At 75.0% G+C, this 57,671-nt stretch carries 46 protein-coding genes and 1 other RNA gene (1 of these 47 running past the window's edge); 21 read left to right on the top strand and 26 right to left on the bottom strand.

What is annotated here, in order from left to right; all coding sequences use genetic code 11:
• Positions 1 to 882: the 5' portion of an acyl-CoA dehydrogenase family protein gene (locus tag QSK22_RS17205; RefSeq protein ID WP_285495208.1), read on the bottom strand. 312 nt of this gene lie to the left of the window's left edge; the window shows 882 of its 1,194 coding nt (coding positions 1-882); its start codon is at positions 880 to 882; its stop codon lies off the left edge, out of view.
• 324 nt (positions 883 to 1,206) lie between these two features.
• Here QSK22_RS17205 and QSK22_RS17200 point away from each other — a divergent pair, with 324 nt between their 5' ends.
• Positions 1,207 to 1,494, top strand: coding sequence for a DUF4235 domain-containing protein (locus tag QSK22_RS17200; protein WP_285495207.1), 288 nt, complete (start codon positions 1,207 to 1,209; stop codon positions 1,492 to 1,494).
• A 78-nt stretch (positions 1,495 to 1,572) separates the two neighbouring features.
• Positions 1,573 to 2,172, top strand: a complete 600-nt coding sequence (locus QSK22_RS17195) for a maleylpyruvate isomerase family mycothiol-dependent enzyme (protein ID WP_285495206.1) — start codon at positions 1,573 to 1,575, stop codon at positions 2,170 to 2,172.
• Positions 2,173 to 2,315: 143 nt separating this feature from the next.
• Here QSK22_RS17195 and QSK22_RS17190 read toward each other — a convergent pair whose 3' ends face one another.
• Together QSK22_RS17190 and QSK22_RS17185 are read right to left on the bottom strand one after the other, a co-directional pair.
• Positions 2,316 to 3,353 carry a hypothetical protein gene (locus QSK22_RS17190; RefSeq protein WP_285495205.1) on the bottom strand — a complete coding sequence of 346 codons (1,038 nt, stop codon included), beginning with the start codon at positions 3,351 to 3,353 and terminating at the stop codon, positions 2,316 to 2,318.
• Between the two features lie 109 nt (positions 3,354 to 3,462).
• Positions 3,463 to 3,759, bottom strand: a complete 297-nt coding sequence (locus QSK22_RS17185) for a DUF4193 domain-containing protein (protein ID WP_067917299.1) — start codon at positions 3,757 to 3,759, stop codon at positions 3,463 to 3,465.
• A 522-nt stretch (positions 3,760 to 4,281) separates the two neighbouring features.
• On the opposite strand from QSK22_RS17185, the gene QSK22_RS17180 reads away from it, so the two are divergent.
• Positions 4,282 to 5,955 carry a serine/threonine-protein kinase gene (locus QSK22_RS17180; protein ID WP_285495204.1) on the top strand — a complete coding sequence of 558 codons (1,674 nt, stop codon included), beginning with the start codon at positions 4,282 to 4,284 and terminating at the stop codon, positions 5,953 to 5,955.
• Positions 5,956 to 5,964: 9 nt separating this feature from the next.
• Positions 5,965 to 8,742 (top strand): ABC transporter substrate-binding protein, encoded by a 2,778-nt coding sequence (locus QSK22_RS17175; protein WP_285495203.1) that lies wholly within the window; start codon positions 5,965 to 5,967, stop codon positions 8,740 to 8,742.
• Between the two features lie 44 nt (positions 8,743 to 8,786).
• Here the strand turns inward: QSK22_RS17175 and QSK22_RS17170 are convergent, their stop codons facing one another.
• Together QSK22_RS17170 and QSK22_RS17165 are read right to left on the bottom strand one after the other, a co-directional pair.
• Positions 8,787 to 10,097 carry a sensor histidine kinase gene (locus QSK22_RS17170; RefSeq protein ID WP_285495202.1) on the bottom strand — a complete coding sequence of 437 codons (1,311 nt, stop codon included), beginning with the start codon at positions 10,095 to 10,097 and terminating at the stop codon, positions 8,787 to 8,789.
• Positions 10,094 to 10,747 (bottom strand): response regulator transcription factor, encoded by a 654-nt coding sequence (locus tag QSK22_RS17165; RefSeq protein ID WP_285495201.1) that lies wholly within the window; start codon positions 10,745 to 10,747, stop codon positions 10,094 to 10,096. Before QSK22_RS17165 ends, QSK22_RS17170 begins: the two co-directional genes overlap by 4 nt.
• A 181-nt stretch (positions 10,748 to 10,928) precedes the next feature.
• Here QSK22_RS17165 and QSK22_RS17160 point away from each other — a divergent pair, with 181 nt between their 5' ends.
• A complete protein-coding gene (locus tag QSK22_RS17160; RefSeq protein ID WP_285495200.1) occupies positions 10,929 to 11,105 on the top strand; it encodes a hypothetical protein in 177 nt (58 codons plus the stop codon).
• Positions 11,106 to 11,617: 512 nt separating this feature from the next.
• Here the strand turns inward: QSK22_RS17160 and QSK22_RS17155 are convergent.
• The 3 genes from QSK22_RS17155 to QSK22_RS17145 all read right to left on the bottom strand — a co-directional run bounded on the left by QSK22_RS17155 (position 11,618) and on the right by QSK22_RS17145 (position 14,774).
• Positions 11,618 to 12,436 carry an inositol monophosphatase family protein gene (locus QSK22_RS17155; RefSeq protein ID WP_285495199.1) on the bottom strand — a complete coding sequence of 273 codons (819 nt, stop codon included), beginning with the start codon at positions 12,434 to 12,436 and terminating at the stop codon, positions 11,618 to 11,620.
• A gap of 35 nt (positions 12,437 to 12,471) precedes the next feature.
• Positions 12,472 to 13,401, bottom strand: a complete 930-nt coding sequence (locus QSK22_RS17150; protein WP_285495198.1) for a ferrochelatase — start codon at positions 13,399 to 13,401, stop codon at positions 12,472 to 12,474.
• A gap of 122 nt (positions 13,402 to 13,523) precedes the next feature.
• A complete protein-coding gene (locus tag QSK22_RS17145; protein WP_285495197.1) occupies positions 13,524 to 14,774 on the bottom strand; it encodes a lytic transglycosylase domain-containing protein in 1,251 nt (416 codons plus the stop codon).
• A gap of 206 nt (positions 14,775 to 14,980) precedes the next feature.
• Between QSK22_RS17145 and QSK22_RS17140 the strand changes: the two genes are divergently transcribed.
• Both QSK22_RS17140 and QSK22_RS17135 read left to right on the top strand, forming a co-directional pair.
• Positions 14,981 to 16,171, top strand: coding sequence for an MFS transporter (locus tag QSK22_RS17140; RefSeq protein ID WP_285495196.1), 1,191 nt, complete (start codon positions 14,981 to 14,983; stop codon positions 16,169 to 16,171).
• A gap of 44 nt (positions 16,172 to 16,215) precedes the next feature.
• A complete protein-coding gene (locus QSK22_RS17135; RefSeq protein WP_285495195.1) occupies positions 16,216 to 17,550 on the top strand; it encodes a D-arabinono-1,4-lactone oxidase in 1,335 nt (444 codons plus the stop codon).
• A gap of 13 nt (positions 17,551 to 17,563) precedes the next feature.
• Here QSK22_RS17135 and QSK22_RS17130 read toward each other — a convergent pair whose 3' ends face one another.
• Entirely contained in the window at positions 17,564 to 18,589 is a 1,026-nt protein-coding gene (locus tag QSK22_RS17130) for a hypothetical protein (RefSeq protein WP_285495194.1), read from the bottom strand.
• A 405-nt stretch (positions 18,590 to 18,994) separates the two neighbouring features.
• On the opposite strand from QSK22_RS17130, the gene sepH reads away from it, so the two are divergent.
• The gene (gene sepH / locus QSK22_RS17125; protein WP_285495193.1) at positions 18,995 to 20,713 is read left to right on the top strand and encodes a septation protein SepH; all 1,719 of its coding nucleotides are present in this window, start codon (positions 18,995 to 18,997) and stop codon (positions 20,711 to 20,713) included.
• Between the two features lie 30 nt (positions 20,714 to 20,743).
• Here the strand turns inward: sepH and QSK22_RS17120 are convergent, their stop codons facing one another.
• Both QSK22_RS17120 and QSK22_RS17115 read right to left on the bottom strand, forming a co-directional pair.
• On the bottom strand, positions 20,744 to 22,225 hold the full coding sequence (locus tag QSK22_RS17120; protein ID WP_285495192.1) for a PH domain-containing protein: 1,482 nt from the start codon (positions 22,223 to 22,225) through the stop codon (positions 20,744 to 20,746).
• On the bottom strand, positions 22,222 to 22,794 hold the full coding sequence (locus tag QSK22_RS17115; protein ID WP_285495191.1) for a PH domain-containing protein: 573 nt from the start codon (positions 22,792 to 22,794) through the stop codon (positions 22,222 to 22,224). Before QSK22_RS17115 ends, QSK22_RS17120 begins: the two co-directional genes overlap by 4 nt.
• Before the next feature lie 325 nt (positions 22,795 to 23,119).
• On the opposite strand from QSK22_RS17115, the gene QSK22_RS17110 reads away from it, so the two are divergent.
• The gene (locus QSK22_RS17110) at positions 23,120 to 24,103 is read left to right on the top strand and encodes an ATP-binding cassette domain-containing protein (RefSeq protein WP_285495190.1); all 984 of its coding nucleotides are present in this window, start codon (positions 23,120 to 23,122) and stop codon (positions 24,101 to 24,103) included.
• Entirely contained in the window at positions 24,100 to 24,924 is an 825-nt protein-coding gene (locus QSK22_RS17105) for an ABC transporter permease (protein WP_285495189.1), read from the top strand. Before QSK22_RS17110 ends, QSK22_RS17105 begins: the two co-directional genes overlap by 4 nt.
• Before the next feature lie 76 nt (positions 24,925 to 25,000).
• Here QSK22_RS17105 and QSK22_RS17100 read toward each other — a convergent pair whose 3' ends face one another.
• Positions 25,001 to 28,375: an AfsR/SARP family transcriptional regulator gene (locus QSK22_RS17100; protein ID WP_285495188.1), complete on the bottom strand. Its 3,375-nt coding sequence runs from the start codon at positions 28,373 to 28,375 to the stop codon at positions 25,001 to 25,003.
• Positions 28,376 to 28,579: 204 nt separating this feature from the next.
• Entirely contained in the window at positions 28,580 to 29,884 is a 1,305-nt protein-coding gene (locus tag QSK22_RS17095; protein WP_502872327.1) for an NAD(P)/FAD-dependent oxidoreductase, read from the bottom strand.
• Positions 29,885 to 30,357: 473 nt separating this feature from the next.
• Here QSK22_RS17095 and QSK22_RS17090 point away from each other — a divergent pair, with 473 nt between their 5' ends.
• The 3 genes from QSK22_RS17090 to QSK22_RS17080 all read left to right on the top strand — a co-directional run bounded on the left by QSK22_RS17090 (position 30,358) and on the right by QSK22_RS17080 (position 34,136).
• Entirely contained in the window at positions 30,358 to 30,969 is a 612-nt protein-coding gene (locus tag QSK22_RS17090) for a YbhB/YbcL family Raf kinase inhibitor-like protein (RefSeq protein ID WP_285495186.1), read from the top strand.
• Positions 30,970 to 31,264: 295 nt separating this feature from the next.
• A complete protein-coding gene (locus QSK22_RS17085; protein ID WP_285495185.1) occupies positions 31,265 to 33,220 on the top strand; it encodes a hypothetical protein in 1,956 nt (651 codons plus the stop codon).
• Positions 33,221 to 33,359: 139 nt separating this feature from the next.
• Positions 33,360 to 34,136, top strand: coding sequence for a carbonic anhydrase (locus QSK22_RS17080; RefSeq protein WP_285495184.1), 777 nt, complete (start codon positions 33,360 to 33,362; stop codon positions 34,134 to 34,136).
• 61 nt (positions 34,137 to 34,197) lie between these two features.
• Here QSK22_RS17080 and QSK22_RS17075 read toward each other — a convergent pair whose 3' ends face one another.
• The 5 genes from QSK22_RS17075 to QSK22_RS17055 all read right to left on the bottom strand — a co-directional run bounded on the left by QSK22_RS17075 (position 34,198) and on the right by QSK22_RS17055 (position 38,033).
• Positions 34,198 to 34,395, bottom strand: a complete 198-nt coding sequence (locus QSK22_RS17075) for a hypothetical protein (RefSeq protein ID WP_285495183.1) — start codon at positions 34,393 to 34,395, stop codon at positions 34,198 to 34,200.
• 412 nt (positions 34,396 to 34,807) lie between these two features.
• Positions 34,808 to 35,196: RNase P RNA component class A (rnpB, locus tag QSK22_RS17070), an RNA gene on the bottom strand.
• A gap of 106 nt (positions 35,197 to 35,302) precedes the next feature.
• A complete protein-coding gene (locus tag QSK22_RS17065) occupies positions 35,303 to 36,457 on the bottom strand; it encodes a bifunctional RNase H/acid phosphatase (RefSeq protein WP_285495182.1) in 1,155 nt (384 codons plus the stop codon).
• A complete protein-coding gene (locus QSK22_RS17060) occupies positions 36,454 to 37,197 on the bottom strand; it encodes a zinc ribbon domain-containing protein (RefSeq protein ID WP_285495181.1) in 744 nt (247 codons plus the stop codon). The genes QSK22_RS17065 and QSK22_RS17060 overlap by 4 nt, the downstream gene beginning before the upstream one ends.
• Positions 37,194 to 38,033 (bottom strand): Nif3-like dinuclear metal center hexameric protein, encoded by an 840-nt coding sequence (locus QSK22_RS17055; RefSeq protein WP_285495180.1) that lies wholly within the window; start codon positions 38,031 to 38,033, stop codon positions 37,194 to 37,196. Before QSK22_RS17055 ends, QSK22_RS17060 begins: the two co-directional genes overlap by 4 nt.
• A gap of 276 nt (positions 38,034 to 38,309) precedes the next feature.
• Here QSK22_RS17055 and QSK22_RS17050 point away from each other — a divergent pair, with 276 nt between their 5' ends.
• Positions 38,310 to 38,747 (top strand): DUF6191 domain-containing protein, encoded by a 438-nt coding sequence (locus QSK22_RS17050; protein ID WP_285495179.1) that lies wholly within the window; start codon positions 38,310 to 38,312, stop codon positions 38,745 to 38,747.
• A 43-nt stretch (positions 38,748 to 38,790) separates the two neighbouring features.
• Entirely contained in the window at positions 38,791 to 39,189 is a 399-nt protein-coding gene (locus QSK22_RS17045) for a hypothetical protein (RefSeq protein WP_285495178.1), read from the top strand.
• Here QSK22_RS17045 and QSK22_RS17040 read toward each other — a convergent pair whose 3' ends face one another.
• The 4 genes from QSK22_RS17040 to QSK22_RS17025 all read right to left on the bottom strand — a co-directional run bounded on the left by QSK22_RS17040 (position 39,190) and on the right by QSK22_RS17025 (position 50,471).
• Complete coding sequence (locus QSK22_RS17040; RefSeq protein WP_285495177.1) at positions 39,190 to 41,061, bottom strand: class I SAM-dependent methyltransferase; 1,872 nt, start codon at positions 41,059 to 41,061, stop codon at positions 39,190 to 39,192.
• Entirely contained in the window at positions 41,058 to 42,314 is a 1,257-nt protein-coding gene (locus QSK22_RS17035; RefSeq protein ID WP_285495176.1) for a glycosyltransferase, read from the bottom strand. The genes QSK22_RS17040 and QSK22_RS17035 overlap by 4 nt, the downstream gene beginning before the upstream one ends.
• Complete coding sequence (locus QSK22_RS17030) at positions 42,311 to 49,111, bottom strand: type I polyketide synthase (protein ID WP_285495175.1); 6,801 nt, start codon at positions 49,109 to 49,111, stop codon at positions 42,311 to 42,313. Before QSK22_RS17030 ends, QSK22_RS17035 begins: the two co-directional genes overlap by 4 nt.
• 325 nt (positions 49,112 to 49,436) lie before the next feature.
• Positions 49,437 to 50,471, bottom strand: a complete 1,035-nt coding sequence (locus QSK22_RS17025; protein ID WP_285495174.1) for an alpha/beta fold hydrolase — start codon at positions 50,469 to 50,471, stop codon at positions 49,437 to 49,439.
• Between the two features lie 230 nt (positions 50,472 to 50,701).
• Here QSK22_RS17025 and QSK22_RS17020 point away from each other — a divergent pair, with 230 nt between their 5' ends.
• Complete coding sequence (locus QSK22_RS17020) at positions 50,702 to 51,160, top strand: universal stress protein (protein ID WP_285495173.1); 459 nt, start codon at positions 50,702 to 50,704, stop codon at positions 51,158 to 51,160.
• A 174-nt stretch (positions 51,161 to 51,334) separates the two neighbouring features.
• Here the strand turns inward: QSK22_RS17020 and QSK22_RS17015 are convergent, their stop codons facing one another.
• Positions 51,335 to 52,015, bottom strand: a complete 681-nt coding sequence (locus QSK22_RS17015; RefSeq protein ID WP_285495172.1) for a DUF6069 family protein — start codon at positions 52,013 to 52,015, stop codon at positions 51,335 to 51,337.
• Between the two features lie 178 nt (positions 52,016 to 52,193).
• On the opposite strand from QSK22_RS17015, the gene QSK22_RS17010 reads away from it, so the two are divergent.
• Positions 52,194 to 52,565 (top strand): DUF2203 domain-containing protein, encoded by a 372-nt coding sequence (locus QSK22_RS17010; RefSeq protein ID WP_352231456.1) that lies wholly within the window; start codon positions 52,194 to 52,196, stop codon positions 52,563 to 52,565.
• A 101-nt stretch (positions 52,566 to 52,666) separates the two neighbouring features.
• Here QSK22_RS17010 and glnII read toward each other — a convergent pair whose 3' ends face one another.
• Positions 52,667 to 53,680 (bottom strand): glutamine synthetase, encoded by a 1,014-nt coding sequence (gene glnII / locus QSK22_RS17005; protein ID WP_285495170.1) that lies wholly within the window; start codon positions 53,678 to 53,680, stop codon positions 52,667 to 52,669.
• 443 nt (positions 53,681 to 54,123) lie between these two features.
• On the opposite strand from glnII, the gene QSK22_RS17000 reads away from it, so the two are divergent.
• The 3 genes from QSK22_RS17000 to QSK22_RS16990 all read left to right on the top strand — a co-directional run bounded on the left by QSK22_RS17000 (position 54,124) and on the right by QSK22_RS16990 (position 55,622).
• Entirely contained in the window at positions 54,124 to 54,570 is a 447-nt protein-coding gene (locus QSK22_RS17000) for an SPW repeat protein (RefSeq protein WP_285495169.1), read from the top strand.
• Positions 54,571 to 54,693: 123 nt separating this feature from the next.
• Positions 54,694 to 54,945 (top strand): cell division protein SepF, encoded by a 252-nt coding sequence (locus tag QSK22_RS16995; RefSeq protein WP_285495365.1) that lies wholly within the window; start codon positions 54,694 to 54,696, stop codon positions 54,943 to 54,945.
• Between the two features lie 179 nt (positions 54,946 to 55,124).
• A complete protein-coding gene (locus tag QSK22_RS16990; protein WP_285495168.1) occupies positions 55,125 to 55,622 on the top strand; it encodes an MSMEG_6728 family protein in 498 nt (165 codons plus the stop codon).
• 56 nt (positions 55,623 to 55,678) lie between these two features.
• On the opposite strand, the gene QSK22_RS16985 is transcribed toward QSK22_RS16990, so the two are convergent.
• Together QSK22_RS16985 and QSK22_RS16980 are read right to left on the bottom strand one after the other, a co-directional pair.
• The gene (locus tag QSK22_RS16985; RefSeq protein WP_285495167.1) at positions 55,679 to 56,041 is read right to left on the bottom strand and encodes a hypothetical protein; all 363 of its coding nucleotides are present in this window, start codon (positions 56,039 to 56,041) and stop codon (positions 55,679 to 55,681) included.
• Positions 56,042 to 56,230: 189 nt separating this feature from the next.
• Complete coding sequence (locus QSK22_RS16980; protein WP_285495166.1) at positions 56,231 to 56,704, bottom strand: DoxX family protein; 474 nt, start codon at positions 56,702 to 56,704, stop codon at positions 56,231 to 56,233.
• 617 nt (positions 56,705 to 57,321) lie between these two features.
• Here QSK22_RS16980 and QSK22_RS16975 point away from each other — a divergent pair.
• Positions 57,322 to 57,671: transposase (locus QSK22_RS16975; protein ID WP_285495165.1), on the top strand; the 350-nt coding region annotated here is incomplete at its 3' end.

Here is a 57,671-nt window from a genome sequence, read left to right as displayed (position 1 = left end):
CTTGACCTCCTGCGACAGCCGCGCGTTGAACAGGTCGAACGCCCGCTCCCGCACGTACAGGTCGACGAGCCGGTCGCGCACGGCCGGATCGCCCAGCAGCCCCCGCTCGCGCGCCGCCGCCGACATCACGTTGAACGAGGCGGGCCGCTCGGTGCGGGCGGCGCCCATCCCGATGGACACCCGCTCGTGCAGCAGGGTGGTGACGGCCGCCTGCCATCCGCCGTTGACCTCCCCCACCACCCGGTCGGCGGGGACGCGCACGTCGTCGAAGTACACCTCGTTGAAGTGCGCCTCGCCGGTCATGTCGCGCAGCGGCCGGACGGTCACGCCGGGATCGTGCATGTCCACGACGAACATCGTGATGCCGCGGTGCTTGGTGGCGTCCGGGTCGGTCCGCGCGATGAGCAGCCCGAAGTCGGCCTGCCGCGCCACCGACGTCCACACCTTCTGGCCGTTGACCACCCAGCCGTCGCCGTCGCGGACGGCGCGGGTCTGCAGCGACGCCACGTCCGACCCGGCGCCCGGCTCGGAGAACAGCTGGCACCAGATCTCCTCGCCGCGCAGCAGCGGCGGCAGGTAGCGCTTCTTCTGCTCCTCGGTGCCGAGCGACAGGATCGTCGGCCCGCACATGCCGAGGCCGATGCCGAACACCCCGATCGGCAGCGTGAAGTCGCGGGCGGCCTGCTGGAAGGCCCGCTCCTCGGCCGCCGACAGGCCCTGCCCGCCGTACGCGGCGGGCCAGGTGATACCCGAGTACCCGGCGTCGTACAGCCGCGCCATGAACGCGCGGGCCGCGGCCAGGTCCGGTTCGGGCGGCAGGTCGCGGGTGTTGGCCTCCAGCCAGGCTCTCGCCCGGCGGCCGTACTCCTGCAGGTCCGTCACAGGGCGGCTCCTCCCAAGGTTGTCAGCGTCCACTTACGCTAGCGCGCGCCCCACCGGAACGGAACGCCATTCGGTATGCCCCGTGCCATGCGGGCAGGAACCCCTGCCGCGCGGGTCAGGAACCGGTCAGGCGGCGGCCAGGGCGGCGGCGGGCCGCAGTCGGGTGGAGACGCAAGCCGTCGTGCCGTAGCCGCACGCCGGCGCTCCGCGCGTGAATCATCGCCCCGTCCCGGGGGACGCTCCCGATCACGGGACGGGACTTGCCGTGCCCGGCCGGGTGCTTCCGGTAGCGTCGGGGCGAGTCAGGACAACGGGAGGACGAGCATGGCCGAGAAGGGCGACATCGGCTGGCGGATCGTGGCGGGGGCCGCCGCGTTCGCCGGGGGCTTCGCCGCCAGGAAGCTGATCACGCTGGCCTGGAAGAAGACCACCGGCAAGGAGCCGCCGACCAATCCCGAGTCCCCCGAGGTCGCGCTGAGCGAGGCCATCGGCTGGGCCGTGATCATGGGGGTGGGCATGGAGGTGGCCCGGCTGCTGGCCACCCGCGCCGCGGCGCGGCAGTGGGTCAAGGGGACCGGGGAGCTGCCCTCCCACCTGAAGGCGAACACCTGACGGCACCCCTATTGGACAGGGGGTCCAGCGCCCCGCGTATCGTGGTCGGTCCCGCACCGTCGGAAGGGACCGGCCACGATGCCTTTGCTGGAAACGATCAGCTTTCCGTACGAGGACGAACTGCGCGCCGAGCGCCGCAGGATGGTCGACACGATGGCGGACCTGTCGGACGAGGAGTTCCAGTCGGGGCGGACGCTGTGCTCCCGCTGGGCGCCCCGCGACGTCCTCGCCCACGTGATCGCCCTGGACTACCTCCTGGCCTCCTACCTGCCGTACGGCCCGCGCATCAACGCCGCCAACCAGGCCCAGGTGGACCGCGCCCGCCCGCTGTCGCGGGACCGGCTGATGGAGTGGGCCGAGCAGTGGGCCGAGCGCCCCAGCACCACCGGCCGCGCCGGGGCCGCGTTCCTGCTCGGCGACCTCGGCATGCACCACCAGGACGTGCTGCGCGGGCTGGGCCGCGAGCGGACCCTGCCCGACACGGTCGCCACCGCCGTGTTCCGCGAGGGGCTGCAGCTGAGCCTGTGGCTGAACCGCCGCGTGCTGCGCTACCGCGTGGTGCCCACCGACGGGCACCGTCCCGTGGGCCGGGGCCCGGAGGTGCGCGGCACGCGGGAGGCGCTGGGGCTGTGGCTGGCCGGACGCGACTCGGTCAAGGGGGATCTGGAGTTCGCCTGACGGCCCGCGGGTCCGGCCCGGCGCCGACCGGAGCCGGACGGGCCGCGGCGCCTGGCGGTGCGGCGGCCGATGGCGGAAAACCGCCGCGACACGGGCCATGGCCTGCCCGTCCGGTCACCGGCCCTTCTCGGCCGGGCGGGGCGTCAGTCCGCTGACGGGGGCGGAGCGGGCGGCGGGAGCTGCCCGGAGCCGGGCGCGGGCCCGGGCGGAGGCAACTGCCCGGCGGAGTCGTCGCCGACCGCCAGCCGGACGTCGTCGCCGGCCTCCTGCCGGGCGGGGGCGTCCAGCTCGGTCCGCGATGGCGGCACCGGCCGCCCCAACGGCGGCTGGGCGGCGGCATGGCGCCGCAGGTCGGCGCGGACGGCCTCGGCGACGCGCTTGGTGGCGGACCGGTTGAGGGCGGCCCCGGCGGCGGCGCCGGTGAGGAACGGGCCCAGCGTGCTGATGCTGCGGCCGAAGGAGCGCATGAGGCGTTTGCGCAGGGCCGCCTTGGCGGCCGAGCCGAGCGCGTTGGTGAACGACCCGTTCTTGATCTCCAGGGGCGAGAGGCCGCGCTGCTTGCCCCAGGCGGTCAGATACGCCGCGGCCCGCGCGGCGCCCGACCCCTGCGCGCGCACCCCGTACACCTCGTGCAGCTCGGCGATCAGCTTGACCTCGATGGCCGCGACCACGAGCGTCTCGGCGGCCAGCTGCGCGGGGGCCGACAGCAGCAGCGGCGGGGCGGCGAATTCGACCGCGGCCAGCGCCCCGCCGGCCGCGCCCACCGCCGTGGTGGCGTTGCTCGCCACCCGGACCAGGCTGTCGGCCAGCTCCTCGCCCTCCAGCCCGTGGTGGTGGGCGCGCAGGGTCTCCAGGTCGCGGACGGGGATGTGCGGCGCCGCCGCGATCAGCGCGTCGGCCAGCAGCCGGCCGCGTGCCAGGCCCGCGGCGCCCGCCCTGCGCACGCCGCCCGCCAGCAGGTGGGCCAGCCGCGCCAGCAGGCGGCCGCGGGTCTCGCCGTCCATGTTCTCGCCGGCCGACAGACGGCCGATCAGCGTGTCGATCTCGGCGGTGGGGTCGGCGGCGGGCTCGGCGGCGGCCTCGCCCGGCCGGACGAGGGCGCCCTCGCCCGATCCGGCGGCGTCGCCGCCGGGCTCCGGGCCGCCCTGCCGGACCGCGTCGTCCACTGCCGAATCGTCCACTGCCGAATCGTCGTCGCGCGGCGCCCCCTGCGCCGCGCGATCGCCGTCGTGCTTGCGCCCGCGGTCCGCCGTCACCGGCCGCTTCCGCCCATCACGCCGCCGGAGCATCTCAGGCGGCGCACTCGCGGCAGACCGGCTGGCCGTTCTTCTCGCTGGCCAGCTGGCTGCGGTGGTGCACCAGGAAGCACCGGCTGCAGGTGAACTCGTCGGCCTGGCGCGGCACCACCCGGAAGGTGAGCTCCTCGTTCGACAGGTCGGCACCGGGAAGCTCGGCGACCTCGCCGGCGTCCAGGTCCTCGTCGATGATGCTCGCGGCCTTGTCGGCGCGGCGGGCCTGGAGCTCCTGCAGGCTGTCCTCGCCCAGGTCGTCGTCTGTCTTACGCGGGCTGTCGTAGTCGGTCGCCATCTTCTATCTCCATCCCCCTCAGTCCTTTATGCGCCCCGTCGCGCGGATCTAACGCTCGGGGGACTCGTCTTGTGCCCGATCCGGGCGGGAAATTCTGTCACGGGTAGTGACCCCTGACACGCAAGACGCGACCGGTCCCGCCGGTGACACCCGTCACCGGGATCGATCCTCAGGATGTGTGTCGTCGGTCACATGTCCGGCCGGGCGTCACGGCGTTCATCAGTACCGGGACCCTCGGCGAGCCACCCCGCGGCGGCCGGATCATACCTGCCCCGTAGGGCTTGTGCGCACCGGCTGCACCGCGCGGCGCGCGGCCGCGTCCGGCCGCCCGAACCGAAAGCGGCATCTTGATCGGTCCGCAGCGAACCGGAAGCTGCGATGAAACGTCTGACCTAACGCGATATCGTGCCCGCCGAGGTTGGGGCGCGCCGCGTCGCGGACCACCCGGCCGCCGCCGGGAGGGCCGGTACGGGGCCGGCGTTCACCACGCGGCACATCTACTGCGGGTCACTGGAGGGTCAGATGCCGGATGCCGCTCCCCTGGAGCCAGGCGATCCCCGGGCGCTGGGACGGTTCGAGGTCGTCGGGCGCCTCGGCGCGGGCGGCCAGGGGTCGGTCTTCCTAGGCCGCGCCCCGGACGGCGAGTACGTGGCGATCAAGCTGCTGCATTCGTCGATGGCCGGCGATCCGTCCGCGCGGGCCCGGTTCAACCGCGAGGTGTCGGCCGCGCAGCGGGTCGAGCCGTTCTGCACCGCCCGGGTGCTGGAGGCCGACCTGCACGGCGACCAGCCGTACGTGGTCAGCGAGTTCATCGACGGTCCGTCCCTGCACGACGTGGTGGCGCACAACGGGCCGCGCGGGCCCGAGGAGCTGGAGCGGCTGGCGATCGGCACCGCGACCGCGCTGGCCGCCATCCACGAGGCCGGCATCGTGCACCGCGACTTCAAGCCCAACAACGTCATGCTGGCGCCGGACGGCCCGCGGGTGGTCGACTTCGGCATCGCCCGCACCGTCAACTCCCAGGAGAGCGCCGTCACCGCCACCGGCATGGTGGTGGGCACCCCCGGCTACCTGGCGCCCGAGCAGCTCACCGGGGCGCCGCTGACGCCCGCGGTCGACATCTTCGCCTGGGGCGCGACGATGGTGTTCGCGGCCACCGGCCAGTCGCCCTTCGAGGCCGACACGCTGCCGGTGATCATCAACCGGATCCTCAACGACGAGCCCGACCTGTCGGCGCTGCCCGCCGGGCCGCTGCGCGACCTGGTGGGCCGCTGCCTGTCCAAGGACGCGGGGCTGCGCCCCCCGGCGGCCCAGCTGCTGCTGAACCTGCTGGGGCACGTGGGCGCGGCGCCGTCGGGCGCGGGCGCGGGCCGCCAGGACCTGCTGGACCAGGGCACCCGGATCGCCGCGCAGCTGCCGGCGCCGCCGCCGGTGCCGTCCGCGCCGCGGCAGAGCCCGCCGCCGCAGCCGATCACCCCGCCGCCCATGCCGATGAACGCCGGGCCGGGGCACGCGGGGCCGAGCACGCCGCCGCCGCAGCCGATCACCCCGCCGCCGATGCCGATGTACCAGCCGGCGAACGCCGGCCCGGGGGCGGCGCCGCCCAGGCCGCAGGGGCCGGGCGGGCCGGCGTATCCGCCGCCGACCCCGCAGGCGTCGTCCTCGTCGTCCGCACCGGTGGTCATCGGTGTCGGCTGCCTGGTGCTGGTGCTGCTCGCGGTCGTGGTGGTAGTGATCGTGGCGGTGGCGTCCAGCGACGAGGACGATCCGGACCCGTCGCCGACCTACACGCCGACGTACTCGCTGCCGTCGCCGACCTCGTCGGCGTCGATCAGCGCCGAGAACGGCATCACCGGCACCTACACCGGCACCGGGTACCAGCCGGGCGCCGGCACGGGACGCACCACCTTCCAGACCCGGTTCTTCCTGATTCGCAGCGCCGGCAACGCCACCTACACCTACAGCAACGGCTCGAACACCTGCCGGACCCTGCTGTCGCTGCAGCGCAGCCTGAGCACCGACAGCAAGATCGTCTACCGGGAGACGCCCATCAGCGGGCAGTCGGAGACCGAGTGCGCGCCGGGCTACATCACGTTCCAGCCGTCGGCTACCGGCATCTACCTGCGCTGGGAGTGGCGTGAGACGTCCGACACCAGCGACACCGCGGCGGCGTACGGCACCGTGTTCAGGCAGTAGGGCCCCGCGATGGCGGCGATCGCACCGCTGCGTCCGGGCGACCCCGAACGCCTGGGCGCCTACCGGCTGACAGGGCTGCTCGGCGAGGGCGGCCAGGGCTCGGTGTTCCTGGCCGAGGACGACGGCGGCGGGCGCGTGGCGATCAAGCTGCTGCACGCCCGGTTCAGCGGCGACGCCAAGGCCCGCGCCCGGTTCGCCGCCGAACTGGAGGTGGCGCGGCGGGTGTCGCCGTTCTGCACCGCGCGCATCCTGGACGCCGACGTGGAGGGCGACCGGCCCTACATCGTCAGCGAGTACATCGACGGGCCGTCGCTGTCGAAGGTGCTGGCCGACCAGGGGCCGCGTTCGGGCGGCGACCTGGACCGGCTGGCGATCGGGACGATGACCGCGCTGGCCGCCATCCACCAGGCCGGGGTGGTGCACCGCGACTTCAAGCCCGCCAACGTGCTGCTCGCCCCGGACGGGCCGCGCGTGATCGACTTCGGTATCGCCCGGGCGCTGGACGCCACCGGCACCATGTCCAGCACCGCCGTCGGCACCCCCGCCTACATGGCGCCCGAGCAGATCACCGGCGGGCCCATCGGCCCGCAGGCCGACGTGTGGGCGTGGGGCGCCACGATGGTGTACGCCGCGTCCGGCCGTGCCGCGTTCGGCCAGGACTCCATCCCCGCGGTCATGCACCGTATCCTCAACCTGCCGCCGGACCTGGGCGCGCTGACCGAGCCGCTGCGCGGCCTGGTCGCCCGCTGCCTGAGCAAGGATGCGGCCGCGCGGCCGTCGTCGCAGCAGGTGCTGATGCAGCTGCTGACGCTGGCCGGCAGTTCTCCGGCGCCCGCCGCCGGGGCGGACCCCGACGCGCCGACCGCGATGCTCAACCAGGGCGCGGAGGCGGCCGCCGCCGGTACCCGCCTGCACCTGCCGCCGCCGGACTCCGCCCACGCTCCGGGCGGCCCGCAGGCGGCGCCTCAGAACGCACCGGGCGCCTTCGCGCCGCCGGGGCTTCCGCCCGGGTTCCCGCAGTACGCTCCGGCGGCCCCCGGGCAGCAGGCGGCGGACACGCCGGGCGGCGGGTGGACGCCGCCCGTGCCCGGCGCCCATCCCTCCTGGCAGCGCAAGCCGCTGACGACGACGGCGCCGGCCGGTCCGGGCGGCCGTCCCCGGCGGCGCGGCATCAGCGTGCTGACCGCGGGCGGCGCCGCGGCGCTCGCCGCGCTGATCGTCGCCGGGAGCGTGGCCCTCGCGCAGCTCAACCGCGAAGACCGCGGCCAGGGGGCCAAGGAGGGCGGCCAGGTGCGGGTGGCGATGACCGCACCGCAGTCCTCCTCCGGCGAGATCGACCCCGCCCACTCCGCGTTCGGCACCGAGCGCTTCCTCGCCAAGCAGCTGTTCACCGGGCTCACCGAGGTCAAGCAGGACGGCACGAGCCGGCTGCGCATGGCCCGCAGCATCACCCCCGACGACACGTGCCGCCAGTGGAAGATCGAGATCAAGCCGGGCACCACGTTCTCCAACGGGGAACCGGTGGACGCCGAGGCGTTCGCCCGGGGCTGGGCCCGCAACGTCAGCAACGAGATCACCGGGTACCTGCTGGACAACATCAAGGGCTACGCCGCCGTGCTCGGAGGCCGGTCGCAGACCCTGGAGGGCGTTCGGGCCTCGGGCAACACGCTGACCGTAGAGCTCGACAAGGGCGACTGCGAGTTCGACAAGCGCCTGTCCGACCCGGTCTTCTCACCCGTGCCCACGTCCGCGGGCCGGTACGACAACCTCTCCTACAACACCGCACCGATCGGCAACGGCCCGTTCAAGCTGCAGTCCTACGACAAGGACAGCGAGGCGGTGCTGGTCCGCAACGAGCGGTGGGCGTTCGGCAAGACCAAGCTCGACAGCGTGCGGGTGCGGCTGGTCTCGGACACGTCGGGGCTCATGACCCCGTTCACGGCGGGCACGGTCGACTGGGCCGCCGTCGACACCACGACGGGGCGGCCGGCCGGGACCGACCGGAACCTGCGGGTCCGCCCCGCCACGTCCCAGCGGCTGCTGATACCCATCACCGCACGCGGGCCGCTGCGCGACCGCCGGGCGCGCCTGGCCGTCTCGTACGCGCTCGACCGCCAGCAGATCGCGACCACCGCGATGAGCGGGCTCGCCCGCCCGGCGATCGGGCTGGTGTCGCCCGCCATCCCCGGGTTCGACGGGCGCGGCCGCTGCCCGTCGTGCGAGCGCCGGAACACCGACGAGGCCAAGCGCCTGGCCCAGGAGGCGGGAGTGGGTCCGGGCACCGAGGTGAACCTCTACCTCCGCGATGTCGGCGGCTACCGGACCTGGACGCAGCCGGTCGTCCAGCAGCTGGAGCAGGTGCTGGGCTGGAAGGTGACCCTGCGGACCTACTCGGCCACAGACTACCGGGCGTTCACCAGGGCGGTCACCGCGAAGGACGCCCAGGGCCTGATCGCGCTGGGCTGGCAGCCCGACTACCCCTCGGCGTACACGATGCTGCAGCCGCTGCTGGCCGGCGACCAGATCGCCACCGCCGACAACGGCAGGCTCAACTACGCCGGCTGGAAGGACAAGACGTTCGACGCCGATCTGGCCACGTATCTCGCCACCCGCGACGAGGCGAGCCGCACGCGCGTCATGCAGGCCGCCGAGAAGCGCGCCCTGGACGACATGGCCATCATTCCGGTGACGACCGACCTGGAGGCGGCCGTGGTCTCCGACAAGTTCAGCGGTCTCGACCTCGACTACGAGGGGTTCCCGACCGTGGCCACCGCCGCCCGCCGGTAGCCGGCCGCCCCGCCCCGGAGGCGGCCTGGCGCGGCGGGGCGGGGTCAGCCGAGCGGCAGCCGCACGGTGACGATGAGGCCGCCGCCCGAGCGCGGCGCGGCGTACACCGTGCCGCGGTGGGCCAGCACGACCGAGCGCACGATCGACAGCCCCAGCCCGGCGCCCTTGGCCGACTCGACCCGGTCGGAGTTCAGCCTGCGGAACGGCTCGAACAGGCGGTCCACCTCGTAGGCGGGCACGACCGGGCCGGTGTTCTCCACCTGCACGGTGGCGTACCCGTCCAGCACGCCGGTGCGCACCCACACCTCGCCGCCATCGGCGTTGTGCTTGACGGCGTTGTCGACCAGGTTGGACACCAGGTGCTCCAGCAGCACCGGATCGCCCAGCGTGGTGCCGGTGGTCAGCTCGGGGTACACGGTGACGTCGTTGTCGTGCTCGCGCTTGCGGTGCGTCTCCAGCACGGTGGCGGCGACCTCGGCCAGGTTCACCGGGGTGCGGGTGGTGAGCTGGCGTTCGCTGCGGGCCAGCAGCAGCAGTCCCTCGATCAGCCGTTCGTGCCGGGCGTTGGTGGCCAACAGGGTGCGGCCCACCGTCTTCAGGTCGTCGGACGCCTCGGGGTCGCCGAGCGCCACCTCCAGCAGCGTCCGGTTGATCGCCAGGGGGGTGCGCAGCTCGTGCGAGGCGTTGGCGACGAAGCGGCGCTGGGAGTCGAACGCCTGCCCGAGCCGCTCCAGCATCGCGTCGAAGGTGTCGGCCAGCTCCTTGATCTCGTCGTCGGGGCCCTCCAGCGCGATCCGCTCGTGCAGGGTGCTCTCCGACAGGCGCCGCGCGGTCGCGGTCACCTTCTGCAGCGGGCTGAGCGCCCGGTCGGCGACGAAGTAGCCCAGCACCACGGCGATGATCCCGACCCCGGCCAGCGCCACCAGCGACCGGCTGACCAGCCGCTTCATGGTGATCTCCTTGAGCACCTCCGGGTCCAGCGGCCCGGACGGCGTGTAGATCACATAGCCGCGCGGGAACACCGAGTTGAGGATCGAGCCGACCAGGAGGTAGGTCACGAACAGCAGCAGCGCCCCGGCCAGGAAGAACAGCAGCCCGTACAGCACGGTCAGGCGCAGCCGCACGCTCACCCGGCTCGGCAGGGCGCGCAGGTCCGCGCCGAACGACGCGCCGCCGCGGCCTCTGCTCCTGCCGCCGGTCGGCAGCGGATTGGGGCCGGTGGAGCCGTGCCATCCGCCCTGCCCGCTCCCCTGCGGTCCGCCGAAGGCGGCGACGGGACGCGTCGCGGCATGCCGGACGCCGGCGGGCGGCGGAGGGGCGCCGGTCCCGTCCTGGGCTCCGGAGGGCGGGGTCACAGGCGGTACCCCACTCCCGGGACCGTCTCGATGATCGGCGGGTCCCCCAGCTTCTTGCGCAGCGTCATCATCGTGACCCGCACCACGTTGGTGAACGGGTCGATGTGCTCGTCCCATGCCTTCTCCAGCAGCTGCTCGGAGCTGACCACCGCGCCGTCAGCGCTGAGCAGCACCTCCAGCACCGCGAACTCCTTGCGGGTCAGGTCGATCGCGCGGCCGTCGCGCTCCACCTCGCGGCGCGCGGGGTCGAGCTTGATCCCGGCGCGCTCCAGCACCGGCGGCAGCGGGGCGGCGGCGCGCCGCCCGAGGGCCCGTACCCGGGCGATCAGCTCGGCGAACGCGAACGGCTTGGCCAGATAGTCGTCGGCGCCGATGGACAGGCCCTCGACCTTGTCGTCCAGCTCCCCCGCGGCGGTGAGCATGATGATGCGGGCGGGGCAGCGGCGCGCGACCAGCCGCTTGCAGACCTCGTCGCCGTGCACCTTGGGCAGGTCGCGGTCGAGCACGATGACGTCGTAATCGTTGACCTCGGCCCGATCGAGCGCGCCCGCGCCGTCGTAGGCGACGTCCACGGCGAGCGCCTCGCGGCGCAGCCCGGTGGCGATCGCGTCCGCGAGGACCCGCTCGTCCTCGACGACCAGAACACGCACTTCGTCTCCTCCTCCGCCCTCGGCCCGGCAACGGTCCCATGTCGACCGTAAGACGCCGGTAAGTTCCCTGGTCAGCGGCCCGCTGAGGGGTGCGTCAGGTTGCGCTGAAAATTTCATCCCGGAACAGGTTTATTTCAAGCGTAGGTGTGGGTAAGGGGGGCCTGTTCCCGGGAGGAGGTCCATGGGCGAGTTGTCACGTGCGATCCAGCAGCGGCTCGACGACGCGTACGAGTCGCTGCGTCATGCCCGCGCCGTCGGCGACACCTACCTGGCGGACATCCGCCAGGAGGAGATCAAGGAGCTGCGCCGGATCGCGGCGAACCACGACATCGGCCTCGAGCCGTCCCGCTGCGATTAGACCCGCGCGCGGGGAGCGGGGAGCAGTGTGCCCACGGAAAGCATGGGCCAAGGCTCCCCGCTTCATCTCCCAGAGGGACGACCCCCTGGAACCCCCGCACAAGCGGGGAGCAGTGTGCCCACGGAAAGCATGGGCCAAGGCTCCCCGCTTCATCTCCCAGAGGGACGACCCCCTGGAACCCCCGCACAAGCGGGGAGCAATGTGCCCACGAAAAGCACGAGCCAAGGCTCCCCGCTTCATCTCCCAGAGGGACGACCCCCTGGAACCCCCGCACAAGCGGGGAGCAGTATGCCCACGAAAAGCACGAGCCAAGGCTCCCCGCTTCATCTCCCAGAGGGACGACCCCCTGAAACCCCCGCACAAGCGGGGAACACTGTGTGCTCCCCGCTTCTTCTGCAGCGCGCCCGCCGAAAGCGTGCCGCTGCCCGGGCTTTCTGCGCCCAAGGGGACGGCGCGCCGCTGCAGACAGGGCCTGGACGGCCCTGTGACCTCCTGTGAGGCCCTGGCGGGGCTCAGTCGCGGGCGGGGTCCAGCGGGGCCAGCAGGTCGTGCAGCTCCTCCCACAGCCCCGGCGCGGCCGCGATGACCAGTTCCGGGCCCGCGGGGGCGCCGTTCAGGCCGCCGACGCGGCCGCCGGCCTCCCGCACGACCAGCGCGCCCGCGGCGACGTCCCACGCCTGGACGCCGCGCTCGTAGTAGGCGTCCACCCGTCCGGCGGCCAGCGAGCACAGGTCCACACTGCACGAGCCGCCGCGGCGGATGTCGCGCACGTTCGGCAGCACCCCGGTGAGCACCTCGGCCTGGCGGGCGCGGCGCCGCGCCTCGTAGCCGAACCCGGTGGCCACCAGCGCCCGGTTCAGCGGCACCCCGGTGTTGCAGCGCAGCTCGCGGGTGCCGGTGGCGGTGTGCAGCAGGGCGCCGCCGCCGCGCGCCGCCGTGTAGGTCTCGCCGCGGCGCGGCATGTCCACCGCGCCCGCCACGACCTCGCCGTCCACCTCGGCGGCCACGCTGACGCCCCAGTCGGGCAGGTCGTACAGGTAGTTGACGGTGCCGTCGATGGGGTCGATCACCCAGCGGACGGCGCTGCCGCCGGCCCGGGTGCCGCCCTCCTCGCCGAGGAAGCCGTCGTCGGGCCGCTCCGCGCGGATCCGGTCGATGATCAGCTTCTCGGCGGCCCGGTCCATCTGCGTGACCACGTCCGTCGGGCTGGACTTGGTCTGCACCACGTCCGGCCCGCCGGCCGGACGCTTGTCGACCAGCATCCGGCCCGCCTCGCGGGCCACGGCCACCGCCAGTTCGAGCAGCTCCTCGGGCAGGCTGCGCACCCTCATCCCCCTCATCGGTATCTCGTCGTCGCCCGCGGCCGTCAGCGGCCCGCGGCGGCCGCGCCCGCCGACTCGGTGATCAGCTCGCGGGCGAGCGCGGCGAAGCGCGGGTCGAAGCAGGGCGTCCGAACGCGCTCGAAGCGCAGGCCCAGCGCGGCCGCCTTGTCCGCCACCTCGACGTCCAGGTCGTACTTGACCTCCATGTGGTCGGACACGAACCCGATCGGCACGACCGCCACCGCGACGACGCCCTCGCCCGCCAGCTTCTCCAGGTGGTCGCAGATGTCGGGCTCCAGCCACGGCTGGGTGGGCGGGCCGCTGCGGCTCTGGTACACCAGCGCCCACGGGCGGCCGGGCGCGGCCCGCTCGGCGACGGTCGCCGCGACGTCCTCCAGCTCGGCGACGTAGTCCGCGCGGCCGGGCTGCGCCAGCGGCACGCTGTGCGCGGTGAACACCAGGCGGGCGTCCTGCGGCAGCCGCGCCAGGGCGTCGCGCACGCCGTCCACGAACGGGTCGACGAACCCGGGGCGGCGGCAGTACACCGGCAGCTTGTCGATCTGCGGGGCGCCCGGCACCTCCGCGCGCGCGCGGGCGATGTCCTCCAGGTACTGCAGGTGCGAGGAGTAGCCGCTGTAGGCGGAGGTGACGAACGCGGCGGCGCGTCGTACGCCGTCGGCGGCCATCTGGCGGACCGTGTCGGCCAGGTACGGCGTCCAGTTGCGGTTGCCCCAGTAGACGGGCAGGTCGATGGAGTGCGCGGCCAGGTCGGCCTCGATGGCCGCCTTGAGCCTGCGGCACTGCTCGTTGATGGGGCTGACGCCCCCGAACAGGTGGTAGTGCTCGGCGACCTTTTCCAGGCGCTCCCGGGGGACGTTCCGTCCGCGGGTGACGTTCTCCAGGAACGGCATCACGTCGTCGGGTCCCTCGGGTCCGCCGAACGACAACAGGAGCAACGCGTCGTAGTCACTCATGTTCGCTGTCACTTATCGGCTCGCTCCGAACGCGGTCATGGCTCCATCCAACCAGCCGCGTCCGGGTGCCGTGCGCGGCCCCGGGGTGAACGTCCGGCGGCCCCTCGTTGACGGGTCGGGGCCTAGTCGTAGCGCACGGCGTAGGCCTTGGCCAGGTTCAGGACCTTCTGGACGTACCAGTCGGCGTGGTTGTAGGCCCAGATCGCCTGGTAGAGCTGCCGTCCGCCTTTGCCCGCGCCGTGGGCGCACAGGTAGCGGGCGGCGGCGGGGACGGCGTCGTAGGGGTTCATGATGTCGGCCTTGCCGTCGCCGTCCCCGTCCACGCCGTAGGAGCGCCATGTGGACGGCAGGAACTGCATGGGGCCGAGCGCCCCGGCGCTGGAGCGGCCCGCATTGCGGCCGTGGTCGCTCTCCACCTGGCCGATGGCGGCGAGCACCGTCCAGGACAGGCCGGGGCAGCTGCGGGCGGCCTGCTTGTAGAGGTCCAGATAGCTGCCGGGGCGTCCGTTCGCTTCGGAGGGGGTCTGGTAGCGCTGCTCGTGCAGGTTCACCACGTCGGTGTTGCGCCCAAGGATCTTCTTCACCGAGGCCGCGAGTTTCGCCGCGTCCACCCCGGGTGCGTTGACCATGACCGCGACGTTGGGCACCAGGCCCATCTGGGTGCCGGTCTTGCTGTCGACCAGCATGTCGATGCCGGGCAGCCCCAGGGTGCCCGACCCGCCCATCTCCAGTTGCGGAATGGTGCGGGCCACCACCGGGTAGCGGGTGCCGCGGGCGAGGCCGAGCTGGTCGGCCGCCGCGGTGGAGACCACGAACCGGCCGGCGGCCAGCGCCTCCCACAGGTCGTTGCGCTTGGCGGTGCCCGGCGGGGTCCAGGACCGGAACGTCGAGGGGTCGACGGCGAAGGTGTTGATGCCGCGTCCCTGCAGCTGCACCGCCCCGCCCGCGACCGCGATGACGTCCTGCACCCGCTTGAGCCTGCCGATTCTGGCGATCGCGGCCCGGCCGATGGACCCGCTCCGCGACACGGCCAGCACGTCCGGGGGGACGACGCGCCGCAGCGGGGCGACCTGGCGTCCGTCGGCGACGTTGGCGACCGGGCCGCCGGTCGGCGGGGTCTGGGTGCGCGACGCGGCGCTGCGGGACGTGCCGCGTTCGTCGTCGGCACTCAACGCGACGTAGACGCCGCCTCCGAGGTTCCCGGCGCACAGCACGGCGATGCCGGCCACTGCGGCCGTCAGCCCCCGGCGGCGGCCGCGCGGGGGGCGGGGCGCCGCCGCACGGGCCTTCCCGGCCTTCTTCGGCGTGCCCGCCTGCTCGGTGCGTTGCGGCCGGGTGGGGGCGTGCGGGGGTGAGGAGGAAGCCACAACCATTCCCAACGAGAGTCGCTACGGCTTGGTTACAGGTTCTTTGCGGTTGTCACGTTTAGGTAGCGTGATCACGTTCCGACCTCGTGGATCACTGACGGGTCGCGGACGCGGAGCCGCGGTGCGCCACCGCGCGCGTCCGGTGCGACCTCTGGGGCGGAGGGGGTCGAGGTTACCGGGGAGTTCACCCGGACGGGGAGAGGGGACCAGGGTTGGCCAACGCGTACCGGGAGCTGCTCGCCGTTCCCGGGGCCCGCCTGTTCGTCGCCGCGGGCCTGGTGGGGCGGATGTCGATGTCCATGGTGGGGATCGGCGTCGTCCTGCTGGTGGCGGCGGTCACCGGGTCGTACGGCGTCGCGGGCGCGGTGTCGGCGACGATGTCGCTGGCGTACGCGGCCGGCGGACCGGTGAGCGCCCGGTTCGCCGACCGGTACGGCCAGCACCGGGTGCTGGTCCCGCTGGCGCTGGCCAACGCCGCCGGGTTCGCCGCGCTGATCCTGTGCGCCGAGCTCGCGCTGCCCGCCTGGACGCTGTTCCCGGCCGCCGCGCTGGCGGGGGTGACGCAGCCGTCGCTGGGCGCCTGGGTGCGGGCGCGCTGGTCGCACGTGCTGCGGGAGCGGCCCGCCCGGCTGAACACGGCGTTCTCGTTCGAGTCGGTGGTCGACGAGACGATCTTCGTGGTGGGTCCGCTGCTGGTCACGGCGCTGGCCACGGGCGTGCACCCGGCGGCCGGGCTGGCCGCGTCCGCATCGTTCACCCTGGTGGGCTGCCTGGCGCTGGCGGCGCAGCGCGCCACCGAGCCGCCGCCGCGGCCGCGCGAGCAGGCCCGCAGCGGCGCGCTGTTCGGCAATCCGGGGCTCATGGTGCTGGCGCCGGTGTTCCTGATGCTGGGCGTGGTGTTCGCGGCGATCGACGTCACCGGGGTGGCGTTCGCCGAGGAGGAGGGGCACAAGGGGCTGGCCGGGGTGCTGCTGGGGTGCTACGCGCTGGGCAGCGGCACGGCCGCGCTGTGGTACGGGGCGCGGGCGTGGCAGAGCCGGCTGGACCGGCGTTTCCGCGTGGGGCTGGTGCTGCTGGCCGCGGGCCTGGTGCCGCCCGTGCTGGTCGACGACCTGTGGTTGATGATGGCCGTGGTGTTCTTCTCCGGGCTGGCGATCTCTCCGACGGTGATTCCGGGGTACGGGCTGGTGGAGCGGCTGGTGCCGGCGCACCAGCTCACCGAGGGCCTGGCGACGGTGTCGACGCTGATCGGGGTGGGGCTGGCGTTCGGGTCGTCGATCGCGGGCCGGGTCGTGGACGGGCACGGGGCCGGCGCCGCCTTCCTGGTGCCGCTGGGTGCCGCGGTGGCGGCGGCGGCCGTGGGGCTGGCCGGGACGGGGCGGCTGCGCACCGCCGAACAGTAAACATGAACTTTCCTCATGAACAGTGGGACGAGTAGAGTCCTGCCATGTTCCCTGCAAGGTCCCCCTCGAGGTCCCCCGCGAGCACGCAGACCTGGCGGAACTGGGCGGGCAACCAGCGCGCCGTCCCCCAGCGCGTCCTGGCCCCCCGCGACACCGGCGAGGTCGCCGCCGCGGTCCGCGCAGCCGCCGACGAGGGCCGCACGGTCCGGATGATCGGCACCGGCCACTCCTTCACCGGCGCGGCCGTGGCCGAGGGCATCCTGCTGCGCCCCGACCGCCTGAGAGCCGTCCGCTCCGTCGACACCGCCTCCCGGCTGGTCACCGTGGAGGCGGGGCTTCCCCTGCACGCCCTCAACAGGATCCTGGACGAGCACGGGCTCGCCCTGGCCAACATGGGGGACATCCAGCAGCAGACCGTCGCGGGCGCCCTGCAGACCGCCACGCACGGCACCGGCCGGGACGTCGCCGGGCTCGCCTCCCAGGTCGCCGCCCTGGAACTGGTGCTCGCCGACGGCAGCGTGGTCACCTGCTCCCGCGACGAGCGCCCCGACCTGTTCGACGCCGCGCGCGCGGGCGTGGGCGCGCTCGGCATCGTCACCGCCGTCACCTGGCGCACCGTCCCCGGCTTCCTGCTGCGCGCGCAGGAGCAGCCGATGCGCTGGGACGAGGTGCTGGCGCGCACGGACGAGTTCGCCGAGGCCAACGAGCACTTCGAGTTCTACTGGTTCCCGCACACCGACGGGTGCCTGACCAAGCGCAACAACCGCGTCGAGGGCCCGGCCAGGCCCCTGCCGAAACTGCGGTACTGGCTGGACGACCAGTTCCTGTCCAACACCGTGTTCGGGGCGCTCAACCGCGTCACCCACCGCGTGCCGGCCGTCACCCCCCGCCTGAACGCGGTGTCGGCCAGGGCGCTGGGGGCGCGCACCTACACCGACACCTCCTACAAGGTCTTCACCAGCCCGCGCACGGTGCGGTTCAAGGAGCAGGAGTACGCGATCCCCCGCGAGATGCTCCTGCCGACGCTGCGGGAGCTGCGTGCCCTGTTCGACAAGCGGGACTGGCGCATCAGCTTCCCGATCGAGGTGCGCGTGCTGCCGCCCGAGGACGCGTGGCTGTCGATGGCCTACGACCGCCCCACCGCGTTCATCGCCGTGCACGTCTACCACCGCGACCGGCACGAGGAGTACTTCCAGGGCGTCGAGGAGCTGATGACCGCGATCGGCGGCCGCCCCCACTGGGGCAAGCTGCACACCCGCGACGCCGCGTACCTGGAGACGGTCTACCCGCGGTTCGGCGACTTCGTCGCTCTGCGCGACGAGCTCGACCCCGACCGGCGCTTCGCCAACCCCTACACCCGGCGCGTGTTCGGCGACTGATCCAGGCCCGCGGTCAGCGCGGGGTGGAGTCGGGGTCGGCGCCGGAGCCGGTGCCGCCCTGACCGCCGCCGTCCTCCTGGCCGCCGCCGGGCGTGCCTGACGGGGCCTGGGTGGGCGTGCGGGACGGCGCGGGCGTCGTCGGGCGTGACGACGGCTCCTGCGGGACGCTGGTGGAGGGCGTGGGCTCCGGCTCGGTGGACGCCTGCTTCGTGGGGTCGTCGGACGGACCGGCGGAGGGGGCGGACGGGCCGTCGGTGTCCTGCTCGGACGCGGTGGGCGTGGGCGTGACGTCGCCTTCGCCGCCGCCGCTCGCACCGCCGCCGCCGAACACCTGGTCGAGGGTCGTGCCCTTGCCCGCGCTGCCGCCGATCGGCTTGCCGGTCTGCCACTCGTAGACGCTGATGCCGCCCATGACGACGGCGAACACGACCGCCGACGACAGCAGCAGCACCTTCCAGCGCTGCCGGGCCCACTGGAGCGTGGAGTCGAACGCGGTCCGCCACGCGGCGGCACTCGCGGCCTCCTCCCCCGCCTCGCCGGCGAGGGCGCCCGCCACGGCCCGCGTGGCGTCGGCCGGGCCGTGCGGCACCGGGACGTCGACGCGCGTGGCGTTGGGGTCCGACCCGCCCGGCGGGTACAGGGCGCCCGGGTCGAGACGCGTCGCGTTGGGGTCGGAGTGGCGCGCGCCGGGGTCCACGCGTGTGGCGCCGGGGTCGCCGACCAGCGGCGCCCGGTCCGCGGGGCGCATGCCTGCGGGCCAGACCACGGTGCGGGTGGGGTCGGCGCTGGTGGCCTCCCGCGCCGCCTCCTGGGCCGCCTCCCGCGCGGTGTCCCGGCTCTTCTCCTGGAGTTGCTCCTTGCCCTGGTCGAGGTAGTACTTGCAGACCGCGGTGCCGGCCGTGGACGCCACGCTCATGAAGGCCGCGCCGAGGATCGTCCCGTACACCCCCAGGTACGACGCCCCCCAGGCGGCGGCCAGGGTGGCGACACCGCTGGCGATGAGCTGGGTGGTACTGACATCCGGCAGCCGTCGCGGCATCGACGAGCGTCCCCCTAAAACAGGTTGTCCCACACAAATCCGATAAAGTCCCGCAAACCGAAACTAATGGGACTCTGTGCGTGTTCCACACACCGACGTGACGCTCGCAACTGCCGCATCGGCGCGCGACCCGTGCGGCGGGACTGGAGCCACGGGCTCGCATCGGGCACAGTGTGGAAAAGGATCCACAAGAAACCGGCAGGGCGCCCCCGGCCGGACCGCCGCACGGGCAAGCTGGGCCAGGTGCCCTCTTCAGCCTCGTGAAGAGGGCTTCGAGAGCGGCGATGTTCGGACATGCCGGGTACGGTGCTGGCAGCAGGTGTGTCCGAAAGAGAGACTCGGGATTCCGGGGGGAAGGGCACGCATGCGCCCTCAGTGCCGTCAGGAAGGGCAGGAAGGACACGCATGCAGGAGCTGCGCCTCGTCGCGGTCAGCGAGGACGGTACATACCTCGTCCTGGCCACCGCGGGCCGAGGCACCCGGTTCACCCTGCCCGTCGACGATCGGCTGCGTGCAGCGGTCCGTGGGCACTTCTCCCGCCTCGGCCAGTTCGAGATCGAAGTGGAGAGTCCCTTGCGTCCCAAGGAGATCCAGGCTCGCATCCGGTCCGGCGAGACGGCGGAGGAGATCGCAGAGTCCGCCGGGATCCCGGTGGAGCGGGTCCGCTGGTTCGAGGGTCCGGTCCTGCAGGAGCGCGAGTACATGGCGCAGCAGGCCCAGCGGGTCGCGGTGCGCCGGCCCGGCGAGTCCACCCCCGGGCCGCCGCTCGGCGAGACCGTCGAGGAGCGCCTGGGCCGGGGCGGAGTGGACCTCGAGGACGTCGAGTGGGACTCCTGGAAGTGCGAGGACAACACCTGGCGGGTGCGCCTGTCGTTCTTCGAGAACGGCCGTCCGCACGCCGCCGAGTGGGTGTTCGACCCGCGCCGCCGGCACGTGTCGCCGCTGGACGAGGTCGCCGCGCGGCTGACCGCCGTGGACTGGGACGACGAGGACGACTCGCTCGGCGACACCGTCACGCCGCTGGTGCCGCGCCGCCCTGCGATGAAGGTCGTCAGCGATGCGCGCCAGTTCGGCGTCGGCCCGGCGCCGCTGCCCGGCCCGGCGGCCCGCGGCATCCCCGCCGGGTACGAGCCGCCCGCCGAACCGCCGCTGCGGGCCGCGCCGACGCGGATCGTCGAGCCGCGTCCGCAGCCGCTGTCCCTGCCCGAGGCGCCGGTTCCGCCGCCGCGCGTGGAGCCCGCCGCCGCGTCGGCGCCGGACGAGGCCGCCGAGGCGTCCTCCACGCCCGCCCAGGACGCGCCCGACGAGCCGCAGCAGCCGCGCCCGCAGGACGAGGCGGCCGCCGCCGGGGAGGCGCCCGAGGCCGCCGAGCCGGAGCCCGCGCCGCAGGAGCAGCCCGCCGACGGGGCCGGCGAGACAGCGGAGACCGCCGAGGCGTCCGAGCACGCCGACGGCTCCGCGGCCGCCGACGCCGCCGACGCCGCCGACGCCGCCGACACTGACGAGACGAAGGACGAGGCCGCTGAGGCCGAACCGCTGCCCGCCGAAGCCGAGTCCCGGCCCGCCGAGGACGCCGCGGAAGCCGCCGAGAAGGCGGCTCCCGAAGCCGAGGCCGGTGACGGCGGGGCCGAGGCGAAGCAGGCCGAGGAGGCGCCCCAGCCGCACGAGGCCGGCGCGCCGAAGGACGAACCGGAACCGGCGCAGCCCGCCGAGCCCGAGCCTTCCGCCGCGGCCGAGCAGCCGCAGGCCGAGGAGCCCGCCGGCACCCCGGCCGAGCCCCCGGCCACGTCCGCTGCCGAGGCGCCCGCAGAGGCGCCCGCCGCAGCGGCCGAACCGGAACCCGCGGCCGCGCCCCAGGAGCCCGCCGCACCCGCCGCGGCCGCGCCCAAGCCGGCCCCGCCGCAGCGGCCCGCGCACCAGCCCGCGCGCCCCGGGGGCAAGAAGAAGTCGGCGGGACGCACCGCCATGCCCGCCGCCCAGGTGGACAAGCCGGGCACCGGCACCCCCGCGGGCGACGCCCCGGCGCCGCAGCGGCCCGCGCGCAACCGCCGCCGCGCCAAGGGCAAGCGCGCGTCGGTGCCGTCCTGGGACGAGATCATGTTCGGCGCCCGCCGCCCTGACTGAGCGGCCCCGACCCGACTGGGCGGCCCCGCGTCAGCGGTCGGCGGCCGGGCCGTCCTCGAGGAAGGGGGCGACCCACGCGGGGGTGATGCGGGCCGCCAACGCCACGGCGTCGCCGTGCGCCATGTCGGTGGCGGGGCAGGCGCCGTCGCCGGCCCCGACGGCGACGACGAGCGTGGCCAGCCCGAGCCTGCGCTGGAACAGCGTCTGCCGGATCCGCCAGCCCACCACGGCGCCGTGCTCGACGACCACCTGGCGGCGCCGCAGCGACCCCGACCGCACGGTGAGACGGGCCCCGTCCGTGGCGTGCCCCAGCTGCCGGTAGCGGTCCAGGCCCAGCGGTACGCCCAGCAGGGCCAGCACGGCGCAGCCGTAGGCGACCGCGGGCCGCCCCGCCAGCAGCGCCAGCGCCGCCAGCCCGAGCGGGGGCGCCACGGCGCGCACGACGCGTCGGCCGCGTGCCGCGGGCGGATGCCCCACCAGCGGGGCGGGGATGGAGCCGAGCACCCGTTCCGCCAGGTCCGCGGCGAACGGACGCGGGGAGGCGGGCAGCAGCCGGCCGCGGTGCGAGGCGTCCCCCAGACCCGTCACCAGGGCGCCCAGGCGCGCCACCCGGGTGAGCCGTTCGAACAGGTTGTCGGTCAGTTCCACCCCGCGCAGGCGGCGCCGCTCCAGGGAGACGCTGCGGCGCGTGACCAGCCCCCGCCGGGCCACCACCGACCCGTCCCGCTCGTACACGGTGAAGTCCCAGTTGAACAGGGCGAACGCCACCACCGACATGACCGGCATGGCCAGGACGAACAGCACCGCCACGGCGACGACCACGGCCCTGGGCAGGCCGACCACTCCGTGGCCCACGTGCTCCACGCGTTCGCGGGTGATGAGCCCCAGATCGTCCCCGAGGTTGTAGAGCGTTCCCAGGAAGCTTCCCGCCAGCGCGAAAGGCGTCAGCAGGTAGGCGCCGCTCAACGGCGCGTACAGGAACCAGCGGGGACGCATCCGCGCCAGTACGCGCCGCGGCGCGCGCGCCGGCTCCTCCGGGGACGCGGTGGGCGCGGCCAGCAGCAGGCGGCGCAGCCGTTCGGCCTCCTGGCGGGAGACGGCGTTCAGCACGCCCTCTCCCCCGTCGGCGCCCGCGTCGATGTGCACGATGGCCAGTCTCAGCAGCCGGTGCGGGAGCGCCGCGCTGATGTCGACGCCGCGGATGCGGTCGCGCGGGATCGTCTTGACCGAGCGGCCGACGAGGGCCCGGCGCAGCTCCAGGCGGTCGTCGTACAGGGTGTAGGTGAACGTCGCCCAGCCGGCCACGTGCACCAGCAGCCCGAACGCCAGCCCCGCCAGGGTGAAGAAGAACGCCGTGGACAGGCCGCCCACGGCGAGCCCGGCCGCGCCGGCCGCCAGCAGGGCGATCAGTTCGCGGACGGCGCCCACGACGAACGTCAGCGGATGCAGCCGCACCGCACGCGGCCGAGCGGTGGCGGCGGCGTGGTCGCGGTGCTGGTCGCGGGTGGTCACGTCGCGTCGTCGCGCAGGTCGTGCGCCCGGTGGGCGAGCTGTTCGGCCAGTCGCGCCGCCACGTCCGCGGGCAGCCCCGCCACCTCGGACGACCCCGCGTGCGAGGCGGTGTTGATCTCGATGGTGGCCAGGCCCAGCAGCCGTTCGATCCAGCCCTGCTCGGTGTCGACGGTCTGGATGCGGCTCACCGGCACCAGCAGCCACTCGCGGCTGAACCAGCCGGTGCGGGTGTAGACGACGTCGGCGCTGACCTCCCAGCGGTGCACCCGGTAGCGCCACACCGGCGTGACGGCCGTCATGAGCACCCCGGCGGCGACCACTGCGGCGGGCAGCCACCAGGCCCGCTCGCCGAGCCAGCCGAGCAGGCCGTCCCAGCGGCGCCGGCCGTCCCATTCGTCGACGAAGGCGGCCACGCCCCAGGCCAGCCCGGACGCCAGGGCCCACAGCAGGGCGGACTCGATCGCCCAGTGCGCCATGGCGCGGCGCGCCACCCGGTGCGCGGGCGGCCGCAACCGCGGCGGGTGCGGCGTCCCGCCGTCGGGCTCGTGGGTGCGCCGCACCGTCGTCACGCCCCCGAGTTTATGACCCTCGGGCGTCTCACCAGCGCATGTCGCCGGACCGGGCGGCGGGATCCGCGGCCGTGACGGCGATCTCAGCGTTCTGTCAGTGCCTCGTGGGACGGTGGTCCGGGATGCACCGTTGCGCCCGCGTCCTGGCAGAAGCGGCGGGAAGGCTGGGTGCGCGGTGCACCCGGCGGCGTCTGGTCCGTCGTCCGGTTCGTCCCGCCGCCCCGCGGCGGAACGTCCCCCGGACGCCCTTCCCCGGCGAGCCGGTGACCGCCCGATCCGTTGTCCGACCCGCCTATCGGCTGATGAAGGACCGAGGAGTTCCCTCATGACCCACGCCATCCGGGCCGACGGCCTGGTGAAGCGGTTCGGCGACACGCAGGCCCTGGCGGGCGTGTCGTTCACCGTCGAACCCGGCACCGTGCTCGGGGTGCTCGGCCCCAACGGCGCCGGCAAGACCACCACCACCCGGATCCTGGCCACGCTGCTCGAACCCACGGCCGGCACCGCCGAGGTCGGCGGCTACGACGTGGTCCGGCAGGCGCACCAGGTGCGCCGGCTGATCGGCCTGACCGGGCAGTACGCCGCCGTCGACGAGATGCTCACCGGCACCGAGAACCTGGTGCTGATCGGACGGCTGCTGGGCCTGCCGCGCCGCCGGGCCAAAGCGCGCGCCGCCGAGCTGCTGGAGCGCTTCGAGCTGACCGACGCGGCCGAGCGCCCCGTCAAGACCTACTCCGGCGGCATGCGCCGCCGGCTCGACCTGGCCGCCAGCCTGGTGGGGCGGCCGCAGGTGCTGTTCCTGGACGAGCCCACCACCGGCCTGGACCCGCGCAGCCGCGGCGGCCTGTGGGACATCGTGCGCGGCCTGGCCGACGACGGCGTCACCGTGCTGCTGACCACCCAGTACCTGGAGGAGGCCGACCAGCTCGCCGACGACATCATCGTCATCGACCGCGGCACGGTCATCGCGCACGGCAGCTCCGACGAGCTGAAGGCGCAGGCCGGCGGCCAGGTGCTGGAGGTGCGGCCGGTGCACGAGGCCGACCACGTCACCGTGGCGCGGGTGGTGGCCGAGCTGACCGGCGACTCCCCCGAGGTGCGCGACGGGCTGGTGTCGGTCCCGGTCACCGATCCGGCGGTCATGCCCGCGGTGGTGCGCCGCCTGGACGACGCGGGAGTCGCCGTCGGCGAGCTGTCGCTGCGCAAGTCCAGCCTCGACGAGGTGTTCCTCGCCCTGACCGGCCACCGCACCGACGAGCCGGAGCAGACGGCCGCCGAACTGCCCGAGAGCGAAGGAGCCGCCGCATGAGCACCGCCACCGCCGCCGCCGGAGGGCCGGGCCGTCCCGCGCCGACCCGGCGGGTGACCGCCGGCGCCGCCGTCCGCCACATGGCCACGCTGTCCTGGCGGAACCTGGTGCAGATCAAGCACAACCCGATGGAACTGCTGGACCTGTCCATCCAGCCCATCATGTTCGTGCTGCTGTTCGCCTACGTGTTCGGCCCGCCGATGGCGGGCAGCGTCGAGGCCTACCTGCCCATCGTGATCCCCGGCATCATCGCGCAGAACGCCCTGTTCGCCGGGATGACCACCGGCTACGGGCTGAACGTGGACATCACCAAGGGCGTGTACGACCGGTTCCGCAGCCTGCCGATCTCGCGCAGCGCGCCCCTGGTCGGCCGGATCATCGCCGACACCGTCAAGCAGGCGTGGTCGATGCTGGTGCTGCTGGTGGTCGGATTCGCCATCGGCTTCCGGATCGAGACCGGGCCGCTCGGCCTGCTCGCGGCGTTCGGGCTGATTCTGCTGTTCGCGCTGCTGTTCACCTGGATCTCGGTGTACGTGGGGGTCAAGGTCTCCGAGCCGGAGAAGGTGCAGATCTTCGGTTTCACGATCATCTTCCCGTTCACGTTCCTGAGCACCGCGTTCATCCGGCTGTCCCCGGGCACCCCGGACTGGCTGGCGTTCGTGATGCGCAACAACCCGCTGACGCAGCTGGTGGAGGCGATCCGCGGGCTGCTGGTGGGCGGTCCGGTGCTGGCGCACGCCTGGATCGCCGTGGCGTGGGGCCTGGCGTTCATGGTCGTGTTCGCCCCGCTGTCGGTCCGTGAGCTGCGCCGCCGCGCCTGAGCCGCCCCGGCATGCGCACCGCATGTCTCCCGGCGTACGGCTCCCGGGCGGTGCGCGCCCGAGCGCGCCGCCCGGGTCAGGTGCCGGAACGCCCGCCGGGAGGCGGCGTCGGGACGCCGCCGGGGGCGAGCGGGCGCGCGATGCCGAACTCCTCCAGCACGTCGTCGAATGTCCGCCCGCGGCCGCGCCGGTAGGCGGCGGTGTAGGCCGCGTCGCCCAGGGCCGCGCGGGCGGCGCGCTCGGCGGCCAGCGCCTCGGGGAACGACAGGTCGGGCATGCCGCGCAGCGCGTCGGCGGAGCCGATCAGCACAGCGGCGCGTTCGGGGTCGCCGCCGACGAGCGCGACGTGCGCCAGCCCCACCAGCGCGGCGGAGACCGACACGAGGTCGTACGCCTCCGCCCCCTGGCGCACGGCCTGCTCCAGCCGGGGCCGGGCCCGCTCGGCGTCCCCCTCGGCCAGGTCCAGGAACCCCCGGCCGATCAGCACGAGCGCCCGCAGCGAGCCGTACGCGTGCCCGCCCAGCAGCTCCTCGGCGCGGGCCAGGCGCCGCGCCGCCTCCTGCGTCTCCCCCGCGAGGCGCAGCAGCTCGGCCAGCTGCTGCTCGACGAGGCCCGTCCCCTCCCTGACGCCCATGCGCTCGGTGTCGCGGAGGGCGGCCGTCAGCAGCTCCTCGGCGCGGGCGCGGTCGCCGAGCAGGAACAGCTGGCGGGCCAGCGCCAGCGTGGCGTGCAGCCGCATGGCCGTGCCGCCGCCGAGCGCCTCGCTGAGCCTCGTCGCCCGCTCCAGCGTCGCCACGGCGTCGCGGCGCCGGCCCCGGCGCGCCTGCAGCTCCGCCCGCGTCGTCAGCGCGAACGACAGGCCCCACCGGTCGCCGATCGCCTCGAAGTCGGCGATGGCCTTCTCCACGTGCTCTTCCAGCCCCTCGCTGAGCCCGAAGCCCAGGCCCATCTGCACCCGGCTGAAGCGGGCGACGCCGCGCACCCAGGGGTCCGGGTCGTCCAGCAGGGGCTCGACCGTGGTGAACAGGTCGGGGTTCCAGCCCGACAGGTGCAGCTCCAGGGTCACCAGCATCAGCCGCAGCACCGGATGCGACGGCTTGTCGCGCAGCTGCCCGCAGATGTCCCGGGCGCGCAGCAGCAGCTCCGTGACCCGGGCGTTGTCCATCATGTCCAGGGACGTCATGGCGCCCACCGCCAGGGCCACCGCGGTGCTCTCGTCGACGGGCAGGTCGGGCAGCCGCGCCACCTGCTCCAGGGCGTCGGCGTGCTCGCGCAGGTTGCCGCGCAGGAACCAGTACCAGCCCAGCGCGGCGCAGAACCGCACCGCCAGGGCCGCCTCGCCCGCGGAGATCGCCCAGTGCAGCGCGGCGTGCGTGTTGTCGTGCTCGGCCGCCAGCCGCGCCAGCCAGTCGAGCTGGTCGCGCCGGAACAGGCGGGGCTCGGCGGTTTCGGCCAGGCGCAGGAAGTACTCGGCGTGCGCGCGGCGCAGCCGGTCCTCCTCGCCGGCCTCGGCCAGGCGCTCCAGCCCGTAGGCGCGGACGGTCTCCAGCATGCCGTAGCGGGGCTCGCCGCCGTCCTGTTCGACCATGGACACCAGGGACTTGTCGACCAGGCCGGTGAGCACGTCCAGGATCTCGGCGCGGTCCAGGCCGTCGCCCGCGCAGACGGTCTCGGCGCTGTCGAGGGTGGCGCCGCCGGTGAACAGCGCCAGCCGCCGCCACAGCGCCCGTTCGGCGTCCGACAGCAGCTCCCAGCTCCACTCGACGACCGAACGCAGCGTCTGATGGCGGGGCAGCGCGGTGCGGCTGCCCCCGGTGAGCAGCCGGAACCGGTCGTCCAGGCGGGCGGCGAGCTGGCCAGGCGTCATGGCGCGCAGCCGGGCGGCGGCCAGCTCGATCGCCAGCGGCATGCCGTCCAGCGCCCGGCAGATGCGCGTCACGTGGGGGGCGTTGGCGTCGGTCACCGCAAAACCGGGGCGGACCGCGGCGGCGCGGTCGGCCAGCAGCCGGACGGCCGGGTAGGTCATCGCCTCGGCGGCGCAGGCGTCGGCCGGCGGCGGTTCCAGCGGCGGCACCGGCCACAGCGTCTCGCCGGTGATGCCGAGGGGTTCGCGGCTGGTGGCCAGCACCCGCACGCCGGGGCAGTGCGCCAGCACCCGGTCGGCGAGCCGGGCCGCCGCGTCGAGCACGTGCTCGCAGTTGTCCAACAGCAGCAGCAGGCGTTTTCGCGCGAGGGCGGCCACCGGCCGGTCCAGCGCGTCGCCCGGCTCGGACAGCAGCCGGTTCGCCGCGCCGATCAGCTGCGTCTCGCGCATGCCGAGCGCGCCGAGCACGGCGGAGGGCACCTCGGCCGGGTCGACGATCGGCGCCAGCTCCACCGACCAGACCCCGTCGGGCATCCGGTCGAGCATCCGCCGGCCCGCCTCGACCGCCAGCCGCGTCTTGCCGGACCCGCCCGGGCCGGTCAGGGTGACCAGCCGCCCGTCGCCGAGCAGCTCCTCGACCGCCTTCAGGTCGTGGTCGCGGCCGATGAAGCTGGTCAGCGGCGCGCGCAGGTTGCCGCGGGGGCCGGGCCCGGCCTCGTCGCGGGGCGCGGGCGACTCGCCGGGGACGCGCCCGGAAGGCTGCTCGGCAGGCTGCTCGGCGACGGCGCCGTTCGCGGGCGGCGTGGCCGCGGCCGGTCGCGGGGCGGCCGGGGTGGCCGGGGCGAGCGCGGCGGAGTCGCGGCGGAGCACCGCCAGGTACACCGCCTCCAGGTCGGGCGAGGGGTCGACGCCGAGCCGCTCGCCGAGCAGGCTCCTGATCGACTCGTACTCGGCCAGGGCCTCGGCCTGGCGGCCCGCCCCGTACAGGGCCCGCATCAGCCTGCCCCGCAGCGGTTCGCCCAGCGGCTCGGCGGTGGCGAGGGCCTGCAGTTCGGGGATCAGCTCGGCGTGCCGGCCGAGGGCCAGGTCGGCGTCGATCCGCTCGTCCAGCGCGGCGCGGCGCAGCTCCTCCAGGCGGGCGGCCGGCCCGTCGGCGAACGGCAGCCCGGACGCGTCGGCGAGCGCCGCGCCCCGCCACAGCGCCAGGGCGGCGCGCAGCCCGGCGGACCGGGCGGACGGGTCGGCCAGGCCGCGCGCCCGGCGGACCCGGGCCTCGAAGTCGTGCGCGTCCACCGCCTCCGGCGGCACCGCCAGCCGGTAGGCGCCGCGGCGCGACTCCAGGCGGTCGCGCCCCGCCCCGGCCTCCTGGAACGCGGCGCGCAGCCGGGACACCAGCGACTGCAGCGCGTTGGGCGCGCCGTGCGGGGCGTCGTCCTCCCACAGGTCATCGATGAGCCGGTCGGCGGGCACCATCCGCCCCGCCTCCAGGGCCAGCCGGATCAGCAGCGCCCGCAGCCGCGCGCCCCCGATCTCGACGGGACGGCCGTCCGCAACCACCTCCAGCGGCCCCAGGATCCCGATCCGCACAGCCCGATTGTCCACCATCGCCCCGGCGACACGGCCCGGCCCGGTATACGACTTCACCTGGTCAAACTGGCACATCGCCGCGGTGGCGCCGCAACCGGTTTTCCGGCCGCGAACGTCCGACGCCCCGGCGGCCGGGTGGGCCGCCGGGGCGTCCGATCACGCTGCCCGTGGTGTCGCCCCCGAGAGGCGGGGTCCCGCCTGGGATCAGGCGGCGCTCTCCTTGGTCTTGGACTGGGGCGGGGCGTCGGCGAGCGCGGCCAGCTCGAAGTCGGCGCGCGGCTGCTCGATGATGCCCAGCGAGACGGTCTCGCGCTTGAGGAACAGCGCCAGCGTCCAGTCGGCCAGGACCCGGATCTTGCGGTTGAGCGTCGGCACCCGGGAGCCGTGGTAGCTGCGGTGCATGAACCAGGCGGGCCAGCCCTTCACCCGGAAGCCGTAGGTGTAGGCGACGCCCTTGTGCAGACCGAGGCCGGCCACCGCGCCCACGTTGTTGTGGACGTACGGCTTGAGGGGCTTGCCGCGCAGCGACCGCACCAGGTTGTCGGCGAGCACCTTGGACTGGCGCACCGCGTGCTGGGCGTTGGGCGGGCAGGTCATGCCCTCCTGGGTCAGGTCGGGGACGGCCGCGTTGTCGCCTGCGGTGAACGCGCGCACCAGGCCCTCGACGGTGAGGAACTCGGTGGCCTTGACGCGGCCGCGCTCGTCCAGCGGCAGGTCGCTGCCGCGCACGACCGGGGCGGCCTTGACGCCGGCGTTCCACACCAGGGTGCCGGCGGGGAACCGGCTGCCGTCCGACAGCTCGATCTGGCCGTCCACCGCGGACTTCAGCAGGGTCTTCAGCTTCACGTCGATGCCGCGGCCGCGCAGCTGCTCGGCGGTCCACTTGCCCATGTCCGGCCCGACCTCGGGCAGGATCCGGTCGGCCGCCTCCACGAGCACGAACCGCAGGTCCTCGGCGGTGACGTTGCGCATGTACCGGACCGCGTGCCGGGTCATGTCCTCAAGCTCGGCGACCGCCTCCACGCCGGCGAAGCCGCCGCCGACGAACACGAAGGTCAGCGCCTTGCGGCGGATCTCCTCGTCCGCGGTGGACTCGGCGATCTCCAGCTGCTGGAGGACGTGGTTGCGCAGGTGGATGGCCTCGCCGATCGTCTTGAGGCTGATGCCGTGCTCGGCCAGGCCGGGGATCGGCAGGATCCGCGGCACCGCGCCGGCGGCCATCACCAGGTAGTCGTAGGAGATCCGCTCGGGCGGCCCGGCCAGCGGCTGCACGATCGCCCAGCCCTCGGCGTGGTTCAGCTCGGTCACGCGGGCGTTGCGCACGGCGCAGCGCGGCAGCACCCGGCGCAGCGGTACCACCACGTGCCGCGGGGAGATGTTCCCGGCGGCGGCCTCGGGCAGGAACGGCTGGTAGGTCATGTACGAGTTGGGGTCAACGACTGTGATCTTGACCTCGCCGCGCTTGAGCTCCCGGCGCAGCTTCTTCTGCAGCCGCAGCGCGGTGTACATGCCCACGTAGCCGCCACCCACGATGAGGATGTGGGGAGCGCCAGGGGTCTCCTCGACGGTCCTGGCCATTCGCGGCCTCCTCTGTCACGGTCGGCTTGTGAAGACATTCACAAGCTATCCGACCAGGGCAGATGCAACCAAACGAAAACGACGGAAGAACATCGAAAGTTTCCAAGTCGTCAAATTGGAAGGTTGGGGAGGTCGTGAACTTCGTCACCTCTTCCCCTCAAATCGGACGGCATGGGACGTAGTTCACAGGTCGTCGCTCCGGCAGGCGATTCTCACCGGGCACACCGCCCGCCGGGGAGAAAAGACCCGTTCCACCCCCATCGAACCCCTAAGGTGGGGCCGGACGCGGCAAGGGGGACGCGGCCGACCAGGCACCGGACCCCGGGCCGCCCACGTACGAACCGTCAAGTTGCACCGAGTCCGGCGGGGCGCAGCGTACGATCTCGCCCGGGAGCGTAGCGATGATGAGCAAAGACCGGCGTCCGGTCACGGCCGCCGCGGGCGCCGCGGCCGCCGCGGGCGCCGCGGCCGCCTTGGCGCTCGCCGGCGCGCTGAGCGGCTGCGGGCTGATCGGCCTGCCGCAGAACCAGAGCGCCGAGCTGGCCGAGTGGTTCACCGTGTCCAGCCCGGTGTTCCGCGATGGCCGCGACCTGCCCGCGCGGTACGCCTGCAGCACGTACCCTGGCGGGCAGGGCAGGACCCCGCCGCTGCGGTGGTCGGGGACCCCGTCCGGCACCCGGTCGTTCGCGATCGTCATGGACGACGCCGACAGCGCCTACGTGCACTGGGTGATCGCGGGCATCGACGGCACCACACAGCAGATCGTCGAGGGCGCCAAGCTGGACAAGACGGTCGAGGGACTCAACACCGGCGACAAGGTGGGCTACACGCCGCCGTGTCCGCCCAAGAACGAGCGGCACCGGTACCGGTTCACCATCTACGCGCTGGACGTCTCCAACGACACGCCGCTGTTCCGCAGGGGCGCCCCGCTGGAGGAGTCGCTCGGCGCCATCGCCGAGCACACGGTGGGCCGGGGCCGGATCACCGGGAACTTCGGGAGCGAACAGGCGCGTTGACCGTGGGGCCGCAGAGCGCAGAGGTCAGGGCCGTCCACCCGGGGGGCCGCAGACGACAGTGGCGCGGGGGCCGACCAGCGGGTCGGCCGGTGCGCGCCGGACGAGGGCAGATGTGCGCGAATGGTGTGACAACGGTCATAGCGGTCGGTCAGAATCGGTCTGTCGGTCAGAATCGGTCTCAGAATCGGTCTAGGTCTCCCGGGACCGGAGCACCGGCGACCGGCAGGTCGGCAATCGGGACGAACCCGCGGGCCCCGCTGACGCGTCTCATCGGGCCAAGGCATTGGGTGGTGGCATGACAACTTACATCGTGGTCTTCGGCCTGATCGTGGTCGTCGTCCTGGTGGTCGTCCTGGTGGCCCTGGGGCTGCGGGCCAGCCGGGCGGCCCGCGACGACGACGACTGGATGGACGACGAGGCGCCGCCCCGCGGCGGCTACCGCTCCGGCGGCGGCCCCGAGGAGGCCCCGGCCGACGACGGCTACGGCTACGACGGCGCCTACGAGGACGGCTACGCCCAGGCGGGCGCCGGGCCCGACCAGGGGCAGCCGCAGGGCCGCGGCGACCAGGGCGGCTACGACCGCCGCGTTGCGGGCGGGTCCGGTCCCCTCGCCGCGCCGACCCCGGCGTCCCCGCCGCAGGCGGGCGACGCCGACGAGATGGCCGACGACGACTACTGGGCCACCATCACCTTCGACAAGCCCAAGTTCCCCTGGCAGCACGACAAAGAGGAGCAGCCGGAGGTCGACCCGGCCGAGGACCCGCTGCTCGCCCAGGGCCAGCAGAACCAGGCCGCGGGCCCGGGCGCCCCTGCGGTGCCCGGCGAGCCGCCCATGATGAACCAGCAGGCGCCGATGGGCGACATGCCCGGCGCCCCCGAGCCCGTCCCGGGCGGGCGCGGCACCGGCCCCCAGCAGGTTCCGCAGCCGCCGCCCTCCTTCCCCCCGGGCGCGCACCTGTCGGGCGACCCGGGCGCCACCACCCACCTGTCGGGCGACCCCGGCGCGACCACGCACCTGCCCGGCGACCCGCAGGCGACCGCGAACGACCCGCTGCCCGCCGACCTCGTGGGCCGCCAGGCCCAGCCGCCCTTCGGCACCGGCCCCCAGGACCAGCCCGCCTACGGCAACGCCGACCAGTCCCCCTTCGGCCCGCCCCCCGGCGGCGGCGCAGACCCGTCCTACGGCTCCGGCGGACCCGGCGGCCCCGGCGCCGACCAGTCCTCGCCGTACGGGGGCGACCCGCTGGGCGGCGGACGCCACTCCGCCCCGAGCGGCCCCGCGACCGGCCCCTCGCCGCGTCCCGACGCCTACGACCGGCCGCTGTCGCCGTCCGGCTCCGGCGCCCCGGGCGGCACCGACGCCCTGGGGCTGCCCCTGGGCCGCACCGACGAGCACCCCATCCGCGGCCTGGGCGACCTCGGCCGCCCGCAGGAGCCCGGCGGCCACGGCGGCTACGGCTCGACGCCGCCCCCACCGCCTCCGGCTCCCGCCGCCCCGGCCCCGTCGGCGCCCGCCGCGTCGTCCGCGCCGTCGTCCGCGCCGTCGTCCGGGCCGTCGTCCGGGGCGTCGTCGGGCGGGGGCGACGACCACAAGCTGCCCACGGTCGACGAACTGCTGCAGCGCATCCAGAACGAGCGGTCCGCCGGGTCGAGCACCGCTCCGCGTCCGGCGCCGACGCCGCCCCCCGACCCGTCCGGCTCCTCGCCCGGCGGCAGCCCGCTGAACGACCCGCTGAGCGACCCGCTCGGCACCACGAGCTCCTCCTCGTTCGGCTCGTCCACCGGCCCGTGGTCAACGCCGCCCTCGAGCGGCACGAGCGGTACGGGCGGCTACGGCTCCGGTCAGAGCGGCACCGACGGCTACCCGACGTCGCCCGCCTACGGCGACTCGTCCCGGCGGTACGACGACCCGCTGAACACCGGGCGCGACCCCTTCGGGTCGTCCTTCCCGGGCCCGGCCGAGCAGCCGCCGTCCGGCGAGCCCCGCTACGGCGACTTCAGCGGCAGCAGCTACGGCGGCGACCCGCTGGGCCTCGACTCGTCCCCGGGAACCGGCGGCACGCCGCCCGGCGGCGGTTTCGGCGACCCGGGCGCCACCCAGGCGTACGGCGGCTACTACAACCAGCAGGGCCCCCCGGGGGCGCCCCAGCAGGGAGGCCAGGACCAGAGCGGCTCGTACGGCTCCTCCTACCCGGGCAGCCCCCCGCGCGACCCCGACGACTGGGAGAGCCACCGCGACTACCGCCGCTGACGCGCCCCTTCAAGACGCGCCCGTCGGCCCTTCAGAAGGGCAGGCGGGCGCGTCGTCGTACCGGCGCCGCGGCGGCCGCGGCGGGGAGTGGCGGGGGCCGACATCGACCCGGGTTCACGACAATTGGTATGAAAGGGCGATGACCGGCGATACTCCCCCCGCGCGCAAGCCCTCGCCGCCCGCCCGCTGGTGGGCTCCGTGGCCGAACCGGCGGCGCCGTCCCCCGCTGGCGGAACCCGACGCACCGGAGGCGCCGGCCAGCGCCCCGCTGCTGGCGGGCGTACGCGAGTACCACGGCAGCACGGCGCCCCTGGTGCGGCCGATCATGGCGGAGCTGGCGTTCGAGCAGCGGCCCGAGCACCTGTTCATCACCTGCGTGGACTCGCGGGTGGTGCCCAACATCATCACCGCCAGCGGCCCCGGCGACCTGTTCATCAACCGCAACGTCGGCAACCTGGTGCCGCGGCACGGCGCCTCGACGCCCGACGACTCGGTGGCCGCCACCGTCGAGTACGCGATCGACGTGCTGGGCATCCGCACCATCACCGTGTGCGGCCACTCCAACTGCGGGGCCATGGCGGCCCTGCTGGCCGGGGGCCGCGAGGTGCGGCACCTGACGTCCCTGACCCGCTGGCTGCGGCACGGCCGGCCCAGCCTGGTCCGCTTCCTGGAGACCGAGCCCGCCGCCGGGCGGGACGAGCCGCCGCTGACCCGGCTGTGCAAGATCAACGTGATGCAGCAGCTGGACAACCTGCTCACCCATCCGTGGCTGCGCGAGCGGTTCGAGGCCGGCGAGCTCGAACTGGTGGGGCTCTACCTCGACCTGGAGACGGCCCAGGTGCACATGCTGGACCGGGCCGCCGGGACGTTCGTGCTCGTGCCGGACGAGGCGCCGGACGGGCGCGCCCTCACCTGAGGCGCGGGCGCACCCTGGCCCGGGGGGACGGGCGGGCCGTACGACCGGCCGCCCGGTCCTGTCATCGGCCGGCGAGCTCCTTCTCACGGGTCTCGGGACCGCGCGTGTACATCCCGACCGCCCAACGGTGCCGCCGCGCCCGCGAGTTGTGGGCGGGCAGGCGGGGGTCGTCGCTCCGGGTGGCCCGGGCGAAGTCCGCCAGGAAGATCAGTGACGCCAGCAACGTGATGAGCCCGACAGCGATCGCTACGACGAACATCGGCGCTCCTCTCTCGCGGAAGCCGCCTCGGGACGGCCCCGCCGTCTTCGGCCGATCCCCCGAGATCGGCCGGTACTGCAACAGTAGGAGCGCCGTTCGAAGTCATCTGTGTCGTATGACCCGAAGTCGCCGCTGAATCGCATGCTTCGACGGGTGTTCGCCCCGCCGTCCGTTTCCCGGCACGGTCCGTTCGCCCTCCGGGCCGCGGAAGCGGCGGACGAGGCTTCCTACTCGTCGCCTTGGCCGTCGTCGGCCGGAGGGTCGGCCACGAACGTCCCGCGGCCCATCACGGTCAGGATCAGCCCGCGTTCGCGCAGATGCTGCATCGCCCGCCGGTACGACTTGGCTTACGGAACCACAGCGGAACCAGGGCCAGGGGTAGCCGCTCCAGTGCCGGTAAAAGGGACGGAGGCGGACGAGTCGGCCTGTAGGCCGGGTTCTGTGCCGCCGCGCAAGCGGCGGTGACGGCCATCCATCTCGGGTCGCCGTTGCCGACGACCTCCAGCGGTCCACCCGCAGGCATCGGACGGGCAGCCCTCGAACGCCTGCGCGGGAAGCGTCGCTTCCCTTCTTGACCTTGCTCCGGGTGGGGTTTACCGAGCCGCCCACGTCACCGTGGGCGCTGGTGAGCTCTTACCTCACCGTTTCACCCTTACCACCGGCGGTGCCGGTGGCGGTCTGTTTTCTGTGGCACTGTCCCGCGGGTCACCCCGGGTCGGTGTTACCGACCACCCTGCCCTGTGGAGCCCGGACCTTCCTCGGCGGGGCGCAAGACCCCGACGCGGCCGTCCGGCCGGCTCGTCCGCCGACTTCAAGCCTATCGGAGGCTGAGGAGGCGGGAGGACGGCGTCTCGACGCGGGCCGGGCGGCCTCGCAGGCCGCCCGGCCGGGGCCGGTCACGGATGCGTCACAGATGGTGGACGTCGTTGAACGAGCGCAGCGTCGCGGGGCCGTCGTCGTACCAGTCGATCCGGGTCAGCGACGCCACGTCCAACTGCATCCGGTACATCGCCCGCATGGGGGCGCCGAGCGCGGACACCACCAGCAGCTTGATGGGGGTCACGTGGGTGACGACCAGCACCTTCCGGTGGCGGTGGCGGACCTTGATCTTGTCGAGGGCGGTGCGGACGCGGCGCGCGGTCGCGGTGAAGCTCTCCCCGTTCGGCGGGGCGGCCGACGGGTCGGCCAGCCACGCCTTCAGCTCGCCCGGCCACCGCTCCCCCACCTCGGCGAAGGTGAGCCCCTCCCAGTCGCCGAAGTCGGTCTCGCGCAGGCCGTCCTCGACCCGGACGGGCGCGCCGGTCGCGGCGGCGACCGCGGCGGCGGTGGCGCGGCAGCGGCTCAGCGGCGAGGTGACGATCGCGTCGATCCCCTGGCCGCGCAGGGCCCGCGCCGCCGCCTCGGCCTGGGCGGCGCCGTTGCCGGTCAGCGGGAAGTCGCCGGTGCCCGCGAAGCGCTTGTCCACCGACAGGGCCGTCTCGCCGTGGCGGAGCAGGAGCGTCACGGTGGGGGTGGTGGTGGCGGACGACCAGGCGGGGGCCTCCGCCGTGTCGTCCTCCTCCTCGGGCGGGGCGGCCGTGTCGCGGGACGCGCCGCCGGTGCCGCGGCTCCACTGCTCGCCGCGGGCGGCGGCGTCCATGGCCTCGTTGGCCAGGCGGTCGGCGTGGGCGTTGCGCTCGCGCGGTATCCAGGTGTACTCCACCGACCCCAGGCCCGCGGCGGTCTCCCGGGCCCGCAGCGCCAGCGGCACCAGGTCCGGGTGCTTGATCTTCCAGCGGCCGGACATCTGCTCGACGACGAGCTTGGAGTCCATCCGCACCTGGACGCGGGCGGACGGGTCGACGGCGGCTGCGGCGCCCAGCCCGGCGATCAGGCCGCGGTACTCGGCGACGTTGTTGGTGGCGGTGCCGATCGACTCGGCGACCTCGGCCAGCACCTCGCCGGTGAGCGCGTCGCGGACCAGCGCGCCGTACCCTGCGGGCCCGGGGTTGCCCCGGGACCCGCCGTCGGCCTCGACGACGAGCCTGCGGCCCGGGCGGCCGCCGCTCGCGGGCGCGCTCACAGCCCCGACTCGGGGGTGCGCACGAGGATGCGGCGGCACTCCTCGCAGCGGACCACCTCGTCCGGCGCCGCGGCGCGGATGCGGTTGAGGTCGACGGTGTTGAGCGCCAGGTGGCAGCCCTGGCAGGAGCCCCGGTACAGCTTGGCGGCGCCCACCCCGCCGAACTGGCCGCGCAGCTTCTCGTACAGGCCGAGCAGGTCGGCGGGGATGTCCTTGGCGACGGCGGTGCGCGCGGCGCTGGTGGTGCCGGTCTCCTCGTCGATCCGCTGCCAGTTCTCGTCGCGGCGCCGGACGGCGTCGGCCAGTTCGGCCTCGGCGGCCCGGTGGTCGGCGCGCAGCGCGGCGGCCCGGTTCTCGGCCTCCTCCCGCCGCTCCATGATCTCCAGGACGACCTCTTCCAGGTCGGACTGGCGGCGCTGCAGCGAGGCGATCTCGGCCTGCAGGCCGCTGAGGTCCTTGGCGGAGGCGACCTGGCCGGAGTCCAGTCGCTGCCGGTCGCGTTCGGCCCGCGCCCGGACCTGCTCGACGTCCTGCTCGGCCTTGCGCTGCTCGCGGTCCAGGTCGCCGACCTCGGTCTCGGCGGCGACCACGGCGTCGCGCAGCTCGCGCACGCGGGCCTGCAGGCGCTCGATCTCGGCCAGCTCGGGCAGCGTGCGGCGGCGGTGCGCGAGGCGGTCGAGCGCGGTGTCCAGCTCCTGCAGGTCGATCAGGCGCAGCTGGGCTTGCGGTGCGGCTTTCACTTTGCTCCTTCTTCGTGCAGGCGCCACGCGTCGGTGACGAGCGTGGACACCCGGGTCTCCAGCTTCCGCGCGGCCTCCGCGGCGTCCGGCGCGGCCGCGGCGGCGCGCAGGCGGCGTTCGGCGTCGGCCAGCCACGGCCATTCGGTCGCCCAGTGGGCGGCGTCGATCAGCGCCGGGCCGCCGTGCTCGGCGAACTCCGACGCCGGGTGGTGCCGCAGGTCCGCGGTGAGGTAGGCGTCGACGCCGAGGGCGCGGGCGGTGTCGAGCAGGGAGTCGCCCGCACCGCCGCAGACGGCCACGGTGCGGACGGGGCGGTCGGGGTCGCCCGCGGCCCGCACGCCCCAGGCGGTGGCGGGGAGCCCGGCGGCCACGCGGGCGGTGAAGTCCCGCAGCGGCAGCGGGTCGGGCAGCCGTCCGACCCGGCCGAGCCCGCGGCGGGGGTCGTCGGCGGCGGGGACCATCGGGCGCAGCTCCCCGGTCAGGCCGACGGCGCGGGCCAGCGCGTCCGATACGCCCGGGTCGGCCACGTCGGCGTTGGTGTGCGCGGTGAACAGGGCCGTGCCGTTCTTGATCAGGCGGTGGACGAGCCGCCCCTTGGGGGTGGTGGCGGCCACGCCGTGGACCGGCCGCAGCAGCAGCGGATGGTGGGTGACGATCAGGTCGGCGCCCCATTCCAGGGCCTCGTCGACGACGGCCGACACGGGGTCGACGGCGAACAGCACCCGGCCGACCTCCTGGTCGGGGTCGCCGCAGACCAGCCCGACGGCGTCCCACGACTCGGCCCACGCGGGCGGGTAGATCTCGTCCAGGACCTGGATGACATGGGACAGACGCACGCCCGAAGGCTACCGCCCCCGGCGGCTTCCGGCCGAGCGACGCGGCTCACCCGCGCGGACCGGTTCGCGCACCGGTTATCGTGGAAAGTCCGTGGTCTCGGCGGTATGAGACGGGCCTGCTGGGGCACTGACCCTGTTGACTGTCGACGTAGGCTCGGACGTACCAGGTTTCTCTCCCACCACTGGAGGTGGCGTGCACGGCCGTAACCGCACGGGTGCCGGTGTGCGGGCAAGCGACGCGCGCCCGGCGCGCGAAGGTTCCGCGAGAGTGTTCACGTGAAGTCGCCGTTCCGCCGCCGCCGCGGGCGCCTGAAGGGCCGTGCCGCCGACCGCGCGCAGGCCAAGGCCAGGCCCAGGCCGGAGCAGCACGAGGTGGTCGACTGGCCCACCGACGGCACCGGCAAGAAGTCGCTGATGGGCGCGATCCGCGGGGACGGCCAGACGGGCGCCGGGTTCGGCGGGGCGATGTTCGAGGACCTCGCCACCGTGTTCGAGGGGTCGCGGCGGGTCAAGGTCGAGGAGCAGGAGCAGCAGAAGCTGCGCCGCCACGACGACCGGCTGCAGGCGGGCGGCGGGCGCGACGACCTGAGCACCGGCAAGATCCGCATCCGGCGTTCCGGAACGGCGCCGGAGGGCGGCGGATCGGCGAACGGGACCTCGGCGCAGTCCGCAGCGGACGGCGGGGGCTCGTCGGACGGCACGCCCTCCCCCTGACACCAGCTCGAACGCCTGTTCGACGGCGGGTTATCGTGGGACGGTGAGCACGTACGTCCCGCCCGGCTGGCCCGCGCAGGTGCACCCGCCGGGCAGCGAGCGCTTCGAGGACACGGCGGTGACGTGGCTGCTCGAACTCGTGCCGCCCGAGTACCGCCGGCACGGGGTGTTGCGCCGCTACCCGGTCGCGCTGGCCCGCATGGCCCGGCACCACGTCAGCGCGGCCGTGGAGGCCGCGCGGGAGGGGTTCCGCACCGCGCGGATCGAGCTGGGCGACGTGGTGCCTCCGCACGGGGTGGACGCCGTTCTGGACGTCTACCGCGAGGAGGGCGCCCGCATGGTGGCGCTGCTGCGGGCTATCGAGCTGGTGGACGCGGCGCTGCGCGCTCGGGAGCGTCCCGGCGATCCGCGGTACCGCCGCCCGTTCACGCCGAAGATCTGATCAGCCCTCGTCCTTGCGGGCCAGCACCCGGTAGGTGTTGCCGGGGCCGGGGACGAGCGGCGCCAGGAGCCGGTCGAGCAGCGCGGCGGCGGTCCCCAGCGGGCGCGCGGCCGCCACGGCGATCGCGTGCCTGACCCGCGCCGACGCGCCCGCCCGGCCCGCCCAGGGGCGCGCGGGCGGCGGCCCGAACGCCTGCAGGGCGATCAGCGCGGCGGACGCCAGGTCGTGCCGCCGGTGGGCGCGGCGCCGCTGGCGGGCGACGATGCGCATGCCGCGCGTGGTGAGGGCGCGTTCCAGGTTGCCGATGGGGATCAGGTGGAGGTGGCGGGGTTGCAGCCACCCCGCCCAGAAGCGGCGCAGCAGCCTTCCGGCCGGGCATTCGGGGTCGGGCAGTTCCACCAGCAGGTGCCCGCCGGGCGGGAGCATCTTGACGGCGAGGTCGAGTTCCGTGGCCGGGTCGGGGACCTGTTCCAGGTGGCGGTGCATGCTGATGACGTCGTAGCGTCCGGCCAGCTCGTCCGCCAGGTCGGCGAGGGCGCCGCGGTGGGGGCGGCGCAGCCAGCCGCGTGCGGCCGCCTCCAGTACGCCGTCGCCGGTGTCCAGCCCGTCGAACTCGGTGTCGGGTAGGACGGCGCGGGCGGCGCGGCAGAAGTGGCCGTGGCCGGTGCCCACGTCCAGCCATGTGCGCGGGGCCAGGTGGGCGGCGGCGGCCATGTCGGCCCGGGCGGTGTGGACGCGGCGCTGGGCGGCCAGGGCGTGTTCGGCGGATTCGGCGGCGAGGCCGTCGTAGACGTCGCGCCGGTAGAACTCCAGGCCGGCGGCGTTGAGCGGGGGGTTCTGGAAGACGTGGCCGCATTCGCGGCATCGGTCGAGCGTGAACCGGCCGGGCTTGGCCTGGACGACGTCGCCGGTGGTCATGTGGTGCTGAAGTGCGCGGGCGCCGCACCAGGGGCAGTCGTCCCGGCGGGGGTGGAAGAACCGTTCCACCCCGTCGGCCAGGGCCGTGCCGTACCATTCGCGGGCGTCCGCCAGGGCCTGCTCGCGCCGCCGTTCCCACGGGCAGGGCGCGTCGGTGAGGGTGCGCCACCAGTTCCAGGGTGTGAGCAGGAGCCGCAGCAGGGCCATGCGGTGCAGGTCCCGGGGTGAGACTGGGGCGCCGGTGAACACCAGGTAGGGGACGGCGCAGTAGACCGCCGCGGTCAACGCCCCCCATCGCGGCGAGGCCGCCAGCGACGCCAGCACCAGGGCGTAGCTCGCCATCGACGCGCCGACCGTCCACCGCACCGAGACGCCGAGCCCGCGCAGCCAGGCCCGCCGTCCCGCGCAGGAGGGGACGCGGCGGGGCAGGCGGGTCGGCACGACCGCCAGATCGGCCGCGTAGGCGTCGCCGTGGGCGCGGGCGTACTGGCGCAGGCGCAGGGTCACCGCGCCGTACTCGCCGGGGTCCAGCGCGCGGGGCCGGGTCCCGGTCCGCTGCAGGAGGTCCTCGTCGACGACGGTGGCGTATCCGGCGCCGTGGCCCAGGGCGAGCGGGTCGGTCCTGTAGGCGCGGCGGTCGGCTCCCCGCGCCAGGTCCAGCGCGCGTTCCACCGGCAGGTCCCGTGGGACCAGGTCGAGCACCTGGAGGCCGTGGTGGCGGGCGTAGGCGCAGGCGGCGCGGCGCAACTGTCCGGAGACCACGGCCCCTTCCGCCAGCAGCAGGCCGTAGGAGTCGTCGTGTCCGGGCGTGCCGGTGTCGTAGGAGCCGTCCCAGCGCAGGGAGCGTCCGCGGCGCCCCGACACGGGCAGGCGGGGCAGCGCCCGCAGCCGGCGGCGCAGCCGCAGCGCGTTGGCCGCCAGCCCGGCGGCGACGGCGAGCGGCAGCCAGATCACGCCAGTTTCTCCAGCCGGTCGGCGGCCGCGGCGGCGCCGCCCGCCTCGGCGAACGAGTCCCGGACGCGTGCGGCGGCCGCCCGGTGGACGTCGTCGGTGAGCACCGCGCCGAGCGCGGCCCGCAGCTCGACCGGCCTGGCCCCGCCGAAGCCGACGGCGATCCCGGCGCCCGCCTCGGCGACCAGGCGTGCGATCACCGGCTGGTCGTGGCGGATGGGCGCGACCACCAGCGGCAGCCCGTGCGCCAGGCCCGCGCAGACGGCGTCGTGGCCGCCGTGGCACACCACCGCCGCCCGGCCCGCGGCCATGCGTTCGAGCAGGGCCGGCTGCGGGACGTCGGGGCGGACCAGCACGTTCGGCGGCGGCTCGGGGACCGCGTCCGGCGGTGCGGCCAGCACCGCCCGCACGTCCATGGCGGCCACGGCCTCGGCGGCGACGCGCATGAACCGCGCGGCCGCCGCGTCGCGCCCGGCGCCCGTCCCGGCGCCCAGCGTCACCAGCACGGCGGGGCGGCCGTCCAGCCACTCCCAGGGGAAGTCGCCGCCGCGGGGGCGGGGCGGGACGGGGCCGACGAACGCGAAGCGGTCGGGGAAGGCCGACGTGTCGCCGATCAGCGCGCCGGTGGCGAACACCAGCACCAGGTGGTCGGAGAAGCGCGGGTCGAGCAGGTCCTCGATGCCGTGGTCGAGCTGGAACTCGCCGATCAGCTCCCGGATCCGCTCCTCGTCGTCGGGCGCGTCCCGCAGCGGCCGGGTGAACTCGAACGGCGTCGCCGCCGACGTCGCCCACGGCAGGCCGCGCAGTCGGGCGGCGACGGGCGCGGCCAGCACCTGCTGGTCGGACACCACCACGTCCGGGCGGAACCGGTCGATGGCGGTCTCGACGCCGGGCATCATGGCGTGCCCCAGGGGGACGATGAAGTCCTCCCACATGGAAAGCAGTGCGGAGGGGATGTGCGGCCCGTCCGGGGGTTCGCCTGGGGGCCGGGCGGCGGTGTCGTCCCCGGCCGGATAGACGCGGGCGTTGCGGGGCACCAGGGGTTCCACGGCGGTGCGGGGGCCGACCCAGGCGACCCTGTGGCCGCGCCGGGTGAGTTCTGCGGCCACGGCGACGGTCGGGGTGATGTGGCCGGGCAACGGCGGCACGGCGAACAGGAACCGTGACGCCTTGGCTTTGTGCCGGGTGGACGACATGCCGGGCGTGGGGGCGGTCACCGCGCCCAGCGGCGGCACCCGTACGCGACGTGCCCTCACCTCGCACCACCGCCGGCGGCCCCGGTGAACACCACCTGCACCTCGTCGCCGTACGCCAGCTCGCGCAGCAGGGCGGCCACGGCCGCGTCGGGGTCGAGCGGCGGGACGCCGCCGGGGGCCGCGCCGCCGTCCCCGGCCCACGGGCCCCAGTCGGCGACCAGCACCCGGCCGCGCAGCTCGGTGCGCCACACGCGGGCCAGGGTGTCGCAGGCGTCGCAGGCGGCGGCGTGGTCGGCGTCGCCGGGGCCGCCGTACACGCTGGCGACGCCGCCGAACACCACGAAGAACCGCAGGTCCGGGCGGACGGAGGCGGCCAGCGCGCAGGCCCCGTCCACCTGGGTGCGGTAGACGCGGGCGAACGCCTCGGGGTGCTTGTCGCGGGCCGGGCCGTCCGCGGGCAGGCCCGCGCCGTGCACGACGCCGTCCAGGCGGCCGTGCCGCGCGTACACGTCTTCCACGACGGCCCGCACGGCCTGCGGGTCGCGCACGTCGACGGCGTGGTAGCGGACGGACGCGGCGGTGCCGTGCAGCGCCTCCAGGGTGGCGCGGACCTCCCGCTCGGCGAGGATCCGCCGGATGCCCGCGTCGATCTCGGCGGGCGTGCGGGCCGCGCCCTGGGCCAGCAGCGTGCGGCGTAGCGCCGCCTCGTCGGGGGCCGCGGCGATCAGCGGGTCCTCCGGTCCCGGCAGCCGCGGGGTGCGGTCGACCAGTTCCAGATGGCAGCCGGCGGCGCGGGCCAGCTCGCGGGCGAGGCGGGCGGTGATGCCGCGGGCGCCGCCGGTGAGCAGCACCACGCTGTCGCAGTCCAGGCCGAGGCCCGCGGCGGCGTCCTGTTCGCCGGCGGGTTCGGCGGGCGGTTGGGCCGGGACGACGACGAGCGTGCGGCGGCGTCCCTGCGCGTCGTGGCCTATCTCCACCGGCGCGTCGGGGGTCAGCAGCTCGGCCAGGATGCGTTCGGCCACCGCGCGCGGGTTCTCCTTGGTGTCGACGTCGATCGCGCGCACCAGCGTCTCGGGGTGCTCCCGGGCCAGGGCGCGCGCCAGTCCGCGCAGGCCCGCCCCGGGCGTCGGGTCGCCGGTGCCGCCGGCGTACTCGTGCCCGAACGTGCCGCCCGAACCGGAGGCCAGCACCAGCCAGCGCAGCCCGCCCCGCAGCGCGTCGCGGACGCCGCCGTAGGCGCCCGGCAGGACCGGCCCGGTGCCCGGGCGCAGCGCCGCCAGGTGGATCAGGCCGTCGCACGGCGCGTCCGGCTCCAGCGGCGTGCGCACCTGCGCGCCCTGCTGTTCGAGCAGGTCGGCCAGCTCCAGCGCGATCCCGCAGCCGTCGTCGACGATCAGGAAGCGGCGGCCGTCGAACCGTCCGGGCTGGTGCGGGGGTATCGGCAGGGGCGGCAGGTCCGCCATCCGCACCACGTGCCGGGCGGGCGCCGCCCCCGCCGACTCGGGCCGGGGCTCGGGCGTCGTCTCCGGTTCCGGCGCGGGCCGGGGCGTCGGCGGCTCGGCGTGCGACCGGTTCGCGTCCTTCTCGGGCGCCTCCGGTGCCGGTTCCGGGGCGGGACGCGGCCGGGGCTCGGGCACGGTGGGCGTCATCGCCCTGCGCAGCACGTCCATCGACCCGGCGGCCAGCGCCTCGGCGGACAGCGGCTCGGCGGCCGGCGTCCCGTCCTCGGTGCGGCCGTCCCCGTCGTCGTCGGCGGTGGCGCCGAGGAAGCGCAGCATGACCTCGCGCTGCGCCGCCACCAGCTCACGGGTGGCGCGCAAATACTCCAGCACCGCCGCCTCGGCGGCGTCGGCGTCCGGCGGTGCGAAAGCCCCGGCGGGACGTGCATCGCGTTCTGCATCCATGGTCGCTCCCGTGGTCGGCGCGGTGGTCGGCGCGGTGGTCGGCCGCCCGCCGTCGACACGGCGGACGGAATGCCCGTTCACCGCCCAGCGAGGCGCCTCGGCGGAGGGCGGGACGGGCTGCGCGTCGCGCCCGGCGAACAGCGCCGCCGCGTCCACCGGGACGCCGGCGACCGCCAGCTCGGCCAGCGCGCACAGCAGGCCCTCGATGCCGCCGCCGGGCGCGCCGCACGCCACGGCGGTGTGCGGACGGTCGCCGAGGATCTCCCCGACGAGCCCCGCCAGCACCCGTTCCGGCCCGGTCTCGACGAACACCCGGGCGCCCGCGGCGTACATCGCCTCGATCTGCTCGACGAACCGGATCGGCGCGGCGACCTGCCCGGCGAGCGTGGCGGCCAGCTCCCCCGCGTCGCCGTCGTACGGCGCGGCGGTGGTGTTGGACCACACCGGGAAGGCCGGCGAACGCAGGTCGCGGCGGCCCAGCTCGGCGCGCAGCGCGGCCGACGCGCCCGCGACGAGCGGGCTGTGCTGGGCGCACGCGGCCGGGACGGGCCGGACGTTCAGGCCGTGTCGGCGCAGCTCGGCGGCCGCCCGTTCCACGGCCGCGGTCGTCCCGGAGATCACCACCCGGCGCGGCGCGTCGTGCCCGGCGACGACGACGCCGCCGACGTCCGACAGCGCCGCGCGGACCTCGCCGAGCGCGGCGGACACGGCGGCCATCGCGCCCGGGTCGGCGCCGCCGGACGCCCCGGCCGCCGCGAGGACGGCGTCGGCGCGCGCCGCGCCGATCGCGATCAGGTCGTCCTCGCCGAACACCCCGGCCGCGCACAGCGCCACCAGCTCGCCGTACCCGTGCCCGGCGGCCATGTCGGGACGCACGCCCAGCTCGGTCAGCAGCCGGTGCAGGGCCAGCCCGGCGATGCCGGCGGCGGGCTGCGCGGCGCGGCCGCCGGCGAGGGCGGCGCGCTGCCGTCCGGCGTCCTCGGGCGTGAACGCGGCGGGCGGGAACATCGCGGCGGCGTGGCGTCCGCCGTCCAGGCGCAGCAGCCGCCGCAGCCGCGGGAACGCCGTGAACAGGTCGGCGAGCGCGCCGGGCCGCATGCCGCCCGGCCCGGGGAACAGGAACGCCACCCGCCCGGGGTCGGCCCCGGCCGCCGGCCCGGCGGCGAACACGCCGGGCGCGGCCCGGAACTCGCGGGCGGCTGCGATCTTGGCCCGCAGGTCGTCGGGCCCGGTGGCGACGATCGCGACCTGCACCGGGCCGTCGCCGGCGGCGCAGGTGCGGGCCAGGTCCCGCAGCCGCGCCCCGGTCGCGGCGAGGTCGCCGAGCCGGTCGAGCCGGTCGCGGGCGGCGGCGCGGTCGGCGCCGCGGATGAGGAACAGCTCGGCGGGCCAGGCGTCCAGGCCGGACACCGGCTCAGGCGCGCCGGCGCGGGCGGCCAGGACGGCGTGGAAGCCGACGCCGTTCAGACCCGCGTACCGCTCGCCGGGCGGCACCGGCCACGGGCGGGCGCGGTGGCCGAACGCGAACGGGCTCGTCTCGGGGTCCCAGGCACTGCCGGGTGCGGTGATGTGCGGGGCGCCGGGCAGCACGCCGGCGTGCAGCGCGCAGGCGGTCTTGATCAGTCCGGCGAGCGCGGCGGCGCCGCCGGTGTGCCCGATCCGCGCCGTGACCGACCCGAGCGTCACGCTGCCCGGTTCGGCGCCCGCCTCGGTGAAGACCCGGGTGAGGGCCTGCAGTTCGGCCGCGTCGTCGGCGGGGTCGCCGGTGCCGTGGGCCTCCACCAGCCCGACGCGGGCGGGTGAGACGCCCGCGCGGGCGTAGGCGCGCCGCACCGTCCGCCGTATCGCGTCGGGACGCCGGGCGGCCGGTGCGCCGCCGGTCCCGGCCACCGCTTTGATCACCGCGTAGACGCGGTCGCCGTCGGTCTCGGCGTCGGCGAGGCGCTTGAGGACCACGCACGCCACGCCCTCGCCGGGCGCGGTCGCCTCACTGGCGGCGTCGAACGGCGCGCACCGGCCCGTCGGCCGCGCCGCCGCCACGTTGTCGAACACATCGTCGAACACATCGTCGAACACGTCGGCGGCGCCGCACAGCACGATGTCGGCGGTGCCGCCCGCCAGCCGTCGGCATGCCAGGTCCAGCGCGTCGGCGGCGGAGGCAGCGCCGTGCGCGGAGCCGCCCAGGCCGAGGCGGCCGGCGAGGCGTCCGGCGTCCACGCCGCCGAAGACCATCGAGCAGCGGGACCGGTCGGCGTGCCCGGCGTCGGCGAGCGCCTGCGCCGCGACCTTCAGCGCCAGCAGCTGCACCGGCTCGATGTCGGCCGCCGCCGACGGCGCGATGCCGTGGGCGTGCGGGTCGAACGGCACGTCCGGCAGGAGCCCGCGGTCGGCCGGGCCGGTGTCCGGGTCGGCGCCGACGATGCCGGCCCAGTACTCGGCGGCGTCGCGGACGCCGGGGAACACGCAGCCGATGCCGACGACCGCGATGTCCAGGGGCGACGCGCCGTCCTCGCCGGGCGGCGCGGGTTCCGGCTCGGTCTGCGGCGCCGGCCGCGCGTCCGGCTCCTCGTCCGGGACGCCGACGCCGAGCGCGACGGCCCGCGTCTCCAGCAGGCAGGTGGCGCCGGTGGTGACCTGCTCGTGCAGGGCGGTGATGGTGGTGGTGGCCGACCGCAGCGCCGCCGCCTGCCCCATCGTGTACAGGCCCTCGCGGCGCTGCTCGTCGGGGTCCACCGGTTCCGGCGCCTCGGCGGCGGGGTCGCGGCGCACGCCCTTGGCGGCGACGCCCAGCCGCGCGAGGTTGAGCTTCTCCAGTCGCGCCCACGTCTCGTGCCGGGGCGTGCCCGCCGCCTCCAGCCTGCGCCGGGTCTCCTCGAAGGTGCGCACGTAGGGGGTGCGGGCGCACCGGGTGGCGTGCCCCGGCGAGGACTCCAGCAGCGTGGTGCCGTCGCAGTCCAGCGCCGTCTGCTGGAAGCCGGGCACGATCGCGCCCGCCGCCACGGCCTCGTGGGTGAACAGGTACGCGGTGCCCATGAGCAGGCGGACGTCGGCGCCGCGCGCGGCCAGCGGCCCGGCCAGCGCCGCGACCATCGCGGCCGACCGCTCGTCGTGGACGCCGCCGGCGAACATCACCGACAGATCGGCGGCTGCGCCTTCGGGGGCGTCGTCGCACCACCGCAGCAGCAGCTCGACCTGCGCGTCCCACAGCGGGAACGCCGCGCGCGGCCCCACGTGGCCGCCGCACTCCATGCCCTCGAACACGAACCTGCGCGCCCCCTCGGCCAGGAACCGCTGCAGCAGCCCCGGCGACGGCGCGTGCAGGTATGTTGCGACGCCCGCCTCCTCCAGGGACGCGGCCTGAGCGGGCAGGCCGCCGGCGATCAGCGCGAACGGCGGCGCCACCGCCCGCACCGCCGCCAACTGCTCCTCGCGCAGCTCGGGCGGCGCGGACGCCAGGATGCCCACGCCCCACGGCCGGTCGCCGAGCCGGTCGGCGGTGTCCTCCAGCAGCCGCCGCGTCTGTTCGCCGCCCATCGGCGCCGGCGCCAGGAACGGCAGGCCGCCGTCCTGCGCGACCGCCGCGGCGAACGCCGACCGGTCGCTGATGCCCGGCATCGGCGCCTGCGCCACCGGGTACTCGCGGGAGGCGGGCGCGCCGGGCGGGTTGTCGGCGGGCGCCAGCGGACGGGCCCGCACGGCGGCGCGCAGATGCGCGGCGATCTCCTCGCGGATCGCCCGGACGACGCCGCCGGCGGTCTCGTGCCGGGCGGCGAGCGGGGCGGCCAGCGCCCCGTCCTGCCCCACCGGCAGCAGCCGCGACCGCAGCCCGGTGGCGCCGAGCCGGGCGTTGATCTCCGCCGGGGCCAGGCCGTTCAGGTCGATCTCGGGCAGGTCGGGCCGCGCGTACACGCGGTGCCCGCGCACGACGCGGGTCTCGCCGCCGTCCATGGCGGTGAGCGCGGCGGCGACGTCGTCCGGCAGGTCCATCTCCCGCACCAGCGCGAAGTGCACGTCCAGGACCACTCCGGCGGCGCCGCCCGCCACGGCCGCGGCGGCGCTGTGCGGGCCGATGCCGCCCGCCGCCCACACCGGCACGTCGATCGCCGGGTCGCCGAGCAGGCGCTGCAGCAGGACGAAGGTGGTCAGGTCGCCGACCCGGCCGCCCGCCTCGGCGCCGCGCGCGATCAGCCCGACAAGGGTCGGGCGGTCGTGGTCGCCGTCGGCGGGCAGCTCGCGGCACAGCCGGATCGCCGCCTCGGCCTCCGCCGGGTCGACGACCTCGATCAGCAGCCGCCGTCCCCGCGCGAACTCCGCGGCGTCGACCGGCTCCTCGGGCCGGCCCGTGGCGGCGGCGGGCGCGGCCTTGCGGCGGCGTTCGGCCTCCTCGCGGTCGAGGACGACGACGCCCTCGGCCGGTCCGGTGCCGTGGGCCTGCTCGCGCCTGTGCTCGCCCGCGGGGATCGCGCGGACCGACCCGGCGTCGTCGAGTTCGGCGTCGGCCTGACCGGTGGCGCCTCCCGCGCCGAACGCACCGCCGGGCGGGGTGGGCAGCGGAACGCCGGGATTGGCGGTTTTCGCGTCGCCGGGGGAAGCGGGTGCGGGGACTCCGGGAGAGGCGCTCTGCCCGCTTCGGACCGCCGCGCCGCGCGCCTGGGGCACCGCGATGGGCGCGCCGCCCTGCGCGCCGGCGGGGGCCAGGCCGAGGGCCGTGGCGTCGATGATGACGGTGTCGACGGTGTCCGGCAGATCGGCCGGGCGGACGCCGCATCCGGCCGGGACGCGGACGCCGAACGTGCCGTCCCACCACCGGCCGACCTCGGCCAGGGCGGCGAGCGCGGCCGCGCGGTCGGCGCCGAGGTCGAGCACCCCGAGGGCGCCCGCCCGCGCGGCGGCGGCCGTCAGCCGCGGGGCGGTCCGGCCGAACGGAGCCATGGCGACGATGTCAAAAGGCACGTCGAAAGGCACCTCGAAAGGCACCTCGAAAGGCACGTCGGACGCCACGTCGGTCGGCGGGCGGTCGCGGTGACCCGCGTCCGCCCCGGTCCGTTCCGGCCGTCCGCTCTCCCCGGCTCGGAGCTCGCCCCTGTCAGCCGTCATGCGCTGCCCCCCGACATCACGCGTGCTTACCGCGGGCCCGGGCCCGCGACGCTGGGCAACACTACGGTCGGCGACGAGACCGGCGCGGGGACGACACACCAGGAAGTGTGCTGATCAACGCCTTCCCAAAGGTTCTATGGAAGGTCCCTTGACCAGCGGGAGTCCGGCGGCGGGGGCGGGGTCAGACGCTGGCGGCCTCGCGGCGGCGGTGGGCGCGGATGCCGTGGCGCAGCACGCCCTCGTCCAGCCAGCGGTCCAGGTGGGCCCAGGCGGTGGCGCGGGCGGCGGGGCCGGTCAGCACGCCGAGGTGCCCGCCGGGCGCGGCCACCACGCGCAGCCTTGGCGAGCCGGTGAGCCGCCGGGCGACCGAGCGGACGGCCGCGACCGGCGCCACCGCGTCGCCGCGTCCGGCGACCAGCAGCACGGGCACCCGCACGTCCGCCAGCCGCGCCCGGCGGCCGCCGATCTCCAGCCGGTCCCCGGCCGGGGCGAGCTCCCGCACGAACGCGGTGTAGACCTGCTCGGCGGTGCGTCCCGGGGCGGTCGGCATCATGCCGAGGAAGTGGTCGACCGCCTCTTCCTGCGCCAGAAACTCGGCGATGTCAATGCCTGTCACAATCTTGTGAGGACGGCGCAGGTATTGCCCGATGTCGGCATATCGGAAAGCGCATCGCAGCGGCCCCTCCTGCCGGTCGGCCAGCATCGCGGGCAGTCCCCCGGGGAACGGCTCGGGCGGCGGCCCGGCCGGGATCGCCACCGCGGTCACCGAGGCGATCGGCAGCGTGGGGTCGGTGGCGGCCAGCAGCGAGTGCGCACCGCCCAGGCACCACCCCACGAGCTGCACGGGCTGCCCGCCGGCGTCCCGGCTGACGGCGCGGATCGCCGCGGGCAGCACCCGCTCCGCCCAGGCGGCGAGCGCGGGCCCGCGGTCGGCGAAGCGGGGCGTGCCGGGATCCAGCAGGTAGGTGCGCCGTCCCCGGGCCACGGCGTGGCCGACCAGGCTGCAGCCCCGGCGCAGGTCGTAGCAGCGGGCAGGCGCCGCCAGCGGCGACACGAACAGCACCGGCGGCCCGGTGGGGATCACGCCCTCCGGCGGCCGGTAGCGGTGCAGGCACCCCCGGGGCTCGGCCGCGGCCACCTCGGCCGGCATCGGACGCAGATCGGCGACACGGCCGGACAGCGCCTTGCGGACCAGGCCGGCCGCGGCGTCGCGCACGCTTCGGGGGGACGGCTTCATTTCGCTTTGTCCACTCCGTTCGGCGAGCCGGACGCGGGGGGATCTGAGACCATTCTGCGCGCGTCCACGGTGAGTTCCGCATCTCATCCCTGTGAAGAGCGCGTTAAATCCGGCGGGCCGTCCCGGCGCGGCATTTTCCCGCGGGGCGCCCGCCGGACTCGGCGGACGCGGCGGCGCATGGCGGACGCGGCGGCCCTAGGCTGGGAGCCGTGCTGCAGGAAGGGCCGTTCGAGTACGGCAGAGACGGGCCCAAGGTGATCGTCGCCGGGGTGGACGGCTCGGAGACGTCCCTGCGGGCGGCCTCCTATGCGTGGGGGCTGGCGCGGCGCAACGGGGCGCGGCTGCTGCTGGTGCACGTCGTCCCGCTGACGTCGATGTCGACGCTCACCCCGGGCGGCGCGGCGGTGCTGCGCGAGGCCAGCGAGGAGATCGTCGCCGAGCTGCGCGCGGAGCTGGAGCGCGCGGCGGCCGTGCAGCCGGACGAGGTGCGTTACGAGCTGCTCGTCGAGCAGGGCGACGCGTACGGGGTGCTGTCGCGCGTCGCCGACGAGCACCGCGCCGACGCGGTGATCGTCGGGGCGTCGCAGCAGGCGGGGCACCGGCTGATCGGCTCGGTGGCGGTGCGGCTCGTGCGCGCCGGACGCTGGCCGGTGACCGTGGTGCCCTGACCTTCGCCCCAAGCGGCCGCATGCGGGGCCTGCGCCCCTGACATACCAGGGCACGGCGCCGTCGTCACCGACGATCGGCTGGACGGGGGCGCACGTCCGCGCCGGCGCCATGGCTTGCAACGAGCGCGACCAAACCCTCGTCGGCCGCCTCGACCTGCGCGCGCCCGTCACCGTTCAGTAGGGCACGCGCGGAGGCTGCGGCCATGACATCGACCACGCGCCGGCGGCCGCCACCGAACCGGTGATGAGGCATCCGGTCACCAGGTTGAGCGCCGCGGTGGCCAGCGCGTCGTCCAGCGGGGCGCGCACTGTCAGCGGCAGCAGCGTCAGCAGCAGGACGGCCAGCGCGCCGATCCAGCCGAAGGCGCGCACGGGGCGGACCGCCACCGTCGCCAGGACGTTCAGCAGCGCGGTCGCCTGCAGTCCCGCGGCGGCCGCGCACAGCGCGTACGTCGTGGCCACCGGGACGGCCCGGCCCTGGTGCCCGCCGAACGCGGGCACGTCGAACCCGAACAGCCCGCGCAGCACCAGCACCCCCGCGAACGCCATGCCCGCGGCCGCCGCCGACACGCCCGCGCCGCCCAGCCACAGGCGCCGCTCGTTCACCTGCGGCGGCTGCGAGAACGCCTCGTGCAGCGCGACGAACCGCCGGTAGCGGGCCATGGCGCTGTCGGCGCGCCACGCCGACCGCCCGATCCCGGACTGGCACCGGAAGGAGCGCTGCCAGGCGCGCGGCGGCGCTCCGTCCGCGCCGTGGCGGCGCAGACGCCGGGCACGGTGGCCGTGGCCTCCCATGCCGTGCCGGTCCCTGTCGGGCGAGTCTTCGTGGGGCCGTCCGAACGGGGTCCCGGCCATGGCGCCTCCCCCTGTCCCCCGACACGAACGACCCAGGTGCTACCCGGCCACGTGCGGTGAACTCCCCCGGCATCGACACTTTGCGGCCATTTGATGCCCCTTCGCCCTACCCGTCGGGGCGGGAGGTAACGTTCGGCGGGGGAGAATGCCACCGGAAGCGACCACGGAGGGCGGGGCGGTGCCGACGGACGGACGCGAGTTCACCGTGGCCGAGGCGCGCGCCCTGATCCCCGAGGTGCGGGAACGCGCCGCCGAGGTCGTCCGGCTCCGCGCCGACCTGGCCGAGCTCGCCCTGGACCTGCGCACGTCCGGGTCGTCCCCGCTGGGCGGGGTGGCCGAGGCGAAGGCGTTCGAGGCGCGGCTGGACGAGCAGATCGCCTGGTTCACCGGCCAGGGCATCGAGATCAAGGGCATCGCGCCGCTGCTGCTCGACTTCCCCGCCGTGCTGGACGGCCGCTCGGTCCGCCTGTGCTGGCTGGAGGGCGACACCGAGCTGGGCTGGTACCACCGCACCGAGCTCGGCTTCGCGGGCCGCCGCCCCCTCCCGTGAGGACGTCCGGGCCCCCGGAGAACGCCGGAGGGGGTTCCGGGAAGCGCCCCGCTCCCGAAACCCCCTCGCTCGCGGAGGCGACGCCCGGCGCCGCCCCTTGCTCAGACCTGTCCGGCCTTCTCCAGCGCCTCGCAGCAGGTGTCGGTGATCAGCCGGGTCACCACGTACGGGTCGCAGTTGGCGTTCGGGCGGCGGTCCTCGATGTAGCCCTTCTTGTCCACCTCGACCTGCCACGGGATGCGCACCGAGGCGCCCCGGTCCGACACGCCGTAGCTGTACTCGCTCCACGGGGCGGTCTCGTGCATGCCGGTCAGGCGGCGCTCGATGTCGGCGCCGTACCCGGCGATGTGCTCCTGCGCCTTGGCGCCCAGCGCCTCGCAGGCGGTGATGATCGGGTCGTAGCCCTCGCGCATCGCCTTGGTGGAGAAGTTGGTGTGCGCGCCCGCGCCGTTCCAGTCGCCCGCGACCGGCTTGGGGTCGAGGGTGGCGGACACGCCGAAGTCCTCGGCGATGCGGTACAGCAGCCAGCGCGCCATCCACATCTGGTCGGCGACCTCCACCGGACCGGCCGGGCCGATCTGGAACTCCCACTGGCCCGGCATGACCTCGGCGTTGATGCCCGACACGGCCAGCCCGGCGGCCAGGCAGGCGTCGAGGTGCCGCTCGACGATCTCACGGCCGAACACCTCGTCGGCGCCGACGCCGCAGTAGTAGAAGCCCTGCGGGGCGGGGAAGCCGCGCTCGGGGAAGCCGAGCGGGCGGCCGTCCTTGAAGAACGTGTACTCCTGCTCCATGCCGTACCAGGGCTCCTGGTCGGCGTACTTCTCGGCGACGGGCAGCAGCTTGGCCCGGGTGTTGGTGGGGTGCGGCGTCCCGTCCGGCAGGTACACCTCGCAGAGCACCAGCTTGTTGTCGCCGCCGCGCAGCGGGTCGGGACAGGAGAAGACCGGCTTGAGCACGCAGTCCGAGTTCTTCCCCGGCGCCTGGTTCGTGCTCGACCCGTCGAACCCCCAGTCCGGCAGGTCGGCGCCGTCCGGAAGGATCTTGGTCTTGGACCGAAGCCGGGCGGTCGGCTCGGTGCCGTCGATCCAGATGTACTCGGCCTTGTAGGTCAACGTGCGTTCCCTTCGTATCGCCGGTCCCGGTGGGTTTCGGCCCTGGAAAGGTTGACAACGCCCGATTTCGGGCCCTTTGCCGGTATGTGAACGGCGTGTTAAACCGGCCGCTGACCAGGCACACCGGCACCGCACCCCCATTTGGGACAGGCACTGACGGCCCGGCGGCCTCCGCCGGGGGCGCATGGGCGTGCGCGTGGGGGCGCCCGCGTCCGGCGGCCCCTCGGCGCCCGCCGGGACGAACCCCAACAACGTGCCATGGCCTGGTCAAACACCCCGCCAAGGGCGCGGTCCCTGCCCTTACCGGCCGGTCGGACGGGGCTACCGTGAAAGGTAAGGATGTATGACTCGTCCTCCCGTCACGGGAGGCTTCCGACCGCCCGCGGGAGGCGAGCCAGGGGCGGGAACGTCCCGCCCCCGGCACCGGAAGGTGGTGTGCATAGATGACGCACCCGGCAGACATCGAGCGGCATCCCGACATAGCCGAGATGCGCACGCGGTACGAGCTCGCCGCGGCGAGCCCCACCGCGCAGGCCCTGGACGGCCTGACCGTGCTGAGCGGCCTCTACCTGGCGATCTCCCCGTGGATCGCGGGGTTCAGCGGCCAGCGGCCGATCACGGTGAACAACCTGATCACCGGCCTGGCGGTGGCGGCGCTCGGAGTGGGCTTCGCCCTCGCCTTCGGCCGCACGCACGGGCTCGCCTGGGTCGTCCCCATCATCGGCGTATGGACGATCATCAGCCCGTGGGTGATCGCCGGTCGCATGGAGACGACGCCGGCGATCGTCAGCAATGTCGTGGTGGGAGCGGTGATCCTCGTCCTCGGCCTGGCCACCCTGGGTCTCGCGGGTACCCGCGCGGGCGGCATGGGCATGCGCCGCCCGAGGTGACCGACCGCAGCCCCCGGCCCTCGCCCGCCGACGCGGGGAGAGCCGCCAAAGGCCCCGCCCCCGGTCCCAAGGGACGGGGCCCGCTATTGACGCCCGCCTCCGGTCGGCGAGACTGACGGGGTGATGGTCAAAACCCTGCGCCCCCGCGACTACAACGAGGCCCTGTACGTCGGGCACTTCTTCCGCAACAAGCGCGTCCCCGTCGTGATGGACCTCACCGACCTCCCCGACGACGTGGCCCGCCAGTTCGTCGACTTCGCCGCGGGCCTGGTCTTCGGCCGCCGCGGCGACATGGAACGCCTGAGCCCCAAGGTCTTCCTGCTCGTCCCCCACGGCCAGCCCAAGCCCACCGTCCTGCCCACGACCTCCGGCTGACCTCCCCTCCCCTGCCCCGCACGGGCATCCGGTTCGGGGGATCACCTGTGAATCGGGGGGCATCTTTCCGGCCGACGTCCAGGTTTCGACTCTCGGGCCGGGGGCCGCTGCCGCGGTGCGGCGACCGGCTCGCCCCTCCGTCGCCGCGTCAAAGCCGCCGATCCGGAAACGATGGGGCCGTGCAGACCTTCCTTCCGTACCCGGACTTCGCCGCCACCGCCCGCGTCCTCGACCGGCGCAGACTCGGCAAGCAGCGAGTCGAGACGATCCAGGTGCTGCGCGGCCTCACGGTGCCCGGGTACGGCTGGCGGCACCATCCGGCCGTGCGGATGTGGGCCGGTTACGAGGAGGCGCTCGTCCGCTACGGCCTGGAGATATGCCGGCAGTGGTGCGCCCTCGGCCACAACGACACCTGCGCCGCCACGCTGACGGCCGAGCTGCGCACCGTGAACGGCAGGAAGCGGCCGCGCACCCAGGAACGGCTCGCCGAGGCCGGGCAGCTGCCGCCCTGGCTGGGCGACCCGGCGCTGCACCTGAGCCACCGCTCCGCCCTCGTCCGCAAGGACCCCGAGTTCTACGGCCCGATCTTCCCCGGCGTACCGGCCGACCTGCCGTACGTCTGGCCGCGCTCGGACCGCGACCGCGGGCAGGGCGACCGGCAGGCGCCCCCCGGCTGACCCCGCTGCGTCGGCCTCAGGGACGATCGTTCGACGCCGCGTGCACCGGTCGACGGCTACCAGTTCCGCTCGACGGTTCCCTTGGTGGCGGTCTCCGCCGTCCGCAGGGTGCGGAGCTCGGCCCGGCCGCGCCGCCTCTCCCGCACCCGGGCGAGCCGCCGCTCGTCGGCCGGGCTGTCGGGCTCGACTTCGAGACGCCGTTCCAACCGGATCTCCACCCAGTCGCCGAGCGGCAGGTCCGGATGCTTGCGCCGTCTCTTCGGCCGCCGACGGCCCAGGCGTTCATCGACCTCGTCCGCGGCACCGTCGGCGGGTGCGCCGACCGCGCCCCGGAGGACCTGCTGCACCCGGTGCCGGTTGGCACTGTGCGGGAACCGCTTGTTCAGCCGCACGGCGTTCCCTGAGTTCGGCGTAGGCATTGCGGCGGTCCTTGGCATAACTGATCCGCTTCTTCTCCCGGGGATCTCACCGCGCCGCGGATTCACCTTCTCCGCCAGGCCGACACGCGCCGACTGTACTCGCATTGTCGCGGCCGGTTCGGCGGCCCGGCCCGTGAGCAGGGCGGCTGTCGGGCGGCGTGGACTCGGGGACCGCTGAGAGCGGCCCGGTCACGACGTCCAGGTCAAGCGCTCCCGGTGTGCCCGGCTTTCGGTGCGACGGGGGTGCGGACGATGGACCGTCTTCCCGGGCCGGACCCGCCGGGCGATCAGCGCGTCCAGCGCCCAGGGGCCGCCGCCGAACACTGCCAGCAGCAGAAAGGACCATGAGAACAGGGCCGCCGGCTCGCCGCCGTTGAGCAGCGGGAACAGGTCCTTGGGGAGGTGGACGGTGAAGTAGGCGTAGGCCATCGCCCCCGAGCACAGCAGAGCGGCCGGGCGGGTGGCCAGGCCGATCATCACCAGGCCGCCGCCGACCAGCTCGATCATGGCCGCCCACCAGCTCGGCCACTCGCCGACGCGCGGCGGCACCCCGCCGGGCGGCCCGCCGAGGACGCCGAACAGCTTCGCGGCCCCGTGGCAGGCGAACAGCAGGCCGACCACGACACGGAACAACGACAGGACGGCGTCCCGTACGTGTTGCATGAAGTCTCCTGAATTGAACTGCGCCCCGATCAACCCGTCGGCCGCACGAGAACGTCCCCGGCCGTAAGGGCAGACAGAACCGTAGGACACGCGTTTGCGGAACGGGACGTTCTTGCACGCCCTTTCATCACCCCTTCCAGCATCGAAGCATCCACCCCGCATCGGCATGGCAGTTTCATTGCCGGACGCTTCGATCTCAGGCATTCATCCACTAGGACCCAGCGCCCCTTTATCAGGAAATGATTCCGCTCGCCCCCCACGGGCGAGATGTTCGACATGACGTCTATCAGCGCAGACCGACGCCCGCTTGCGCAATGCACGCCGTCGCGTGCCCGCACCGGCACCGGAACGCCCTCGGACGAAGCACGAGCCGAGGAAGTCCGCACCCCGCCGCCCCCACTGCACGGCCCCCGCTGCCCGCCCGAACCTGTACGCCGGTAGCAGCCCCGTAGGGCCTATTGCAAAGTTGATCAGAGCCATTCAACGATGGCGGCGATGGGTTGCGTCCACGGAGGTGGTGTACGAGTTTCCGCAGGTGAAGAGCGTGGCGTCGTGACGTGAGACGGCCACCGCGTAGATCCTTCGAGATGGATGATCAAGAAGAAGGAGACAACGCGATGGCCGCGGACAACAGTGTGGACCCTGCCGAGTGGATTGCCGAGCAGATCGGTGCGTGCGAGCCGGATCTGCTGCGGTCGATGGTCAAGACGATGGCCGAGGCGCTCATGTCGGCCGAGGCGGATGCGGTGTGCGGCGCCGGCTGCGGCGAGCGCAGCAGCGAGCGGGTCAACCGGCGCAACGGCTACCGGCAGCGGGACTGGGACACCCGCGCCGGCACGATCGAACTGGCGATCCCGAAGCTGCGCAGCGGGTCCTACTTCCCCGAGTGGCTGCTGGAGCGGCGCCGCCGGGCCGAGCAGGCCCTGATCAGCGTGGTGGCCACCTCGTATCTGCTGGGGGTGTCGAC

Origin of the sequence: Actinomadura sp. NBRC 104425 (genome assembly GCF_030269545.1) — a bacterium.
In the GTDB taxonomy this organism is placed as follows: Bacteria; Actinomycetota; Actinomycetes; order Streptosporangiales; family Streptosporangiaceae; genus Spirillospora; species Spirillospora keratinilytica.
The sequence above is the reverse complement of the archived record's forward strand: the minus strand, read 5'-3'. Positions and strand labels throughout refer to the sequence as shown.

Coding starts and splice junctions, on each gene's coding strand:
- QSK22_RS17075 (WP_285495183.1), bottom strand. CDS start 34,395: ATGTTCGTCGTAGCGATCGCTGTCGGGCTCATCACGTTGCTGGCGTCA.
- QSK22_RS17175 (WP_285495203.1), top strand. CDS start 5,965: ATGGCGGCGATCGCACCGCTGCGTCCGGGCGACCCCGAACGCCTGGGC.
- QSK22_RS17015 (WP_285495172.1), bottom strand. CDS start 52,015: ATGGCCGGGACCCCGTTCGGACGGCCCCACGAAGACTCGCCCGACAGG.
- QSK22_RS17090 (WP_285495186.1), top strand. CDS start 30,358: ATGAGCAAAGACCGGCGTCCGGTCACGGCCGCCGCGGGCGCCGCGGCC.
- QSK22_RS17105 (WP_285495189.1), top strand. CDS start 24,100: ATGAGCACCGCCACCGCCGCCGCCGGAGGGCCGGGCCGTCCCGCGCCG.
- QSK22_RS16985 (WP_285495167.1), bottom strand. CDS start 56,041: ATGCCTACGCCGAACTCAGGGAACGCCGTGCGGCTGAACAAGCGGTTC.
- QSK22_RS17155 (WP_285495199.1), bottom strand. CDS start 12,436: ATGAGGGTGCGCAGCCTGCCCGAGGAGCTGCTCGAACTGGCGGTGGCC.
- QSK22_RS17145 (WP_285495197.1), bottom strand. CDS start 14,774: ATGGTTGTGGCTTCCTCCTCACCCCCGCACGCCCCCACCCGGCCGCAA.
- QSK22_RS17130 (WP_285495194.1), bottom strand. CDS start 18,589: ATGCCGCGACGGCTGCCGGATGTCAGTACCACCCAGCTCATCGCCAGC.
- QSK22_RS17150 (WP_285495198.1), bottom strand. CDS start 13,401: ATGAGTGACTACGACGCGTTGCTCCTGTTGTCGTTCGGCGGACCCGAG.
- QSK22_RS17160 (WP_285495200.1), top strand. CDS start 10,929: ATGGGCGAGTTGTCACGTGCGATCCAGCAGCGGCTCGACGACGCGTAC.
- sepH (WP_285495193.1), top strand. CDS start 18,995: ATGCAGGAGCTGCGCCTCGTCGCGGTCAGCGAGGACGGTACATACCTC.
- QSK22_RS17000 (WP_285495169.1), top strand. CDS start 54,124: ATGACGCACCCGGCAGACATCGAGCGGCATCCCGACATAGCCGAGATG.
- QSK22_RS17180 (WP_285495204.1), top strand. CDS start 4,282: ATGCCGGATGCCGCTCCCCTGGAGCCAGGCGATCCCCGGGCGCTGGGA.
- QSK22_RS17135 (WP_285495195.1), top strand. CDS start 16,216: ATGTTCCCTGCAAGGTCCCCCTCGAGGTCCCCCGCGAGCACGCAGACC.
- QSK22_RS17095 (WP_502872327.1), bottom strand. CDS start 29,884: ATGTACACCGCGCTGCGGCTGCAGAAGAAGCTGCGCCGGGAGCTCAAG.
- QSK22_RS17195 (WP_285495206.1), top strand. CDS start 1,573: ATGCCTTTGCTGGAAACGATCAGCTTTCCGTACGAGGACGAACTGCGC.
- QSK22_RS17085 (WP_285495185.1), top strand. CDS start 31,265: ATGACAACTTACATCGTGGTCTTCGGCCTGATCGTGGTCGTCGTCCTG.
- QSK22_RS17185 (WP_067917299.1), bottom strand. CDS start 3,759: ATGGCGACCGACTACGACAGCCCGCGTAAGACAGACGACGACCTGGGC.
- QSK22_RS17200 (WP_285495207.1), top strand. CDS start 1,207: ATGGCCGAGAAGGGCGACATCGGCTGGCGGATCGTGGCGGGGGCCGCC.
- QSK22_RS16995 (WP_285495365.1), top strand. CDS start 54,694: ATGGTCAAAACCCTGCGCCCCCGCGACTACAACGAGGCCCTGTACGTC.
- QSK22_RS17080 (WP_285495184.1), top strand. CDS start 33,360: ATGACCGGCGATACTCCCCCCGCGCGCAAGCCCTCGCCGCCCGCCCGC.
- QSK22_RS16980 (WP_285495166.1), bottom strand. CDS start 56,704: ATGCAACACGTACGGGACGCCGTCCTGTCGTTGTTCCGTGTCGTGGTC.
- QSK22_RS17110 (WP_285495190.1), top strand. CDS start 23,120: ATGACCCACGCCATCCGGGCCGACGGCCTGGTGAAGCGGTTCGGCGAC.